General features: G+C 69.5%; 57 protein-coding genes (1 of these 57 cut by a window edge). 32 read left to right on the top strand and 25 right to left on the bottom strand.

Translation table 11 applies throughout. The annotated features are described in order from the left end of the window. A protein-coding gene (locus AC1DYD_RS27060; RefSeq protein ID WP_478175841.1) for a hypothetical protein crosses the window boundary here: on the top strand, positions 1–26 show its 3' portion. 1,678 nt of this gene lie to the left of the window's left edge; only the last 26 of its 1,704 coding nucleotides appear in the window; its start codon lies beyond the left edge, outside the window; it ends in the stop codon at positions 24–26. A 240-nt stretch (positions 27–266) separates the two neighbouring features. On the opposite strand, the gene AC1DYD_RS27055 is transcribed toward AC1DYD_RS27060, so the two are convergent. The 5 genes from AC1DYD_RS27055 to AC1DYD_RS27035 all read right to left on the bottom strand — a co-directional run bounded on the left by AC1DYD_RS27055 (position 267) and on the right by AC1DYD_RS27035 (position 9,558). After that, a complete protein-coding gene (locus AC1DYD_RS27055; protein WP_478175840.1) occupies positions 267–3,782 on the bottom strand; it encodes a patatin-like phospholipase family protein in 3,516 nt (1,171 codons plus the stop codon). Between the two features lie 213 nt (positions 3,783–3,995). Then, complete coding sequence (locus tag AC1DYD_RS27050; RefSeq protein WP_478175839.1) at positions 3,996–4,175, bottom strand: hypothetical protein; 180 nt, start codon at positions 4,173–4,175, stop codon at positions 3,996–3,998. 11 nt (positions 4,176–4,186) lie between these two features. Then, positions 4,187–6,571: a DNA topoisomerase IV subunit A gene (gene parC / locus AC1DYD_RS27045; RefSeq protein WP_478175838.1), complete on the bottom strand. Its 2,385-nt coding sequence runs from the start codon at positions 6,569–6,571 to the stop codon at positions 4,187–4,189. A gap of 33 nt (positions 6,572–6,604) precedes the next feature. Further along, entirely contained in the window at positions 6,605–7,480 is an 876-nt protein-coding gene (locus AC1DYD_RS27040) for a lytic transglycosylase domain-containing protein (protein ID WP_478175837.1), read from the bottom strand. Between the two features lie 77 nt (positions 7,481–7,557). After that, positions 7,558–9,558: a DNA topoisomerase IV subunit B gene (locus tag AC1DYD_RS27035; RefSeq protein WP_478175836.1), complete on the bottom strand. Its 2,001-nt coding sequence runs from the start codon at positions 9,556–9,558 to the stop codon at positions 7,558–7,560. A 141-nt stretch (positions 9,559–9,699) separates the two neighbouring features. Between AC1DYD_RS27035 and AC1DYD_RS27030 the strand changes: the two genes are divergently transcribed. The 6 genes from AC1DYD_RS27030 to AC1DYD_RS27005 all read left to right on the top strand — a co-directional run bounded on the left by AC1DYD_RS27030 (position 9,700) and on the right by AC1DYD_RS27005 (position 14,562). After that, on the top strand, positions 9,700–10,914 hold the full coding sequence (locus tag AC1DYD_RS27030; RefSeq protein ID WP_478175835.1) for an MFS transporter: 1,215 nt from the start codon (positions 9,700–9,702) through the stop codon (positions 10,912–10,914). Positions 10,915–10,922: 8 nt separating this feature from the next. Beyond that, positions 10,923–11,063, top strand: coding sequence for a hypothetical protein (locus tag AC1DYD_RS27025; RefSeq protein WP_478175834.1), 141 nt, complete (start codon positions 10,923–10,925; stop codon positions 11,061–11,063). Next, positions 11,063–11,614: a class I SAM-dependent methyltransferase gene (locus tag AC1DYD_RS27020; protein WP_478175833.1), complete on the top strand. Its 552-nt coding sequence runs from the start codon at positions 11,063–11,065 to the stop codon at positions 11,612–11,614. The genes AC1DYD_RS27025 and AC1DYD_RS27020 overlap by 1 nt, the downstream gene beginning before the upstream one ends. 41 nt (positions 11,615–11,655) lie before the next feature. After that, positions 11,656–12,582, top strand: coding sequence for a 4-hydroxy-tetrahydrodipicolinate synthase (gene dapA, locus AC1DYD_RS27015; protein ID WP_478175832.1), 927 nt, complete (start codon positions 11,656–11,658; stop codon positions 12,580–12,582). Between the two features lie 106 nt (positions 12,583–12,688). Then, positions 12,689–13,771 carry an outer membrane protein assembly factor BamC gene (gene bamC, locus AC1DYD_RS27010; RefSeq protein ID WP_478175831.1) on the top strand — a complete coding sequence of 361 codons (1,083 nt, stop codon included), beginning with the start codon at positions 12,689–12,691 and terminating at the stop codon, positions 13,769–13,771. 14 nt (positions 13,772–13,785) lie between these two features. Then, positions 13,786–14,562 carry an MBL fold metallo-hydrolase gene (locus AC1DYD_RS27005; RefSeq protein ID WP_478175830.1) on the top strand — a complete coding sequence of 259 codons (777 nt, stop codon included), beginning with the start codon at positions 13,786–13,788 and terminating at the stop codon, positions 14,560–14,562. 50 nt (positions 14,563–14,612) lie between these two features. Here AC1DYD_RS27005 and AC1DYD_RS27000 read toward each other — a convergent pair whose 3' ends face one another. The 3 genes from AC1DYD_RS27000 to AC1DYD_RS26990 all read right to left on the bottom strand — a co-directional run bounded on the left by AC1DYD_RS27000 (position 14,613) and on the right by AC1DYD_RS26990 (position 16,578). Further along, entirely contained in the window at positions 14,613–14,852 is a 240-nt protein-coding gene (locus AC1DYD_RS27000) for a hypothetical protein (RefSeq protein ID WP_478175829.1), read from the bottom strand. A 93-nt stretch (positions 14,853–14,945) separates the two neighbouring features. Beyond that, complete coding sequence (locus AC1DYD_RS26995; protein ID WP_478175828.1) at positions 14,946–15,449, bottom strand: hypothetical protein; 504 nt, start codon at positions 15,447–15,449, stop codon at positions 14,946–14,948. Continuing rightward, positions 15,439–16,578 (bottom strand): JmjC domain-containing protein, encoded by a 1,140-nt coding sequence (locus tag AC1DYD_RS26990; RefSeq protein ID WP_478175827.1) that lies wholly within the window; start codon positions 16,576–16,578, stop codon positions 15,439–15,441. The genes AC1DYD_RS26995 and AC1DYD_RS26990 overlap by 11 nt, the downstream gene beginning before the upstream one ends. A 14-nt stretch (positions 16,579–16,592) precedes the next feature. Here AC1DYD_RS26990 and AC1DYD_RS26985 point away from each other — a divergent pair, with 14 nt between their 5' ends. Further along, positions 16,593–17,117: an FKBP-type peptidyl-prolyl cis-trans isomerase gene (locus AC1DYD_RS26985; RefSeq protein ID WP_478175826.1), complete on the top strand. Its 525-nt coding sequence runs from the start codon at positions 16,593–16,595 to the stop codon at positions 17,115–17,117. A gap of 63 nt (positions 17,118–17,180) precedes the next feature. On the opposite strand, the gene AC1DYD_RS26980 is transcribed toward AC1DYD_RS26985, so the two are convergent. The 3 genes from AC1DYD_RS26980 to coaBC form a co-directional block, all read right to left on the bottom strand. Further along, positions 17,181–17,672, bottom strand: a complete 492-nt coding sequence (locus tag AC1DYD_RS26980) for an outer membrane lipoprotein (RefSeq protein ID WP_478175825.1) — start codon at positions 17,670–17,672, stop codon at positions 17,181–17,183. 197 nt (positions 17,673–17,869) lie between these two features. Next, positions 17,870–18,316: a dUTP diphosphatase gene (gene dut, locus AC1DYD_RS26975; RefSeq protein WP_478175824.1), complete on the bottom strand. Its 447-nt coding sequence runs from the start codon at positions 18,314–18,316 to the stop codon at positions 17,870–17,872. Positions 18,317–18,365: 49 nt separating this feature from the next. Next, positions 18,366–19,595 (bottom strand): bifunctional phosphopantothenoylcysteine decarboxylase/phosphopantothenate--cysteine ligase CoaBC, encoded by a 1,230-nt coding sequence (gene coaBC, locus AC1DYD_RS26970; RefSeq protein ID WP_478175823.1) that lies wholly within the window; start codon positions 19,593–19,595, stop codon positions 18,366–18,368. A gap of 190 nt (positions 19,596–19,785) precedes the next feature. Here coaBC and AC1DYD_RS26965 point away from each other — a divergent pair, with 190 nt between their 5' ends. From AC1DYD_RS26965 to AC1DYD_RS26925, 9 genes are all read left to right on the top strand, one after another. Beyond that, positions 19,786–21,456, top strand: coding sequence for a CTP synthase (locus tag AC1DYD_RS26965; protein ID WP_478175822.1), 1,671 nt, complete (start codon positions 19,786–19,788; stop codon positions 21,454–21,456). Beyond that, positions 21,453–22,310, top strand: coding sequence for a 3-deoxy-8-phosphooctulonate synthase (gene kdsA, locus AC1DYD_RS26960; protein WP_478175821.1), 858 nt, complete (start codon positions 21,453–21,455; stop codon positions 22,308–22,310). The genes AC1DYD_RS26965 and kdsA overlap by 4 nt, the downstream gene beginning before the upstream one ends. Positions 22,311–22,389: 79 nt before the next feature. Beyond that, positions 22,390–22,680 carry a DUF1330 domain-containing protein gene (locus AC1DYD_RS26955; protein WP_478175820.1) on the top strand — a complete coding sequence of 97 codons (291 nt, stop codon included), beginning with the start codon at positions 22,390–22,392 and terminating at the stop codon, positions 22,678–22,680. A gap of 160 nt (positions 22,681–22,840) precedes the next feature. Further along, on the top strand, positions 22,841–24,124 hold the full coding sequence (gene eno, locus AC1DYD_RS26950) for a phosphopyruvate hydratase (RefSeq protein WP_478175819.1): 1,284 nt from the start codon (positions 22,841–22,843) through the stop codon (positions 24,122–24,124). A gap of 142 nt (positions 24,125–24,266) precedes the next feature. Then, positions 24,267–24,542 (top strand): cell division protein FtsB, encoded by a 276-nt coding sequence (ftsB, locus tag AC1DYD_RS26945; protein ID WP_478175863.1) that lies wholly within the window; start codon positions 24,267–24,269, stop codon positions 24,540–24,542. 62 nt (positions 24,543–24,604) lie between these two features. After that, the gene (locus AC1DYD_RS26940; RefSeq protein WP_478175818.1) at positions 24,605–25,126 is read left to right on the top strand and encodes an ATPase; all 522 of its coding nucleotides are present in this window, start codon (positions 24,605–24,607) and stop codon (positions 25,124–25,126) included. Next, the gene (locus AC1DYD_RS26935; RefSeq protein WP_478175817.1) at positions 25,123–26,088 is read left to right on the top strand and encodes a hypothetical protein; all 966 of its coding nucleotides are present in this window, start codon (positions 25,123–25,125) and stop codon (positions 26,086–26,088) included. The genes AC1DYD_RS26940 and AC1DYD_RS26935 overlap by 4 nt, the downstream gene beginning before the upstream one ends. An 82-nt stretch (positions 26,089–26,170) precedes the next feature. Next, positions 26,171–26,761 carry an NADPH-dependent FMN reductase gene (locus tag AC1DYD_RS26930; protein ID WP_478175816.1) on the top strand — a complete coding sequence of 197 codons (591 nt, stop codon included), beginning with the start codon at positions 26,171–26,173 and terminating at the stop codon, positions 26,759–26,761. Positions 26,762–26,869: 108 nt separating this feature from the next. Continuing rightward, on the top strand, positions 26,870–27,301 hold the full coding sequence (locus tag AC1DYD_RS26925) for a hypothetical protein (RefSeq protein ID WP_478175815.1): 432 nt from the start codon (positions 26,870–26,872) through the stop codon (positions 27,299–27,301). 67 nt (positions 27,302–27,368) lie between these two features. Here AC1DYD_RS26925 and hslO read toward each other — a convergent pair whose 3' ends face one another. After that, positions 27,369–28,367 carry an Hsp33 family molecular chaperone HslO gene (hslO, locus tag AC1DYD_RS26920; RefSeq protein ID WP_478175814.1) on the bottom strand — a complete coding sequence of 333 codons (999 nt, stop codon included), beginning with the start codon at positions 28,365–28,367 and terminating at the stop codon, positions 27,369–27,371. Positions 28,368–28,390: 23 nt separating this feature from the next. Then, positions 28,391–28,915, bottom strand: coding sequence for a gamma carbonic anhydrase family protein (locus AC1DYD_RS26915; RefSeq protein WP_478175813.1), 525 nt, complete (start codon positions 28,913–28,915; stop codon positions 28,391–28,393). Between the two features lie 40 nt (positions 28,916–28,955). On the opposite strand from AC1DYD_RS26915, the gene AC1DYD_RS26910 reads away from it, so the two are divergent. After that, positions 28,956–29,759: a ferritin-like domain-containing protein gene (locus AC1DYD_RS26910; RefSeq protein ID WP_478175812.1), complete on the top strand. Its 804-nt coding sequence runs from the start codon at positions 28,956–28,958 to the stop codon at positions 29,757–29,759. 6 nt (positions 29,760–29,765) lie between these two features. Here the strand turns inward: AC1DYD_RS26910 and AC1DYD_RS26905 are convergent, their stop codons facing one another. The 6 genes from AC1DYD_RS26905 to AC1DYD_RS26880 all read right to left on the bottom strand — a co-directional run bounded on the left by AC1DYD_RS26905 (position 29,766) and on the right by AC1DYD_RS26880 (position 35,179). Further along, on the bottom strand, positions 29,766–30,233 hold the full coding sequence (locus AC1DYD_RS26905) for a MaoC family dehydratase (protein ID WP_478175811.1): 468 nt from the start codon (positions 30,231–30,233) through the stop codon (positions 29,766–29,768). Positions 30,234–30,265: 32 nt separating this feature from the next. Then, positions 30,266–31,399, bottom strand: a complete 1,134-nt coding sequence (locus AC1DYD_RS26900) for a thiolase family protein (RefSeq protein WP_478175810.1) — start codon at positions 31,397–31,399, stop codon at positions 30,266–30,268. 91 nt (positions 31,400–31,490) lie between these two features. After that, positions 31,491–32,054: a TetR/AcrR family transcriptional regulator gene (locus tag AC1DYD_RS26895; protein ID WP_478175809.1), complete on the bottom strand. Its 564-nt coding sequence runs from the start codon at positions 32,052–32,054 to the stop codon at positions 31,491–31,493. Between the two features lie 41 nt (positions 32,055–32,095). Beyond that, positions 32,096–33,070 (bottom strand): Bug family tripartite tricarboxylate transporter substrate binding protein, encoded by a 975-nt coding sequence (locus tag AC1DYD_RS26890; RefSeq protein WP_478175808.1) that lies wholly within the window; start codon positions 33,068–33,070, stop codon positions 32,096–32,098. A gap of 65 nt (positions 33,071–33,135) precedes the next feature. Further along, complete coding sequence (gene xerD / locus AC1DYD_RS26885; protein ID WP_478175807.1) at positions 33,136–34,059, bottom strand: site-specific tyrosine recombinase XerD; 924 nt, start codon at positions 34,057–34,059, stop codon at positions 33,136–33,138. A gap of 145 nt (positions 34,060–34,204) precedes the next feature. Beyond that, complete coding sequence (locus AC1DYD_RS26880; protein WP_478175806.1) at positions 34,205–35,179, bottom strand: tripartite tricarboxylate transporter substrate binding protein BugE; 975 nt, start codon at positions 35,177–35,179, stop codon at positions 34,205–34,207. 102 nt (positions 35,180–35,281) lie between these two features. Between AC1DYD_RS26880 and AC1DYD_RS26875 the strand changes: the two genes are divergently transcribed. Beyond that, entirely contained in the window at positions 35,282–36,187 is a 906-nt protein-coding gene (locus AC1DYD_RS26875; RefSeq protein WP_478175805.1) for an AEC family transporter, read from the top strand. A 19-nt stretch (positions 36,188–36,206) separates the two neighbouring features. After that, a complete protein-coding gene (locus AC1DYD_RS26870) occupies positions 36,207–36,635 on the top strand; it encodes a hypothetical protein (protein ID WP_478175804.1) in 429 nt (142 codons plus the stop codon). On the opposite strand, the gene queG is transcribed toward AC1DYD_RS26870, so the two are convergent. Further along, positions 36,622–37,692 (bottom strand): tRNA epoxyqueuosine(34) reductase QueG, encoded by a 1,071-nt coding sequence (gene queG / locus AC1DYD_RS26865; protein ID WP_478175803.1) that lies wholly within the window; start codon positions 37,690–37,692, stop codon positions 36,622–36,624. The two genes, AC1DYD_RS26870 and queG, sit on opposite strands and share 14 nt — an antisense overlap. Here queG and tsaE point away from each other — a divergent pair. Both tsaE and AC1DYD_RS26855 read left to right on the top strand, forming a co-directional pair. Next, the gene (tsaE, locus tag AC1DYD_RS26860) at positions 37,678–38,175 is read left to right on the top strand and encodes a tRNA (adenosine(37)-N6)-threonylcarbamoyltransferase complex ATPase subunit type 1 TsaE (protein WP_478175802.1); all 498 of its coding nucleotides are present in this window, start codon (positions 37,678–37,680) and stop codon (positions 38,173–38,175) included. The genes queG and tsaE overlap by 15 nt on opposite strands. Then, a complete protein-coding gene (locus tag AC1DYD_RS26855; protein ID WP_478175801.1) occupies positions 38,172–39,596 on the top strand; it encodes an N-acetylmuramoyl-L-alanine amidase in 1,425 nt (474 codons plus the stop codon). Before tsaE ends, AC1DYD_RS26855 begins: the two co-directional genes overlap by 4 nt. A 14-nt stretch (positions 39,597–39,610) precedes the next feature. On the opposite strand, the gene AC1DYD_RS26850 is transcribed toward AC1DYD_RS26855, so the two are convergent. From AC1DYD_RS26850 to AC1DYD_RS26840, 3 genes are read right to left on the bottom strand one after another with little or no spacing between them, the layout of a single operon-like run. Further along, entirely contained in the window at positions 39,611–40,579 is a 969-nt protein-coding gene (locus AC1DYD_RS26850; protein WP_478175800.1) for a Bug family tripartite tricarboxylate transporter substrate binding protein, read from the bottom strand. Between the two features lie 47 nt (positions 40,580–40,626). Continuing rightward, positions 40,627–40,995 carry an AtuA-related protein gene (locus AC1DYD_RS26845; protein ID WP_478175799.1) on the bottom strand — a complete coding sequence of 123 codons (369 nt, stop codon included), beginning with the start codon at positions 40,993–40,995 and terminating at the stop codon, positions 40,627–40,629. After that, entirely contained in the window at positions 40,992–42,377 is a 1,386-nt protein-coding gene (locus AC1DYD_RS26840) for an acyclic terpene utilization AtuA family protein (RefSeq protein ID WP_478175798.1), read from the bottom strand. Before AC1DYD_RS26840 ends, AC1DYD_RS26845 begins: the two co-directional genes overlap by 4 nt. A 79-nt stretch (positions 42,378–42,456) precedes the next feature. On the opposite strand from AC1DYD_RS26840, the gene AC1DYD_RS26835 reads away from it, so the two are divergent. Next, positions 42,457–43,371 (top strand): LysR family transcriptional regulator, encoded by a 915-nt coding sequence (locus tag AC1DYD_RS26835; protein ID WP_478175797.1) that lies wholly within the window; start codon positions 42,457–42,459, stop codon positions 43,369–43,371. Positions 43,372–43,495: 124 nt separating this feature from the next. Further along, positions 43,496–43,777: a glycine zipper domain-containing protein gene (locus AC1DYD_RS26830; RefSeq protein WP_478175796.1), complete on the top strand. Its 282-nt coding sequence runs from the start codon at positions 43,496–43,498 to the stop codon at positions 43,775–43,777. A 52-nt stretch (positions 43,778–43,829) separates the two neighbouring features. Here AC1DYD_RS26830 and AC1DYD_RS26825 read toward each other — a convergent pair whose 3' ends face one another. Continuing rightward, positions 43,830–44,477, bottom strand: a complete 648-nt coding sequence (locus AC1DYD_RS26825; RefSeq protein WP_478175795.1) for a DedA family protein — start codon at positions 44,475–44,477, stop codon at positions 43,830–43,832. 48 nt (positions 44,478–44,525) lie between these two features. Between AC1DYD_RS26825 and mutL the strand changes: the two genes are divergently transcribed. From mutL to AC1DYD_RS26800, 5 genes are all read left to right on the top strand, one after another. Next, positions 44,526–46,406: a DNA mismatch repair endonuclease MutL gene (gene mutL, locus AC1DYD_RS26820; RefSeq protein ID WP_478175794.1), complete on the top strand. Its 1,881-nt coding sequence runs from the start codon at positions 44,526–44,528 to the stop codon at positions 46,404–46,406. Between the two features lie 163 nt (positions 46,407–46,569). Continuing rightward, positions 46,570–47,550, top strand: a complete 981-nt coding sequence (locus AC1DYD_RS26815; RefSeq protein WP_478175793.1) for an alpha/beta hydrolase — start codon at positions 46,570–46,572, stop codon at positions 47,548–47,550. 45 nt (positions 47,551–47,595) lie between these two features. Then, positions 47,596–48,840 (top strand): multidrug effflux MFS transporter, encoded by a 1,245-nt coding sequence (locus AC1DYD_RS26810; RefSeq protein ID WP_478175792.1) that lies wholly within the window; start codon positions 47,596–47,598, stop codon positions 48,838–48,840. 1 nt (position 48,841) lies between these two features. Next, positions 48,842–49,780 (top strand): tRNA (adenosine(37)-N6)-dimethylallyltransferase MiaA, encoded by a 939-nt coding sequence (gene miaA / locus AC1DYD_RS26805; protein WP_478175862.1) that lies wholly within the window; start codon positions 48,842–48,844, stop codon positions 49,778–49,780. Continuing rightward, on the top strand, positions 49,777–50,424 hold the full coding sequence (locus AC1DYD_RS26800; protein WP_478175791.1) for an ABC transporter ATP-binding protein: 648 nt from the start codon (positions 49,777–49,779) through the stop codon (positions 50,422–50,424). The genes miaA and AC1DYD_RS26800 overlap by 4 nt, the downstream gene beginning before the upstream one ends. On the opposite strand, the gene AC1DYD_RS26795 is transcribed toward AC1DYD_RS26800, so the two are convergent. Further along, positions 50,421–51,386 carry a threo-3-hydroxy-L-aspartate ammonia-lyase gene (locus AC1DYD_RS26795; protein ID WP_478175790.1) on the bottom strand — a complete coding sequence of 322 codons (966 nt, stop codon included), beginning with the start codon at positions 51,384–51,386 and terminating at the stop codon, positions 50,421–50,423. The genes AC1DYD_RS26800 and AC1DYD_RS26795 overlap by 4 nt on opposite strands. A 130-nt stretch (positions 51,387–51,516) precedes the next feature. On the opposite strand from AC1DYD_RS26795, the gene AC1DYD_RS26790 reads away from it, so the two are divergent. From AC1DYD_RS26790 to AC1DYD_RS26780, 3 genes are all read left to right on the top strand, one after another. Next, on the top strand, positions 51,517–51,870 hold the full coding sequence (locus tag AC1DYD_RS26790; RefSeq protein ID WP_478175789.1) for a YciI family protein: 354 nt from the start codon (positions 51,517–51,519) through the stop codon (positions 51,868–51,870). Beyond that, a complete protein-coding gene (locus AC1DYD_RS26785) occupies positions 51,867–53,111 on the top strand; it encodes an RNA polymerase sigma factor (RefSeq protein ID WP_478175788.1) in 1,245 nt (414 codons plus the stop codon). The genes AC1DYD_RS26790 and AC1DYD_RS26785 overlap by 4 nt, the downstream gene beginning before the upstream one ends. A 52-nt stretch (positions 53,112–53,163) precedes the next feature. Continuing rightward, positions 53,164–54,253, top strand: a 1,090-nt coding sequence (locus tag AC1DYD_RS26780; protein WP_478175787.1) for an ABC transporter permease, incomplete at its 3' end; no start/stop codon positions are given.

The following is a 54,253-nucleotide window of genomic DNA, read 5'->3' as shown; positions in this document are numbered from 1 at the left end:
GGGTCTGGCGCCCGGGTTCGGACTGAAATGGAACACCCCCCGAAGCGCCTGCGGCGCCTCCGAGTCGCTGCCAGAGGCAGCGGCTCTTCGGTTCCGTCCAAGCCTGCGCAGGCAGGCTTGGAGCCGCGGACCTCAGCCCCTCAAGGGGGGCGATACCGGCGGCCCGGCAAAGCCGGTTCCGCGGTATCCCTGGCATTGGGCCGCGCCGGTTTCATGGGTCGCGGAAGGCGCATGGCGCCATGGACCCTGAAATGAAACCGGGCGGCTCAGCTCGCTGCCGCGTCCCTGGCGCGCGGCAGCCAGACCTCGATCGCGCCCGGGTCCGAAGGCACCGGGCGCGGAAGCAGCCGGATCATCCATGGCTGCCCGGTCGGCGACTGCGCGGTCTCGATCAGGGCCTGCGCACAAGCGCGCGAAGATTCCTCGCGGATGACGACGGTCGGCACCGGATGCCCCACCGGCGGCGCGCGCCCGGCGCGGCGCGAGGTGCTCAGCACGTCCTCGATCGGCGGCACCGAGGCGCCGAGCTCGCGCCACGGGGCGCGCCAGGCGCGTGCCTTGTCGCGCAGGCTGGTTCCGTAGGTCAGGATGTAGACCACCGCGCCTTCGCAGGCGTTCGGCGCTATCGGTGCCGGTGACGGCGCGCCACTGCCTTCGGGCGACGGCGCGTAGGGCGGCGGCGGGCCGGCTGCCGACGGCGGTGCGCTCGCCACCTGGTCGCCGCGCCCCAATCCGCCGAGCCGGTCACGCAGCCAGACCGCGAGCTTGAAGGGCTCCGGCAGGGTGCCGCTGCAGTTCTGCTTGGAACCCGTCTGGCCGCTGTAGTCGCGCGCCCAGTAGCGCGGCGCGCAGGGCGGCGCCTGCGCCGGCTGCAGGCAGTCGATGCCGTTGCCGGGATCGAGCAGCCGCGCGCAGGCCGGCGTGCGCTGGCCCAAGGCCTCGCCGGCGCAGGCCTGCTTGGCATCGTCGACGATCCGCACCGAGAGCCGGAACTTGGCCATGAAGTTGTCGCTGCCCTCGCGGCACAGCAGGTCGCCGGTGCGCAGCAGCTCGGCCGCCAGCAGGGCCGGCGCGTCGCTGTCGGCTTCGCCGTTGCGCAGATGAGCCCAGCGCTCGGTGAGGTCCTTGAAGGCGCTGTTCTCCGAACGCTCCTGGTCGGCGCGCTGGGCGCGCCAGCTGTCGATGCCCTGCCAGGCGGCGATGCCGAAGGTGGCGGCGGTGCCGATGCCGATCGACGCCGTCACCGCGCCGGCCTTGAGCACACGGGCCTGCAGCCGGCTCATCGAGCCCACCGCGGCCGCCGTGGCGCTGTCCTTGTCGCCCGGCTTGGCGGCGCGGGCGCTCGAATCCGGCTGGCCGTCGTCGAGCACGAACAGCCCCGGTGCGCCCTGCGCGACGTGCTCGAGCATCTCCTCGTCGAGCCGGAAGCCGATCTCCGAGCCGAGCCGGAAGTAGCTCTCCCATTGCGCCTCGTCGAAGAACTGGTCGGTGGTCGGCTGCTGCGGGAACAGCGGGTTGGCGGCCTTGAAGTTGACCAGGTCGACCGGCAGCGCGGCCGAGACATTGGGCTTCACCAGCACGATCTGCCCGGTGGCGCCGCTCGCATAGCGCACCTGCGCCAGCGCCAGGCAGGCCTGGCTGGTCGGCGAGGCCAGGTCGTTGAGCGAGCCGAAGGCACCCAGGTGCGTCCATTCGGCGTCGGGCCGCGGCTTCATGAAGACGACCTCGGCATTGAGGTCGATGCGAGCCCGCCGGATCAGGATCTCGAGGTCGCAGAAGCGGTAGTCCGGATCGGCGCCGCAATCGGCGATGACGATCAGCGCCGCCTCTTGCCGCAGCAGCGCGTAGGCGCCGGTGTTCTCGAAATGGCCGCCATCGCTCAGGTACCAGTTGGCCGAGCTGCTGCCCGGAAAGGCACCGAAGCACTCGAGCAGCAGGAAGCGAGTCTTCATGAGCAGCGGGCTCGCATGGATCACCGCGCCGTGCTGGGCAATGCCGGCTCCGGCACTGTTCCACCAGTAGCCGAGCCGAAGGCCCGCGAACACAGACAGCGCCGAGATGCCACGTTTGGTGAGCCGCCCGAGGCCCGGCGCGAAAGCCGCGCCGGAAATCGCCATCCAGGCCCCCAGGGTCAGCGCACCGTCGCCGTGCGCCTGTGCCCATGGGGCGCCGCCGGCCTGCATCCAGCCCAGCGGGCCGATGGTCAATGGCTGGCTCTTGCGGTCGCGGTTGAACAGGCGATCCTTGGTGTCGTGCGTCTGGTTGATGCACACGTTGGCCAGGTGCACCGGGCCGCCATTGGCATGCGGCGCATAGCGCAGCTGCGAGATGTCGTCGTGCGGATCGACCTCGCCGACCGGCACCTGCGGCGGCTCCAGTCCGGAAACCTTGTCGAGGGCCTGGGCCCCCAGCCGCCGCGCGTTGGCGGCACCGAGATAGCCCCGCACGATGCGCGCCTTGTAGAACATGTGCAGCGACGACGCATTCAGGAAGGCGAAGTTGCGCCCGGTCGCCAGCGCATAGACGCCGATGATCACGGCGATGGTGCCGAGCCAGGCCCAGCCACGCATGAAGTCCAGCCCCGCGGGCGTGAAGACCGGCAGCAGCACGGCCACATACACCACGCCGACCCACCAGGCCGCGAGGCAGAAGGCCAGCGCCAGTCCGAGCAGGCTGGCGAGCGTCAACATCAGCGTCTTGCCGACGCCGGGCAGTTCCTGCCGGTGCGACAGCAGCATCGGCAGCACACCGCGCAGCACCGCGGCCGCCACCAGCAGCACCGCGCCATACGAGGCGCGCTGCTCCTGGCCCTCGGCCGCCAGCCACCAGGCGCTGCGGTCGAGCAGGCCGAGCATGACGATCAGCAGCGCGGTGTTCATCACCGAGGCCAGCCGGTCGGTCAGCTCGTTGCGCAGTTCGCCGGGCGAGCGCCAGCGGCTGCGGTGCAGCACCCACAGCAGGGCCACCACCCAGCAGACCGCGAAGGCCTCGAAGGCCGGCGCCAGCCAGGGTGGACCGCTGTAACGCTGCATCAGCCTCGGCGCGACGAAGGCCGCGCCAAGGCCCAGCGCCAGCCACATCGCGACCTGCAGCAGCATCGACGAGGTCGACGGCCTGTCGTGCACCGACCAGTAGGCGCAGGCCAGGACCACCGAGGCGAGGAAGGGACCGACCAGCGTGAACCACAGCGTCGGCCACTGCGTGGCCCACTCGACCACCAGCCGCATGTAGTGCTCGGCATAGAGCTCGGGGGTTCGCGCCACCGCGTCCGGCGGCACGCTGTTCAGGTCGACGGCACGGAACACGGTGTCCCACAGCAGCAGGTTGGTGGCCGCCAGCACCATGCCGATCAAGCTGGCGGCGATCGCCAGCTCGATGTGGGTGGCCAGGAGATTGCGCAGATAGAGCGCGGTGGCGAACAAGGTGTCGCGCAGGCCGCCCGGAATCAGGTAGCGCCCGTTGGCGCGCAGCCACCAGCCGAATCGCGCCTGGTCGACATCACTGAGCGCGACCTCGATCTCGCGCACCTCTTGGGCCGAGTGGGCATTGGTGCACAACCGCCCGAGCGCGGCACCGATGTAGCCACCTCCCGACACGGTCGACATCAGGTCGAACTTGAGCAGTTGCCGACGTGCCGCCAGCGCCTTCAGCAGGCCCAGGCAGAAGGTGGCGCTACGGATGCCCCCACCCGACAGCGCCAGGCCCCAGGGCCGTCGGCCATCGTCGGCGCCGTGCAGGGCGCGTCGACGCTCGGCGACCAGCTTCTGGATGGTGTCGTCCATTCGGCTCCTCGTCGTTCGATGCAATATTTCATGCACGCGGCGATCGATCAATGGCTCGAATGGCCTATGCCGGAGCGCGAGTGCAGGCCTCGACGGGCCGCATGGGGTCAGCTCGCGGCCGCACCCGCCCGACAAACCACACGCTCCGGGCCTCGTGGGTGATCCAGAGCGGCGGCCAGCGCATCTTCTACAGCGGCGACTCGGGCGACCGGCTCAACGTCGGCGTTGACGCTCCTGCGCCCGCCGCACCTGCCGGCTCTGTCCGGCCTCGGCGGCCGCCCGGGCCTGCTCGGCCTTCTTCTGCCGCCGCCGGTTCGACAGCCAGCGGCCCAACACGAAACTGGCCAGGCCGCTCAGGACCGCAATCGCCAGCCCGATGATTCCGATTTCCATGGCCCGCGTCCCTACAGCACGCGCACGATGCCGCTCGGCTTGAAGCCGAGGTCGGCCGCCTTGCCCTTGCGCGCCCGGCTGCCGCGGGCGTTGTTGAGCGTGCGGATTTCCAGCGTCTCCTCGCGCTCCTTGCCGCCGCGGCCGATGCCCTCGATCTTCACGCTGCGGGTGTAGGCCGCCGCACCGGCCAGCGTGTCCTTGGCCTCGAGGTCGATCAAGGTCAACCCGCGGCCGCCCTTCGGCAGTGCCTTGATTTCTCCGATCTCGAAGGTCAGGATCCGGCCGCCGGTCGAGGCACAGGCCACGTGCGTGGCCGCCGGCAACGGCTCGGCACCGCCGGCGCCGCCGACCAGCGACGGCCGGCACAGCTGCTCGCCCTCGCCGACGTCGATGAAGGCCTTGCCGCCGCGCTGCCGCGAGACCATGTTCTCGACCGCCGCGATGAAGCCGAAGCCGCCGGTGTTCGCAAGCAGCAGGCTGGCGCCGAGCGGCCCGGCGAAGTAATGCGCCACGTGCGTGCCGCTGTCGAGGTCGATCAGCGTCGTCACCGGCTGGCCGTCGCCGCGACCGCCCGGCAGCGAGGCCACCGGCACGCTGTAGACGCGCACGCCCTTGTCCTTGGCGGTGCCGAAGACCAGCAGCATGTCGACCGAGCGGCATTCGAAGGCCCCGTACAGGGCATCGCCCGACTTGAAGCTGTACTCCGGCGCCGCCGCGCCCGCGGCGCGCTCGCTGGCCCAGCCTTTCTGCGTGCGCACCCAGCCCTTCTGCGACACGATCACGGTCACCGGCTCGTCGACCACGCGCACTTCGGCGACCGCGCGCTTCTCGGCCTGGATCAGCGTGCGGCGCGGATCCTCGAAGCTCTTCGCGTCGGCCTCGATTTCCTTGACCAGCAGGCGGCGCAATGCGGCCGGGCTGGCGAGGATGTCCTCGAGCTTCTTCTGTTCCTCGCGCAGGCCCTTGAGCTCCTGCTCGATCTTGATCGCCTCCAGCCGCGCAAGTTGCCGCAGGCGGATCTCGAGGATGTCCTCGGCCTGCCGCTCGCTGAGGTTGAAGCGCGCGATCAGCGCCGCCTTCGGGTCCTCGGCGGCGCGGATGATCGCGATCACCTCGTCGATGTTGAGCAGCACCAGCTGCCGCCCCTCGAGGATGTGAATGCGGTCCTGCACCTTGCCCAGGCGATGGCGCGAGCGCTTCTCGACCGTGATCTCGCGGAAGGCGACCCATTCGTTGAGCATCTGCCGCAGCGACTTCTGCGTCGGCTTGCCGTCGATGCCGACCATCGTGAGGTTGATCGGCGCCGAAGTCTCCAGCGAGGTCTGCGACAGCAGCATCGTGCTGAACTCCTCCTGGCCGATCCGCGAGGTCTTGGGCTCGAACACGAGGCGCACCGGTGCGTCCTTGCTCGACTCGTCGCGCACGCCGTCGAGCAGCGACAGCACCGCCGCCTTCAGCTGCGTCTGCTCGACCGAAAGCGCCTTCTTGCCGGCGCGGATCTTCGGGTTGGTCAGCTCCTCGATTTCTTCCAGCACCTTCTGCGAACTGACGCCCGGCGGCAGCTCGTTGACCACCAGTTGCCACTGGCCGCGCGCCAGCTCCTCGATCTTCCAGCGGGCCCGCACCTTGAGCGAGCCGCGGCCGGTGCGATAGGCGTCGGCGATGTCGGTCGCGCTGCTGATGATCTGCGCGCCGCCCGGATAGTCCGGGCCGGGCACGATGGCGAACAGTTCCTCGTCCGTCAGCTTGCCGTTGGCCTTGATCAGCGCCACGCAGGCATCGGCGACCTCGCGCAGGTTGTGGCTCGGGATCTCGGTCGCCAGGCCGACCGCGATGCCGCTGGCGCCGTTGAGCAGCGTGAACGGCAGCCGCGCCGGCAGCAGGCGCGGCTCCTCGGTCGAGCCGTCGTAATTCGGGATGAAGTCGACCGTGCCCTCGTCGATCTCGTCGAGCAGCAGGCTGGTGATGCGGGCCAGGCGAGCCTCGGTGTAGCGCATCGCCGCGGCGCCGTCGCCGTCGCGGCTGCCGAAGTTGCCCTGGCCGTCGACCAGCGGATAGCGCTGCGAGAAATCCTGCGCCATGCGGACCAGCGCGTCGTAGGCAGCCTGGTCGCTGTGCGGGTGGAAACGGCCCAGCACGTCGCCGACCACGCGCGCGCTCTTCACGGGCTTGGCGCCGACGGTGCCGTTGGCGCCGCCGAAGCCCAGCCCCATGCGCGACATCGCATAGAGGATGCGCCGCTGCACCGGCTTCTGGCCGTCGCAGACATCGGGCAAGGCGCGGCCCTTGACCACGCTCAGCGCGTATTCGAGGTAGGCGGTCTGCGCATAGTCGGCCAGCGTCAGCGCGCCATCGTCTTCGGGGCTCTGCAGATCGAGCGTCGGTTGGGAATCCATGGAAAGAGAAGGAAGAGAGAAAGGTTTGCGGGTCTACGGCGTCGCCGGCGCCGCGGGATCGAAAGCCCCCGCGGCCGACGGATCGCTCGGCTCGGGGAGCGTCGGCATGCGGCGCGCGTCGGACGGCATGTTGCCACGCCCGACCGCCCCGCCCTTCGGCACCAGCGCCATGTGGACGCGGCCGGCCGAGCTGCCCCGCCCGAGGGCCGCGGCCGGCTTCAGGTAGGCATAGAGCTGCAGTACGGTCGTCACGTAGTTGCGGGTCTCGGGGTAGTTGGGAATCCTGTTGCCGGCGCGCTGCACCGCCCCCTCGCCGGCGTTGTAGGCCGCCAGCGCGAGTTCGATCTGGCCCGGGAACATCGCGATCAGGTCGCGCAGGTAGCGCGAACCGGTGGCGATGTTGATGCGCGGATCGAACAGCTTGGACTCGATCGAGGCCCGCTTGTCCGGCGCCACGCCGTAGCGCTCGGCCGTCGCCGGCATCAGCTGCATCAGGCCGAGCGCGCCCTTGGGCGACACCGCCTGCGCATCGAAGCCCGATTCGGTGGCGATCAGCGCCTGCAGCAATTCGTAGTCGATGCCGTGATTGCGCGACGCATCGCGCAGTGCCGACTTCGCGACCTTGTAGCCCGGCGAAGCCTCGACCAGCGCCAGCAGGGACTGCGAGGCGCGCGGCACGGGGCCGTCGATCGCGCCCCTGCGGCCGCGCAGCAGCGGCGCAATGCCGTTCGCCGTGTCGAAGCTCTGGCCGCCGCGAAAGAAGACCTGGTAGCGCTCGTCGATCTTTTCGGAGGCAAAATGCGCGCCGCCCTTGTCGTCGATGTAGCCGTAGATGTCGGCAGCCCGCGCCCCCAGCACAAGCATCGCCAAGGACACGGCCAGCAGCATCGACCGCCAGGAAGCCTTCATCGGAATCGCCATCCCGGGACTATGAGCGCGCGCACCCCGGCGCGGCGCCTCGCAGCGTCACAAATTGTTCAGCGGCGTCACACATCGATTTCCACGTCATCGGCCCGCAGCTCCATGAGCTCGCGCCGCGCGGCCGCTTCGCCCTTGCCCATGAGCTTGGTGATCTCGCCCTCGGTGCCCTGGGTGTCGAAGCGTCCCAGCCGCACCTGCAGCAGCCGCCGCGTGTCGGGGTTCAGCGTGGTCTCCCACAGCTGCTCGGCGTTCATCTCGCCCAGCCCCTTGAAGCGGCTGATGCTCCAGGCGCCCTCGCGCACGCCGTCCTTGCGCAGCTTGTCGAGGATCGCCGTGAGCTCGCCCTCGTCGAGCGCATAGAACTTGGAGGCCGGCTTCTTGCCGCGCGCCGGGGCATCGACCCGGAACAGCGGCGGCTTGGCCACGTACACGTGGCCGGCCTCGATCAGCTTCGGGAAATGGCGGAAGAACAGCGTCAGCAGCAGCACCTGGATGTGCGAGCCGTCGACGTCGGCATCGCTCAGGATGCAGACCTTGCCGTAGCGCAGGCCCGACATGTCGGGCGTGTCGTTGGGCCCGTGCGGATCGACGCCGACCGCGACCGAGATGTCATGGATCTCGGTGTTGGCGAACAGCCGGTCGCGCTCGACTTCCCAGGTGTTCAGGACCTTGCCGCGCAGCGGCAGGACGGCCTGGCTTTCCTTGTCGCGGCCCATCTTGGCGCTGCCGCCGGCGGAGTCGCCCTCGACCAGGAAGACCTCGTTGTGCGCCGTGTCCTTGCTCTCGCAATCGGTCAGCTTGCCGGGCAGCACGGCGACGCCGGAGCCCTTGCGCTTCTCGACCTTCTGGCCCGCCCGCTGCCGTGTCTGGGCGGCCTTGATCGCCAGCTCGGCCAGCTTCCTGCCGTAGTCGACGTGCTGGTTGAGCCAGAGCTCGAGCGCCGGCCGCACGAAGCTGGACACCAGCCGCACCGCATCGCGCGAATTGAGCCGTTCCTTGATCTGGCCCTGGAACTGCGGGTCGAGCACCTTGGCCGACAGCACGTAGGAGGCTCGCGCGAACACGTCCTCAGGCAGCAGCTTGACGCCCTTGGGCAGCAGCGAGTGCAGCTCGATGAAGCTCTTGACCGCGTTGAACAGGCCGTCGCGCAGCCCGCTCTCGTGGGTACCGCCGGCACTGGTCGGGATCAGGTTGACGTAGCTCTCGCGCACCGGCTGGCCGTCCTCGGTGAAGGCCACGCACCAGTCGGCGCCCTCGCCTTCGGCGAAGTTGTCGGCGTTCTTGTCGGCATGGCCGGCGCCTTCGAACAACGGAATCACCGGGTCGCCGTTGAGGGTCTGCATCAGGTAGTCGCGCAGGCCGCCCTTGTAGAGCCAGGTCTGGACTTCCTTGGTCTTCTCGACCACCAGCGTGACCGTGACGCCGGGCATCAGCACCGCCTTGCTGCGCAGCAGGTGGGTCAGTTCGCTGACCGGCAACGCCGCGGACTCGAAATACTTCGGGTCCGGCCAGGCGCGCACCGTGGTGCCCTGCCTGCGGTCGCGCGGGCCGTCGCCGTTGGCCGCGGCGGCCGCGCTTTCCTGTGGGCGCACCTTGAGCTTCTCGACCACGTCGCCGGCCGAGAACGCGAGTTGCGCCACGGAGCCTTCGCGGTACGAGCTCACTTCGAGCCGGGTCGACAGCGCGTTGGTCACCGACACGCCGACCCCGTGCAGCCCGCCCGAGAAGCTGTAGGCGCCGCCCGAGCCCTTGTCGAACTTGCCGCCCGCGTGCAGGCGCGTGAACACCAGTTCGACCACCGGCGCCTTCTCCTCCGGATGGAGACCGAACGGAATGCCGCGGCCGTCGTCCTCGACGCTGACCGAGCCGTCGGCGTGCAGCGTGACCTTGATCTTCTTGCCGTAGCCCGCGAGCGCCTCGTCGGCGGCGTTGTCCACTACTTCCTGAATGATGTGCAGCGGGTTGTCGGTGCGGGTGTACATCCCGGGCCGCTGCTTGACGGGCTCGAGGCCCTTGAGGACGCGAATCGACGATTCGCCGTAACTGCCTGGTTCCTTGCTTGCCATGGCGCGGGATTCTAGGCCTTGGTGCCGGACGGGCCCGTCGCCCGGTACTGCGCCTCGCGCATCAATGACCGCTAAAGATTTCAACAATCGGCGCTGGCGGAGCACCGACATGCTCACCGGCTTTTGGGTACATTTTCCGGGATGACCTCTTCCTCCCAGCCGCTCGGCATCCAGCGGGTGCTCTTCTGCGGCGCCCTGATCGTCACCCTGTCGATGGGGATCCGACATGGCTTCGGCCTGTGGCTGCAGCCGATCACCCAGGACCAGGGCTGGACCCGCCAGGCCTTCTCGCTCGCGCTGGCGATCCAGAACCTTTCCTGGGGCGTCTTCGGCGTCTTCGCCGGCATGCTGGCCGACAGGTTCGGCGCCCTCCGGGTGATGGTGGCCGGCGCCATCTTCTATGCGCTGGGGCTGGCCGGCATGGCGCTGACGCAGACGCCGCTGCTGTTCGCGCTGACCACCGGCGTGCTGATCGGCGCCGCCCAGGCCGGCACCACCTATGCCGTGATCTACGGCGTGATCGGGCGCCAGATCCCGGCCGAGCGCCGCTCCTGGGCCATGGGCGTCGCGGCCGCCGCCGGCTCTTTCGGCCAGTTCCTGATGGTGCCGGTCGAGGGTCAGCTGATCGCCCGGCTCGGCTGGCAGACCGCGCTGCTGGCGCTGGCCGCCATGGTGCTGTTGATCGTCCCGCTGGCGTTCTCGCTGCGCGAGCCACGGCTGGCGGCCGCCGGCGGCAAGCGCGAGCAGACCATCCTGCAGGCCGTCCAGGAGGCCTTCAAGTACCCGAGTTTCGTGATGCTGATGGCGGGCTACTTCGTCTGCGGCTTCCAGGTCGTGTTCATCGGCGTCCATATGCCGAGCTACCTGCGCGACAAGGGGCTCTCGCCCGAGGTGGCGAGCTATGCCCTGGCGCTGATCGGGCTGTTCAACATCTTTGGCACCTACACCGCGGGTGCGCTCGGTGCCCGGCTTGCCAAGCGCAAGCTGCTGGCGGCCATCTACCTGGGCCGCGCGGTGGCGATCGCCCTGTTCCTGCTGGCGCCGCTGTCGCCGCTCTCGGTCTACGCGTTCGCCGCCGTGATCGGCTTCCTCTGGCTTTCCACCGTGCCGCTGACCAGCGGCATCGTGGCCCAGATCTTCGGCGTCGCCCACCTCTCGATGCTCGGCGGTTTCGTCTTCTTGAGCCACCAGATCGGCTCCTTCCTGGGCGTCTGGCTCGGCGGCTACCTGTATGACCGCCTGGGCAGCTACGACCTGGTCTGGTACATCGCGATCATGCTCGGCGTGATGGCCGCGCTGATCAACCTGCCGGTCAGGGAAAGCGCGATCCTGCGTCCGCGCGTGCAACCGGCATGACCGCCGCCATGAACGGAATCACCCGCCATCGCCTGGTCCGGGCCGCCTGGCTGGGCGCTGCGACGCTCGCGCTGGCGGCGGTTTTCGCCCTCTACACGCGTGCGGACTTCCTCGTGACGCTGGCCGGCCAGATCTGGAACTGCTTTTGATGAACCACGCGACGCTCGCGCCCTCGCCCTGGATCGTGCGCTGGTCGCACCTGCTGGCGCCCGGCGCCCCCGTGCTGGACGTGGCCTGCGGCAGTGGCCGCCACATGCGCTGGTTCGCCGGCCGGGGCCATCCCGCGACCGGCGTGGATCGCTCGCCGGAGGCCGTCGATGCGGCTGCGCCCTTCGGCCAGGCCGTGCTGGCCGACATCGAGGACGGCCCGTGGCCGTTCGAAGGCCGGCATTTCGGCGCGGTCGTCGTCACCAACTACCTCTGGCGCCCGCGCCTGCCGGACATCGTCCGGGCGGTGGCGCCCGGCGGCGTTTTGCTTTATGAAACCTTCGCGGCAGGCAACGAGAGCGTGGGCAAGCCGTCGCGGCCCGATTTCCTGCTCCAGCCCGGCGAACTGCTGGCGGCCTGCGCCGGCCTGCGCGTGGTGGCCTACGAGGATGGATTCCTGTCCGAACCGGAGCGTTTCGTCCAGCGAATCGCCGCCGTCCGTCCGCAGACCGGTCCCGGGTCGCCGCTGCGCCATCCCTTGCAAGCGCCCTAGCAAGGACGCTCGGATGCCGGGGGGCGGGGCCAATCAGTAGAATGGCTGCTTTTCGGGCAACCCACAAAGAGATTCCCTTGGAGCAACTGACAGGTAGCATCGTTGCGCTCGTCACGCCGATGCACGACGACGGCAGCGTCGACTATCCCGCCCTGCGCCGGCTGATCGACTGGCACATCGACGAAGGCACCGATTGCCTCGGCGTCGTCGGCACCACCGGCGAATCGCCGACGGTCGACGTCGAGGAGCACTGCGAGATCATCCGCGTCTCGGTCGAACAGGCCCGCGGCCGCGTGCCCGTGATGGCCGGCTGCGGCGCCAATTCCACCAAGGAAGCGGTCGAACTCGCCAAGTTCGCCCGCGGCGTGGGCGCCGATTGCCAGCTGCAGGTGGTGCCCTACTACAACAAGCCGACCCAGGAAGGCCAGTACCAGCACTTCAAGGCGATCGCCGAAGCGGTGGGCGACCTGCCGACGGTGCTCTACAACGTGCCCGGCCGCACGGTGGCGGACATGGCGCACGACACCGTGCTGCGCCTGTCGCAGGTGCCCGGCATCATCGGCATCAAGGAAGCCACCGGCAACATCGAACGCGCCCAATGGCTGATCCGCGACCTGCCCAAGAGCTTCGCGGTCTATTCCGGCGACGACCCGACCGCGGTCGCGCTGATGCTGTGCGGCGGCCAGGGCAACATCAGCGTCACGGCCAATGTCGCGCCGCGCAAGATGCACGAGCTCTGCGTCGCCGCGATCGCCGGCGACGTCAAGCGCGCGATGCAGATCCAGTTCGAACTGATGCCGCTGCACCGCCACCTGTTCGTCGAACCGAATCCCATTCCGCTCAAGTGGGCCATGGCACGGCTCGGACTGTGCGGCGGCGCCCTGCGCCTGCCCCTCACCGAACTGTCCGAAAGCGGCCGGCCGATGGTCGAATCCGCGTTGCGCGCCAGCGGCCTCCTCAAGGACTGACCCCATCTTTACAGCGGGCGTTCGCGAACGCCGGCAACCTTTTGCCCGGGCCGCGCTCTGAAGGAGCGGGCACCGCGCCCACCGATTGAGCTCAAGGAAGTAGACGTTGAAAACCATTTCGCGATTCGCATTGCTGGCCCTGGTCGCCAGTCTCGCCGCCTGCTCGGCCCTCGAGAGCGACAAGATCGACTACAAGAGCGCCGGCAAGGCCCCGACCCTCGAGGTTCCGCCCGACCTGAGCCAGCTCACGCGCGAGAACCGCTACGCGATCCCGGGCGGCGCGGTCACGGCCAACGCCTACCAGGCAGGCCTCGCCAGTGCGCCGGGCCAGCCGACCGCGGTCAGCTCGGTCGGCGACGTGCGCATGGAGCGCGCCGGCACGCAGCGCTGGCTGGTGGTCAACCGCTCGGCCGACCAGCTCTGGGAGCCGGTGCGCGACTTCTGGCAGGAGAGCGGCTTCCTGCTCACCACCGACCAGCGCAATCTCGGCATCATGGAAACCGACTGGGCCGAGAACCGCGCCAAGCTGCCGCAGGACATCATCCGCGGCACGCTCGGCAAGTTCATTGACTCGATCTATTCGACCGGTGAGCTCGACCGCTTCCGCACCCGGATGGAGCGCACGCCCAATGGCACCGAGATCTTCATCAGCCACCGCGGCATGGAAGAGGTCTACAGCAGCTCGCGCAAAGACCAGACGGCCTGGCAGCCACGCGCCAGCGACCCCGAGCTCGAAGCCGAGTTCATGCGTCGCCTGATGGTCAAGCTCGGCGTCTCGCAAGAGCAGTCGAAGGTCATCGCCGCCGCCGGCGCCGCGCCGCAGACCGCCAAGGTCTCCACCGTCGGCGGCCAGCCGGTTGTGCAGATCAGCGAGAACTTCGATCGCGCCTGGCGCCGCGTCGGCCTGGCCCTCGACCGCACGGGCTTCACGGTCGAGGACCGCGACCGCTCCGCCGGTACCTACTTCGTGCGCTATGTGCCGCCGAACCCGAACAAGTCGGAACCCAGCGTCTTCGCCAAGCTGCTCAACTTCGGGCCCGGCAAGACCGAGGCGCCGCTCAAGTTCCGCATCCTGGTCAAGGGCCAGGGCGAGACCAGCACGGTGTCGGTCCTGAACGAGAGCGGCGCGGCCGACAGCACGGCCAATGCGCAACGCATCGTGCAGGTCATCGCCGACGACCTGAAGTAAGCCGTCCGCTCCCGATGCTGCGCTTTCGCAGTCTGGGCAGCGGCAGCACCGGCAACGCCACGCTGGTCGAAGCGACCAGCGGCGGGCGCACCTCACGGCTCCTGATCGACTGCGGCTTCGGACTGAAGCAACTCGACAGCCGGCTGGCGCGGGCCGGCCTCGCGGCCGGTGACATCGACGCCATCTTCATCACCCACGAGCACGGTGACCACATCGGCTGCGCGCGGGCCCTGTCGCGCCGCGAGCGGATCCCGGTGTGGATGAGCGAAGGCACCTGGCTGGCGACCGGCGGGCACGACTACGAAGGCCGTCTCATGCTCGCGCGGGACGGCGTCGACATCGAGGTCGGCGAGCTCCGCCTCCTGCCCTTCACCGTGCCGCACGATGCGCGAGAGCCGCTGCAGCTGCGCTGCACCGACGGCGCACGGCACCTCGGCGTGCTGACCGACCTGGGCCACGCGACGCCCCATGTGCTGGCACGCCTCATGGGCCTGGATGCCCTGCTGCTCGAGTTCAACCACGACAGCGAGCTGCTGGCCGGCTCGGCCTATCCGCCCTTCCTCAAGCAGCGCGTCGGCGGCAACTACGGCCATCTCTCGAACGAAGCCGCCGCAGCCATCGCGCGCGCGGTCCATCACGGCGGCCTGCGCCACGTGGTGGCGGCCCACCTGAGCGAGCAGAACAACCGGCCGGAGATCGTGCGCCGCATGATGGCCGAGGCGCTCGGCGCCATCGAGCACGAGATGCTCACCGCCACGGCCGCGGAAGGCTCCCCCTGGCTCGACCTGTGAAACCATGAAAAAGGCCGCCCGAAGGCGGCCCGCAGGAACGGCGGCCGGCCTCAGGGCTTGGCAGGCGGGGCCTCGGCACTCTTCTTCGCGGCCTCGGTCGCCGCATTGGCGGCATCGAGCGCGGAAGACGCACTCGGCGACGGCGTCGCCGCGGACTCTGCGGGTGCCGCTGGCGGCGCGACCTGCGCCGGCGGCGGCGTGACCACGGCCGGCGGGGCTTCCTCCTTCTTTCCGCAGGCCGCCAAGGCGACAGCGGCGAGCAGCGAAGCGAGCAGAACGGATTTCTTCATGGGGTGACTCCTTGGGATGAAGATGGCAGTCAAAAAATTCTAGGCCGGCTCTCCAGCCCCACGCACTGTCGCGGTGCAATTCGCGGCGTTGGCTTACAAGCCCAGCGTGCTCGCCGGAAATGCAGGCCGCGCATGGCGCAGGCATTCGTCGATGCGCTCGCGCAGGGCGCGCCGACCCTCCGGCGCACGGCCGCAAACCCCTCGCGCATGCTCGACATCGATGCGATGCAGGAACCAGCCGGGCGTCCAGATCGCGCTGGGCACCGACGGCAGGCCGGGGCCGTGGCAGACGCGGGCGTCGACGATGTGGCTCCACATGCGGCGCCATTGCACGAAGCGTGCATGTTCACGCGCGAAGACGTCGAAACGCTGCGCCAGCAACACCAAGCCGCGCCCAGCCGCAGACCAGGCCTGCAAGGCCTCGACGCTCGCGCGCTCGCCGAGGGGCCAGTCGACGAAGTCGGGGTCCGACAGCACGATCTCGCGCCAGTTCTGCCGCGCCGCCGCGTCGAGCGCTGCATGCAGGTGCGCCTGGAAGGCCTGGCGGCCGTCGAAGGCGCCCTCGGGCAAGTCGATGCCGACGCTGTCATCCGGCATGCAGCCACCCCGCTTCGCCCCAGTCGCCCAGCAGTGCGAGCGCATCCTCGCTGGCGCCCGCCAGGTCGCGCGCGCCGAGCCTGCGCTGGTCCGCCAGCCGCCGCATCAGCGTCGCGTCGCGGCCGCCGGCGCGGAAACTCTCGCCGTTGATGTAGAGATGGCGCGCGTCGTAGAGCATGCGGGTGCGGCGGTCCAGCGCCACGCCGCTCCAGCGCTCGGGCATTTCACCGGCATCGAACCAGACCGTCGGCTTCGGCTCGGTCATCGACTCGCCGAGGGCGCGGTCGATGATCTCGCCGTCGCGCACGGCCGCCAGCACCGCTTCGCGCGCGAAGGCCTGCAGCGCCTGCGGCATCGCGGCCGGTGTGGCGAGCGCGTCCTGGTTCGGATCGCGGTAGTGCACCGCGGCCCGCGCCGGTTCGTCCTGCAGCGCATCGGCGTGCGCCTCGGCGATGCGCGCCAGCAGGTCGGCCCCGAGCGGCGCCGCGGCCGGCGAGCGCAGGCCGATCGAGCAGGTCATGCAGTCGCCGCCGACCGCGACGCCATCGTGCGCGTAGCGCGGCGGCAGGTAGAGCATGTCGCCGGGCTCGAGCACGAAGCTCTGCTCGGCCTCGAAATTGGTCAGGATCTTGAGCGGCACGCCGGTCTGCAGGCTGAGGTCGCGCTGTTTGCCGATAGCCCAGCGACGGCGCCCCTGCGCCTGCAGCAGGAACACGTCGTAGCTGTCGAAATGCGGGCCGACCCCGCCGGTGTCGCTGGCAAAGCTGATCATGAGGTCGTCGAGCCGGGCGTCGGGCACGAAGCGGAACTGTTGCAGCAGGTCATGAACGCCCTGATCGTGCAGGTCGACGCCCTGCACCAGCAGGGTCCAGCCGGGTTGCTGGAGTCCGGGCAGGGCGCGGCGCGCGAAGGGACCGTGCTTCAAGGTCCAGCCGGCGTCGCGGTGGCGGATCAGCCGCGACTCGACGTCGTCGCGCGCGGCGAGGTCGAACAGCGCGGGGCGCGCAATCGGTGGCACCATGCCGGGGATGGCCTGGCGAACGAGAAGCGGCTTCTTCTGCCAGTGGCGTCGCATGAACTGGCGGGCGCTGAGGCCGCCGAGCAGGGGCAGGGGTCGATCAATCTCCATGGGAGAATTGTGCGATGGAAATCACTGAACAATGCGTGGTCGGCCTGACCTGGACGCTGAAAGACACATTGGGCGAAGTCCTGGACGTGCTCGACGAGCCGGTGGAGTTCCTGGTCGGCGGCGACGACCTCTTCGATGCCATCGAAGCCGCCCTGCTCGGCCATGAGCCCGGCGCCCGGGTGCTGCTGCAGCTCGAGCCCGAACAGGCCTTCGGCGACTTCAACGACCAGCTGTTGTTCCTGGAGCCGCGCACGCTGTTCCCGGAAGGCACCGAAGAAGGCATGACCTTCGACGGCGCGGCGCTGCCGCGGGGCGTGAATCCCGACATGCCCAGGGACGTGCTCTACACCGTCAGCGAGATCTATCCGGAACACCTGGTGCTCGACGGCAATCATCCGTTGGCGGGCATCGCCATCCGGCTCGACATGACCGTGAAATCGGTGCGCGAAGCCACCGAAGAAGAAGTCGGCCGCGGCAGCGCGGGCACCGGCTTCTTCAAGGTCCCGGCCACAGCCCCTGGCAACAATCTGTTGCATTGATCCTCCCCTGCGTGCACAAAAAAGCCGGGCAGCGCCCGGCTTTTTCGTTCAGGTGCGCCTGGCTCAGTAGCGCGAGATCTGGCCGTTGTCGATGCGAACGCGATCGCCGACGCGCAGGTCGCCCGGCGAAGGCACGTCGAAGGCCCGGAAGCCGCCGTTGTCGGTCTGCACCGAGACCCGGAAGCTCTGGTAGGCGCGCGGCGCATTGTTGTTGGCCTCGACCGCGTTGCCGATCAGCGCACCGCCGACCGCACCGGCGATGGTCGCCGCGGTATTGCCGCGGCCGCTGCCGACCTGGTGGCCGAGCACGCCGCCGGCCAGACCGCCGACCACCGCGCCGGCGCCGCTCGGCGCCGCGCCCGAGGACTGGCTCTGGATCACCTCGATGTTGGCGACACGGCCGTACTCGACATACGGGCCTTGTGCCATCGGTTGCGGCGGTTGATACGGATAGCGCGAGGTCTGGTAGACCGGGGCGGGCGCCACGCAAGCGGTCAGCGTGGCCAGCGCCACCACCGAAAACGTGACTGAAGCGATGCGGATGGAATTTTTCATGACGGGGTTGCTTCTCAAAAAACGGCGGCCGATTGGCGCCTCGCATGCAATCAACGCAGCAGCGACGCGCCCGATGACCTGGACACATGTTGAAACCTTCGATGCCTCACAGCGTCTCCAGTTCCCATCTTTACGCGTAGGCAAGCCCCGCGCGCCATCGAAGGCGCGGGCCTACGCCTGCACCGCACCTCTGGCCCTCAATGCTTGCCGGTGGAGCCGTAGCCGCCCTCTCCGCGCTCGCTCGGCGGAAACTCGGCCACGACATTGAACTGCGCCTGCACCACCGGCACGATCACCAGTTGCGCCAGCCGCTCCATCGGCTGCAGGACGAACGGGGTGTCGCTGCGGTTCCAGGCGCTGATCTTCAACTCGCCCTGGTAGTCGCTGTCGATCAGCCCGACCAGGTTGCCGAGCACGATGCCATGCTTGTGGCCGAGCCCGGAGCGCGGCAGGATCAATGCGGCGTAGCCCGGGTCGGCGAGATGGATCGCGATCCCGGTGCCCACCAGTTGCCATGCGTTCGGCTCCAGCGTGATGGGCGCATCGAGGCAGGCCCGCAGGTCGAGTCCGGCGCTGCCGGAGGTCGCGTAGGCAGGCAGTTGGTCCTGCATGCGGGGATCGAGGATGCGAACGTCGACTTTCAATGGGGTGCCTTTGCTTGTTGTTGCGTGTGATGGAGGGAACGCCGCGGGTTCAGTGCGAACCGGCGGCAGGAAGGCGGGCCGCGATCTCGAGCACCAGTTCGCGCGCCAGCGTGAGCTTGGGCGCCTGGGGCAGTTCGCGCATGCCGTTGGCATCGACCAGCAGCAGGCTGTTGTGGTCCTGGCCGAAGGTCAGCGGACCGATGTTGCCGACCAGGAGCGGAATGCCCTTGCGCTCGCGCTTGGCCTTCGCGTGCTCGGCGAGATTCTCGCTTTCGGCTGCGAAGCCGACGCAGAACAGCGCGCCGGCCTTGGCGCGCGCGCTCTGGGCCACGGTCAGCAGGATGTCCTGGTTTTCGACGAAGTGCAGCACCGGCGGCTTGCCGCTGCCGTCCTTCTTGATCTTCTGTTCGCTGTGCGAGGTCGGACGCCAATCGGCGACCGCCGCGGTGGCGACGAAGATCGACGCCGCCTGCACCGCCTGCTGAGTGGCTTCGAGCATCTCCTGCGCCGACAGCACGTCGATTCGGCGCACGCCGCGTGGCGTCGGCAGATGGACAGGGCCGGCCACCAGCGTGACCTCTGCGCCGGCATCTCGCGCGGCGCGGGCAATCGCGAAACCCATCTTTCCGGAAGAATGGTTGGTGATGCCGCGGATCGGATCGAGCGCCTCGAAAGTCGGCCCGGCCGTCACGACCACCTGCTGTCCGGAGAGCACCTTGGGTTGGAATTGGGCGATGACTTCCTCGAGCAGCTGCTGCGGCTCGAGCATCCGGCCATCGCCGGTCTCGCCGCAGGCCTGCCAGCCGTTGCCCACGCCCAGCACGCGGGCGCCGTCGGCATCGACCTGGCGCAGGTTGCGCTGCGTCGCCGGATGGATCCACATCTCGCGGTTCATGGCCGGCGCGATCAGGAGCGGCACCCGCTCGGCAGGCCGCGCCAGGCACAGCAGGCTCAGCAGTTCGTCCGCGCGGCCCTGCACCAGCCGGGCGATGAAATCGGCGCTGGCCGGCGCCAGCAGGATCGCATCGGCCTCGCGGCTCAGGTTGATGTGCGGCATGTTGTTGGGCTCGCGCGCATCCCACTGCGAGCGGTAGACCGGCCGGCCCGAGAGCGCCTGCATCGTCACCGGCGTGATGAACTGCTCGGCCGCCTCGGTCATCACCACCTGCACCGTGGCGCCGGCCTTGACCAGCAGCCGGCACAGCTCGGCCGACTTGTAGCAGGCGATGCCCCCCGTGAGGCCCAGGACGATGTGTTTGCCGGCAAGTTCATGTTGCATCAGGAGAGTTTAAGGCGCCGGCAATCAGGTCCGGGGGCCGCCGCGCCGGGCCGCCCCAAGCGGCCGGCCCGCCCCCCGGTCGGGGGGAAAGGCTTCCCGACACGAAGTGCGGGAAGCCATCGGGGGGCGAGCAATTGCCCCCGCCTATAATCGACATTTCCCACTTCCCGGATCTGCGTCCGGAACTGGCATGACCAAATTCGTCTTCGTCACCGGCGGTGTGGTGTCTTCCCTGGGCAAGGGAATCGCCTCCGCCTCTCTCGCCGCCATCCTCGAATCCCGCGGCCTCAAAGTCACCCTCATCAAGCTCGATCCGTACATCAACGTCGACCCCGGCACGATGTCGCCCTTCCAGCATGGCGAGGTCTTCGTCACCGACGACGGTGCCGAGACCGACCTCGACCTCGGCCACTACGAGCGCTTCATCACGACGCGGATGCGCCGCGCCAACAACTTCACCACCGGCCAGATCTACAAGTCCGTGCTCGAAAAAGAGCGCCGCGGCGACTACCTCGGCAAGACGGTGCAGGTGATCCCGCACATCACCAACGAGATCCAGGAATACGTCAAGCGCGGCGCCGGCATCGGCACCGCCCACGAGGTCGACGTCGCGATCGTCGAGATCGGCGGCACGGTCGGCGACATCGAGTCGCTGCCCTTCCTCGAGGCGGTGCGCCAGATGAGCCTGCGCATGGGCCCGAACAACTCGGCCTTCGTTCACCTGAGCTACGTGCCCTGGATCGCCGCCGCCGGCGAGCTCAAGACCAAGCCGACCCAGCACACGGCCAAGGAACTGCGCGCCATCGGCATCCAGGCCGACGCCCTGCTGTGCCGCGCCGACCGGCCGATCCCCGACGACGAGCGGGCCAAGATCTCGCTGTTCTCGAACGTGCCCGAATGGGGCGTGATCTCGATGTGGGACGTCGACACCATCTACAAGGTGCCGCGCATGCTGCACGAGCAGGGCCTCGACGGCCTGATCTGCGACAAGCTGCGCATCAACACGCCGCCGGCCAAGCTCAAGCGCTGGGACGACCTGGTCTACGAGGTCGAGCATCCGAAGAAGGAAGTGACCATCGCGATGGTCGGCAAGTACGTCGACCTGTCGGACAGCTACAAGTCGCTCAACGAGGCGCTGCGCCACGCCGGCATGAAGAACCATGCCCGCGTGAAGATCGACTACATCGACTCCGAGACCATCACGCCGCAAGACGTGGCCCGGCTCGGCAAGTACGACGCCATCCTGGTGCCCGGCGGCTTCGGCCAGCGCGGTGTCGAGGGCAAGATCGCGGCGGCGCGCTTCGCCCGCGAGACCAAGGTGCCGTACCTGGGCATCTGCCTGGGCATGCAGGTCGCAACCATCGAATACGCACGCAACGTGGCCGGCCTCAAGAGCGCCAACAGCACCGAGTTCGACCCCGAGACGCCCACCCCCGTGATCGCCCTGATCACCGAGTGGAAGGACAACGACGGCACGGTCAAGACCCGCGACGAGAAGTCCGACCTCGGCGGCACGATGCGCCTGGGCGCCCAGAGCTCCGACGTCGCACCCGGCACCCTGGCCCACAGCATCTACGGCGATGTCGTGACCGAGCGCCACCGCCACCGCTACGAGGCCAACGTCAACTACCTGGACGAGCTGCGTCGCGCCGGCCTGGTGATCTCGGCGCTGACCCAGCGCGAGCACCTGACCGAGATCGTCGAGCTGCCGCAGGACGTGCACCCGTGGTTCATGGGCGTGCAGTTCCACCCCGAGTTCAAGTCCACGCCCTGGGGCGGTCATCCGTTGTTCAACGCATTCATCAAGGCGGCGCTCGAGCATCAGGGGGCGGACAAGAAGGCATTGAAGGTGGTGGCATGAAACTCTGCGGATTCGACATCGGGCTCACGCAGCCGTTCTTCCTGATCGCGGGGCCCTGCGTCGTCGAGTCCGAGCAGCTTCAAATGGACACCGCCGGCACGCTGAAGGAGATCACCGCCTCGCTCGGCATTCCCTTCATCTTCAAGAGCAGCTTCGACAAGGCCAACCGGTCGTCGGGCACCAGCTTCCGCGGCCCGGGTCGCGACAAGGGGCTCGAGATCCTGGCCAAGGTCAAGCGCGAACTCGGCCTGCCGGTGCTGACCGACGTGCATACGGAAGAAGACATCGCGGCCGCCGCCCAGGTGGTCGACGTGCTGCAGACGCCGGCCTTCCTGTGCCGCCAGACCGACTTCATCCGCGCCGTGGCGCAATCGGGCAAGCCGGTCAACATCAAGAAGGGCCAGTTCCTCGCGCCGCACGACATGAAGAACGTGATCGACAAGGCGCGTGCGGCAGCCAAGGAAAAGGGCCTGCCCGAAGACAGCTTCATGGCCTGCGAACGCGGCGCCAGCTTCGGCTACAACAACCTGGTCTCGGACATGCGCTCGCTGGCGATCATGCGCGAGACCGGCGCTCCCGTGGTGTTCGACGCCACGCACTCGGTGCAGCTGCCGGGCGGCCAGGGCACCAGCTCGGGCGGCCAGCGCGAGATGGTGCCGGTGCTGTCGCGGGCCGCGGTCGCGGTCGGCGTGGCGGGCCTCTTCATGGAGACCCATCCGGATCCCGCCAAGGCGCTGAGCGACGGCCCCAACGCCGTGCCGCTCAAGCACATGAGGGCGCTGCTCGAGACGCTCGTGGCGCTCGACGGCGTCACCAAGAAGAACGCATTCCTGGAGGACATCTTCCAACAATGAACAACGCAGAACCGCTTCAAGTTGCGAAGGCCCCCTCGGGGGGCAGCAAGTACACGCCAGTGACGAGCGTGGGGGCCACATGACCAGCGCCTACATCATCGCCAACGTCGAGGTCACCAACCCGGCGCAATACGAGGACTACAAGAAGTGGTCCTCCGAAGCCATGAAGACGCACGGGGCCGAAGTCTGCGTGCGCGGCGGCAAGGTCGAGGTGCTCGAGGGCGACTGGCATCCCGAGCGCATCGTGATCCTCAAGTTCCCGAGCGTCGAACAAGCGAAGAAATTCAACGACTCGCCCGAGTACGGCAAGGCGCGCGCGTCGCGCCAGGGCGCCGCGATCATGCGAATGATCGTCGTCGAAGGTATGTGACAAGCTGACCCCCAGGTTGGCTCACTTCGTGTAGCCGCCCACCCCCTTTCAGGGGGCGATGCCAGCAGCCCGGCAAAGCCGGTTCTGCGGTATCCCTGGAATGAGGCTGTGGCATTTTTGATCGCTGAGTGATTACCAGTTTTTTTCGGAGCAAGAGAAAATGAGTGCAATCGTTGACATCGTCGGGCGCGAAATCCTCGACAGCCGCGGCAACCCCACCGTCGAATGCGACGTGCTGCTCGAATCGGGCACCATGGGCCGCGCCGCCGTGCCTTCGGGCGCATCGACCGGCTCGCGCGAAGCGATCGAGCTGCGCGACGGCGACAAGGGCCGCTACCTGGGCAAGGGCGTGCTCAAGGCGGTCGAGAACATCAACACCGAGATCTCCGAGTCGGTGCTCGGCCTCGATGCCAGCGAGCAGGCCTTCCTCGACCGCACGCTGAACGACCTCGACGGCACCGAGAACAAGGCCCGACTGGGCGCCAACGCCACCCTCGCGGTGTCGATGGCCGTGGCCCGCGCCGCGGCCGAGGAATCAGGCCTGCCGCTGTACCGCTACTTCGGCGGCATGGGCGGCATGCAGCTGCCGGTGCCGATGATGAACGTCATCAACGGCGGCGCGCACGCCAACAACAGCCTGGACCTGCAGGAGTTCATGATCATCCCGGTGGGCGCCAAGAGCTTCCGCGAATCGGTGCGCTACGGTGCCGAGGTGTTCCATGCGCTGAAGAAGATCCTCGGCGACCGCGGCATCAGTACGGCGGTCGGCGACGAAGGCGGCTTCGCGCCCAGCGTCGAGAGCCATGAGGCCGCCATCCAGCTGATCCTCGAGGCCATCGACAAGGCCGGCTATGTGGCCGGCGAGCAGATCGCCCTGGGCCTCGACTGCGCCGCCAGCGAGTTCTACAAGGACGGCAAGTACGTGCTGGCCGGCGAGAACCTCAGCCTCACGGCCGAGAGCTGGACCGACATGCTGGCGAGCTGGGTCGACAAGTACCCGATCATCAGCATCGAGGACGGCATGCACGAAGGCGACTGGGACGGCTGGAAGCACCTGACCGAACGCCTCGGCAAGCGCGTGCAGCTGGTCGGCGACGACCTGTTCGTCACCAACACCAAGATCCTGCAAGAGGGCATCGACCGCGGCATCGCCAACTCGATCCTGATCAAGATCAACCAGATCGGCACCCTGACCGAGACTTTTGCCGCGATCGAGATGGCCAAGCGCGCCGGCTACACCGCCGTGATCAGCCATCGCTCGGGCGAGACCGAGGACAGCACCATCGCCGACATCGCGGTCGGCACCAACGCCGGCCAGATCAAGACCGGCTCGCTGTCGCGCTCGGACCGCATCGCCAAGTACAACCAGCTGCTGCGCATCGAGGAAGACCTCGGTGATGTCGCTTCGTACCCGGGCCTGCGCGCCTTCTACAACCTGAGATGACGTTCACCCCCAGGTTGGCCCACTTCGTGTGGCCGCCCACCCCCTCTCCGGGGGCAACACCAGCGGCCCGGCGAAGCCGGTCCCGCGGTGTTCCTGGCGAAGGCCGGGCGTCGCCGACCTGAGAATTCCGTCTTAGTTGTTTATGCGCTCACGCATCGTTCCGATCATCCTGGTCCTGTTGCTGCTGGTTCTCCAATGGCAGCTCTGGACCGGGCGCGGCAGCGTGCGCGACGTGGCGCAGCTCCAGGAGAAGCTGGCCGACCAGAAGGAAGCCAACGCCAAGGCGGCGATCGCCAACGAGCGACTGTCCTCCGAGGTCAACGACCTCAAGGAAGGGCTCGAGATGGTCGAGGAGCGGGCCCGCCAGGAGCTCGGCATGGTCAAGCCCAACGAAGTGTTCGTGCAGATCACGCACTGAGGGCGCCGGCACGCGCCGCCCGGCCGCCCGAAGGCGCTCGCACCGCAGCCGAAGGTCCTCCAATGAACCCCGCCCTTTCCACCGGCAGCACGGTCGCGCTGCTGGGCGCCGACGGCAGCGGCAAGCGCGGACTGGCCGGCGCGCTCGCGGCCCGGCTGCGACCTCATGGTGTCACCGTGGCCGACGACACCCTGCTCGGCCAGGCGGTCGCGCAAGCGCTGCTGCACGGCGACCGCTCCCTGCTCGACGACGCCCTCGCTGCGCACCGACGCCATGCCCGCACGCTGCTCGTCGGGCTCGAACCCTCCGCTGCGGACGCGCTCGGCCCGACCGCGCTGCAGCACGAGCGCGCCGACACCCTGCTGCGCGCAGCACTGGTCGGCGCCGGCCTGTCCTTTGCGGTGATCCACGGCCGGGCTGACGAGCGCCTGGCCAATGCGCTTCGCGCCTTGGGCCTCGAAGCCCCCGAAGGCCCTCGCCGGCTCGCGCGATGGGATTGCGACAAGTGCTCCGATCCGGCCTGCGAGCATCGGCTGTTCACCGATCTCGTTCGACAGCGCGTCGACGCCGGCGCCGCTTCATGAGCCACGCCGCCGCCTTGCGCCGGGTCCTCGGCGGCGCCATGGTCCTCTGGTTCTGCATTGGCGCTGCAGCCGCGCCGGCCAGCGTCACCGTCGAGAACCTGACCCGACCGACCGCCTGCGCCGAGGAAGACAACGTATCGATGGTCCTGCACGGGGCGGGCATTGCGCGCTTTCGCGTCGAGGCGCTGCAGCCCCCCTACCTCGACAGCATCCAGTCCGACAGCACTGCCCCTGATTTTTCCAATTGCAACTTCGAGGGCGGCGCCCACCCCACCGATCCGAGCTACGCCTTCAAGCCGCGCCGCGTGGTGTTTCACGACGGCAGGGACTGGCTGATCGTCGGCATCACGCTGCCCACCTTCTGGCGGCCACGTCGCGTGCTGGTCAAGGTCGGACCGCGCACCGAGGACGACATCCACCTGCTGCAGGTCTTCGCAAAGAAGGCCGGCGCCAGGCCCCTGGAAGCGCTGGTGGTGTATCCGACCGACGGCTACTGGCGCCTCAAGCCGCTGCCGCTCGCGCGCTTTGGCGACGGCGTGTACGGCTCCTCAATCCTGATGGGCCCGGTCGAGACGGACGGCCGGCCGGTGGTGAACATCGACGCGATCGAGGTCCGGACGAAGCCCCTCGCCCTCCGCCTGCGTTTCGCCGGCGGCGGCGGCGCCGAGGTGAAGGCCGCGGAGATCAGCGCGACCCGCACCGCGCTCGATGTCTCGCTGAAGCCGCCCACACGCCGCGATCAGCCCTTCGCGGCTCTGCGCTCGATGTACGTGGCTGCCGACAACGCGGACGTGAGCGCGCTGAGCTGGCAAGCCACGCCCGGTTCGGCCCCGCAAGACCAGGATCTGCCCTCGGTGCGCACGCTCGAGGCGATGCAGCTGCGCTTCGGCCGGACCGTGCCGTCGCGGCACAACACGAGCGCACCGGACATCCGGTTCAGCGGCTTCGAAACCCGCCCCTGACATCGGCCGCCGCCGCGGCCCTCGACGAGGCCGGTCCGATTGGGCAACACTGCGTGTTTGCATGGTGGAAGGAGAAGCAGCGATGAGCGACAGGATTCTGGTGTTCTATGGCTCGTACCGGTCGGACCGGATGGGCATCCGCCTCGCGGACTACCTGGTCGCCGGCCTCGGGACCCGAGGCGCCGAAGCCGAACTGGTGGACGCCAAGGCGGTCGACCTGCCCATGCTCGACCGCATGTACAAGGAATATCCCAAGGGCGGCGCCCCCGCACGCCTGGAAGCCCTGGCTGAGAAGATCCGCAGTGCCGATGCCTTCGTCTTCGTGACCGGCGAATACAACTGGGGTCCACAACCCGGACTGAAGAACCTGACCGATCACTTCCTCGAGGAGTGGTTCTGGCGCCCGGCCGCCGTCGCCAGTTATTCGGCCGGCCGTTTCTCGGGGGTGCGCTCGGGCACGGTGTGGCACTCCATCCTGTCGGAGATGGGCATGGTGGTCGTCTCGAGCACGCTCGCGGTCGGCCCGATCTCCCAGACCCTGGACGCAGATGCAAGACCGACCGGCAGCGCGGGCGAAGCGCTCGAACGCGCGTTCGGGCGCTTCGCCGACGACCTGGCCTGGTGGACCGAGGCGGCGCGAGCGCAGCGAGCGCGCAAGGCACCGCCCTACTAGGGCCCGTCAACGTGGCAGTACGTCACAAAACGTCACGCGAGTCCACCAAGTCAGCGGCTGAAGCGTTTGGAATCTCGTAGGCGCTTTCGCCTGCTTCCGGAGACATCCTTGACCTTTCATCGCGCTGCGTTCGCCAAATGGGCTGGTTCGGCCGCCGTTGCTGCCGCTGCCCTCTCGCTGGGCGCGGCCGCCCATGCCGAGGTGAACTTTTCCATCGGCGTCGGCGGACCGGTCTACGAAGAGCCGGCACCCGTTTACGTGAATCCGCCGCCGGTCTATTACCAGCCGGCACCGCCCGTGTACTACGAGCCTGCGCCTCCGGCGTACTACCCGGCGCCGCCGCCCGGCTACTACCGTCCGGCGCAACCCTACTATGCGCCCCCGCCGGTCGGCTACGGACCCCAGTACTGGCAGGGCGCGCCATCCAGGGAACGGCCGCGGCTCAGCGACATGCAGCAGCGCGCCCTTGACAACTGCAGCCTGCTGGCCCCGCGCGAACAGGGCCGCTGCCGGGCGACGGTCATGTCGACCGTGCGTTGAACGCGCGACCCGGTACATCGGTGCTGCCTGGCCGCCCGTCCGCGGACGGGTGCGGCGCAGGCGCCTGTCACTGAACCACCGCGCTCCCGGGCATCTGGTCCCCCGGCGCCGTGAAGATCTGCGCCGCATCGACGGCGTCGAAGCGGTACTGCTTGCCGCAAAAGTCGCAGCCGACCTCGATGTCGCCGCGCTCGACGAGGATGCCCTCGGCTTCCTCCTGGCCAAGACCGCGGATCATGTTCGCCACCCGGCTGCGGCCGCAGGTACAGGCGAAGTGCGGCCCCAGCAGGCCGGCCTGCGGCTCGAAGCGCAGCAGCTTCTCTTCCCAGAACAGGCGCCGCAGGATGGTGTCGACGTCGAGCGTCAGCAATTCGTCCTTGGTCAGGCTCGAGGCCAGGATCGCAATGCGGTTGTAGTCCTCGTTGCGGCCGATCTGGTCCTCGTTGGCCTGGTCGTGGTCGCTGCCCGAGCTGCCTGCGAGGTTGGCCTCGCCCTTGACCGGCAGGCGCTGGATCAGCAGTCCCGCGGCCACCTTGTCGTTGGCGGCCAGCACCAGCGTGGTGTCGAGCTGCTCGCTCTGCAGCATGTAGTGCTGCAGCACCTCGTTGAGGCGCCCGAGCTTCTCCCCGCGGTCACCGAACAGCGGCACCACGCCCTGGTACGGCTGCTGGCCCGGCAGCTTGTCCTTGGGGTCGAGGGTGATCGCGCAGCGGCCCTTGTTGCCGACGTTCACCATGTCGGGCAGGCGCGCGTCGGCCGGCAGCGGGCCCGACACCTTGGCCGTGGCGCGCAGGCTCAAGTCGGGCTTGGCCTCGGCGACCGCGATCTTGACCGGACCGTCGCCGAAGATCTGCAGGATCAGCGCGCCATTGAACTTGATGTTGGCCTGCATCAGCGTGGCCGCGGCCGTCATCTCGCCGAGCAACTCGGCCACCGGAGGCGGATAGGCGCCGGTGGTGCTGTTGGACGCGCGCCGCGCCAGGATCTCCTGCCAGGCATCGGTCAGGCGCACGATCATGCCGCGCACCGGCACGCCGTCGAACAGGAACTTGTGCAACTCGCTCAATGGGAACTCGCTCTCCCGCCTTCTCAGGCGATTTTCTTCAGGCCCTTCGCGAAGCGACGGCCATTGTCTACATAGTGCTCGGCGCTCTGCCGCAGCTTGGCGGCGGCCGCATCGTCGAGCGTGCGCACCACCTTGGCCGGCGAGCCGATGATGAGCGAGTTGTCGGGAAACTCCTTGCCTTCGGTCACGACGCTGCCGGCGCCAACGATCGAATTGCGGCCGATCTTCGCGTTATTCAAGACCACCGCCTGAATGCCGATCAGCGAGTTGTCGCCCACCGTGCAGCCGTGCAGCATGACCTGGTGGCCGACCGTGACGTTCTCGCCCAGGGTCAGCGGGCAGCCGAGGTCGGCATGCAGCACCGACAGATCCTGGACGTTGCTGTTGCGGCCGATGGTCAGCGCCTCGGTGTCGCCGCGCAGCACGGCCCCGAACCAGACGCTGGCGTTCTCGCCCAGCACCACGTTGCCGATGACCTGCGCGCTGTCGGCGACCCAGGCACCATCGGCCAGTTGCGGCGCCACGCCGTCGAGTTCGTAGAGGGCCATCGCGAGTGTCTCCAAAGGAACGAAAACTAGAATTGTAGGGATGCATCCCCGTCTTCGCGCCCTGGCCGCGCTGCGCCTCGCCGATCCCGATCTCAAGGTGGCCGCCACGCGGGCGCTGGTCTCGGACCTCGGGCCGGGAGCGATCGCGGGCCCGCCGCTGCGCGTGGCCGGCGACGACGACGGCGTGCCGGGTCGGCCCGAGCGCCCGCTGCGGGTGTCGGCGACCGCGGTAGAAAAGCGCTCGCCCTTCACGCCCGAAGGCCGGGCGGCGCTGATTCATTCGATCTGCCACATCGAGTTCAATGCGATCAACCTCGCGCTCGATGCCGCCTGGCGCTACGACGGCATGCCCGAGGCCTATTACCGCGACTGGCTGCGCGTGGCCGACGAGGAGGCGCTGCACTTCACACTGCTGCATGAGCACCTGCAGGCGATGGGCCACCGCTACGGCGACTTCAGCGGCCACGACGGCCTGTGGTCGATGTGCGAGAAGACCCGGGACGACATCGTGGCGCGCATGGCCCTGGTGCCGCGCACGCTGGAGGCGCGCGGGCTGGACGCGACGCCGCTGATCCAGGCCAAGCTGCGTCGCGTCGGCACGCCCGATGCGCTGGCCGCCTGCGACATCCTCGACATCATCCTGCGCGACGAGGTCGGCCACGTGGCGATCGGCAACCGCTGGTACCGCTGGCTGTGCGCGCGCGACGGCCTCGATCCGATCGCCCACTACCGCCTGCTCTACCGGCGACACGAGGCGCCGCGGCTGCGCGCGCCCTTCAATCTCGAGGCCCGGGCCCTGGCCGGCTTCACCGCCGAAGAACTGCTGAGCCTGCAGCAGGGCTGAGCGCGCCTACGAGGGCCGCTTCGACACCACCAGCTTCGGCGAGAAGCGCTGCAGCACGTCGCCGTGCTGGTTGAGGGTCTCGCAGCGCATCCGCACCATGCCGCGCTCGGGCCGCGAGCGCGAAGGGATCACCTCCACCACCTCGCTCTCGACATGCAGCACGTCGCCCGGCCGGGTCGGCTTCGGCCAGCTGAGTTCGCCGCCCGATCCGATGACGCCGTCGGCCAGCGGAAGGCCACTTTCGACCAGCAGCTTCATCGTGATCGCCGCCGTGTGCCAGCCGCTGGCGGCGAGGCCCTGGAAGAAGGTGCGCTGGGCCGCCTCCGGGTCGAGGTGGAAGGGTTGGGGATCGAAGCGGGTCGCGAAGTCGATGATCTGCGCCGCGTCGAGCGCATGCTCGCCGCTCGTGAAGCGGTCGCCGGGCGCGAGGTCTTCGAGGTACAGCCTCGGCTCGGAGGCACTGGATTCGGACATGGGGATCTCCGCGGTCGTCGAGTGAGCCATTGTCAGGCGCGCTCGAGGATGGTCGCAATGCCCTGACCGCCGCCGATGCATTGGGTCGCCAGCGCATAGCGCCCGTTCTCGCGCACCAGCAGCGAGGCCGCCTTGCCCGTGATGCGGGCGCCCGTGGCGCCCAGGGGATGGCCGATCGACAGGCCGCCGCCATCGAGGTTGACCGTGGCCGGATCGAGCCCGAACTCGCGGATGCAGGCCAGCGCCTGCGACGAGAAGGCCTCGTTGATCTCGACCACGTCGAGGTCGGCCACGGCCAGGCCGGCGCGCGCCAGCGCCTTGCGCGTGGCCGGGATCGGGCCGATGCCCATCACGGCGGGGTCGACGCCCACCGAGGCGAAGGACTTGATGCGCGCCAGCGCCTGCAGGCCGTGCCGGGCGGCGAAGGCGTCGCTGGTGACCAGCACGGCCGCCGCGCCGTCCGTCAGCGGCGACGAGGTCCCGGCGGTCACCACGCCATCGGGCCGGAACGCGGGCCGCAGGGCAGCCAGCGCTTGCGCCGAGGTACTCGGGCGGATGCAGCCATCGGCCGTGACGCTGTCGCCGCCGGGCAATGCGATCGCGATGATCTCGTCCGCCAACCGCCCCTGCGCGCGCGCCTCGGCCGCCTTGCGGTGCGACTGCACGGCGAGCGCCTCCTGGTCGGCGCGGCTCACGTTCCAGCGTTCGGCGACGTTCTCCGCGGTCTCGCCCATCGAGATGTAGGCGTCGGAGTCGGCCAGCAGTTCGGGGTTGGGCGAGAAGTTGAAGCCGCCCTGCGGCACCATCGTCATCGACTCCACGCCGACGCACAGGAACGCCTCGCCCATCCCGGCCTCGATCTGCGCCGCCGCGATGTGCACCGCCTGCATCGACGAGCCGCAGAAGCGGTTGACCGTCATGCCGCCGACCGCGTGCGGCAGCCCGGCCAGCAGGCCGACGATGCGCGCCAGGTTGTTGCCCTGCGCCGCCTCGGGGTAGGCGCAGCCGAGGATCAGGTCCTCGATCAGCGCCGGATCGAGATCGCTGCGCTTCAACAGGCCGCTGACCACCTGCGCGGCCAGCGTGTCAGGGCGGACCTCGGCCAGGGCGCCTTTTTTCGCGAAATGGAACGGGGAACGGGCGTAGCCGGCGATGACTGCTTTCATGGGTCTTTCTCCAAATGACTACCAACCAATCGGTAGTTTTACTTTGCCAAAAAATGGCACGCCAAGGCATGCCGCGGAAAGCCTGCGCGACTCAGCGTGCGAGCGACTTCTTCAGCTGCTCGATGGCCTCGTCGAAATCCTCCGCCTGCCCGGTCATGCGCGCCGACAGCAGCGCACCCTGGCAGGCAGCAAACACGTAGGCGGCGGTTGCACCGACCTTGCCACCGGGCGTCAGGGCGCCGAGCACGCCGCCCAGCCACAGGATCTGCGTGTTGCGCAGATCGCGCACGGCCCGCCGCAAGTCCTCGTCGATGCAGTCCCAGCCTGGCGCCAGCGCACCCGCGGGGCAAACGCCCTCGCCCGCGTGCAGGCCGTTGCGGTACATCCTGAAGTAGGCATCGAGCGCAGCCTGCGGCGCGCGCGGCTTGGCGGCCGTCCAGTCCTTGAAGGCCTGGGCCGCAGCACGCAGCACCTCCACGCCCAGCGCCTCCTTGGTCGGGAAGTGGTGGTACAGGCTGGCCTTGCGGATCCCGACCTGGTCGGCCACGTCCTGAAAGCTGAAACCGAGGTAGGAGCGGGTCTGGATCAGTTCGCGCGCCACCCGCAGGATCTGTTCGCGGGTGGTGGCGCCGGCCAGGGTGTTGGCTGCAATCATCTACCTACTATATGGTAGGTAACCGCCGAGGTCAAGCGCACTCAATCCGGCTTGATGCCGGCGGCCTTCACGATCCGCCCGTTGTTCTCGTACTCGCTCGCGATCTCGTCGGCAAAGGCATCGGCCCGACCGCCGGTCGGAACGTTGTCGGTGGCCAGCAGCTTGGCGCGCAGGTCGGGGCTGGCCAGCGCCTTGTTGATCTCGGCGTTGTACTTCTCGATCAGGATGGCCGGCGTGCCGGCCGGCGCGAAGACGCCGAACTGCGAGGACAGGTTGGCTGCCGGGAAGCCCAGCTCGGCCAGCGTCGCCACCTTGGGCAGGCTGTCGAGCCGCGCCGGCGCGCCGACCGCCAGCGGGCGCAGCTTGCCGGCCTGGATCTGGGCCGAAACGGTCGGCCCCGCATTGATCGACAGCACTTCGAACTGGCCGCCGAGCGCATCGTTGAGCTGCTGGCCGCCGCCCTTGTACGGAATGTGCGTGATGTCGACCTTGGCGGCCGAACGCAGCTGCTCCAGCACGATGTGGCCGAGCGAGGCCTGGCCCGAGGTGGCCCAGCGCACCGCGCCGGGGCGCGCCCGGGCGTCGTCGAGCAGGCTGCGCAGGTCGCGGGTGCCGGTCGCCGGTGTCGCCATCAGGAGCACCGGCGAATACATCACGCTCGCGACCGGCGCGATGTCCTTCAGCGGATCGAAGGGCGAGCGGCCCAGGTGCGGATTCAGCACCAGCGGGCTGATGGCCGAGAAGCCCAGCGTGGCGCCGTCGGGCACTGCCTTGGCCACCGCATCCATGCCGATGGTGCCGCTGGCGCCGGCCTTGTTCTCGACCACCAGCGTGCTGCCCAGCTGCGCCGAGAGCTTGTCGGCCAGGGCCCGCGCCACCACGTCGCTGACGCCGCCCGAGGGATAGGCGACCACCAGCCGGATGGTCTTCGGCACCACCTGGGCCGAAGCCGCGGCGCTCAGCAAGACGAGGCCGAGGGCGGCGGCGAGGGCACGTGGGCGGACGTTCAAGGGCATCGACGCGACTCCTGATTTCAATGGTCAATGCCGGCATTCTGCCGCCGCAGGCGTTTCGGGGGAGTTCACCCTCTCGGATGATGCTTCGCGTGCATCTGCTTGAGCCGTTCGCGGGCCACGTGGGTGTAGATGGTGGTGGTCGAGATGTCGGCATGGCCCAGCAGCAGCTGCACTGCGCGCAGGTCGGCGCCATGGTTCAGCAGATGGGTCGCGAAGGCATGGCGCAGCGTGTGGGGCGACAGCGGCACGTGGATGCCGGCGGCCAGCGCGTTCTTCTTGACGATGACCCAGAACATCACGCGGGTCATGCCGGCGCCGCGCGCGGTGACGAACAGGTCGGGCGTCTGCTGGCCGTCGAGGATCAGCGGCCGCGCATCCTCCAGGTAGCGCTCGATCCAGCGCCGCGCCTCGCCGCCGAAGGGCACCAGCCGCTCCTTGCTGCCCTTGCCCAGGACCCGGATCACGCCATCGTTCAGGCTCATCTCGAAGACCTTGAGCGCGACCAGTTCGCTGACCCGCAGGCCGCTCGCATACATCAGCTCGAGCATCGCGCGGTCGCGCAGGCCCAGCGGCGTATCGACGTCGGGCGCGGCCAGCAGGTCGTCGACCTGCTTCTCCGACAGGGTCTTGATCGCACGCGGCATCTGCCGCGCGGGCGCCAGGCGCAGGCTCGGGTCGGCGGCGATACGCTGCTCGCGCAGGGCCCAGCGGTAGTAGCGCTTGAACACCGTGAGCCGGCGGTTGGCGGAGGTTGCCTTGCCCTTGTCGGACAGGCGCGCGCCCATGTAGGCCTGCAGGTCGCTCTCCAGGGCGCCGTTCAGGGGTTTGCTGCGCTGAACGTGCAGCCATTGGGCGAACAACGCGAGATCGCGGCGGTAGGCCGCCAGCGTGTTCTTCGACAGGCCGTCCTCGAGCCACAGCGCATCGACGAAGTCGTCGATCCCGGGCGCGTCGGGGGCATCGGGGAGCGTATCGGCGGCAACTGTCATGCGCCGCAAGATAGCAAAAAGGCCGGCGCAGCCCGGCCCGTTGGTGAAACACCGCGGAACCGGCTTTGCCGGGCCGCTGGTGTTGCCCCCGGCAGGGGGTGGGCGCCCGGACACGAAGTGCCGGGCAACCTGGGGGCGAGCGAGATCAATCCAGCTGCAGCTTCTGCTTGGCCACGACCTGCTTGTAGACCTGGTACTCGGCCTTGATCTGGGCCGCGAACTGCTCGGGCGTGTTGGCCACGATCAGCGAGCCGGTGTCCTCGATGCGCTTGCGCACCGCCGGATCCTCGAGCGACTTCTTGACGCCGGCGTTGACCTTGTCGACCACGTCCTTCGGCAGGCCCTTGGGACCCAGGATGCCGTAGTAGGCCATCCGGTTGACCGGCTCGAGGCCGACTTCCTTGAAGGTCGGCACGTTCGGCAAGGCGGCCAGGCGCTGCGGCGCCGACACCACGATCGGCACCAGCTTGCCGGTCTGGATGAAGGGCAGCGCCGACGGGATGTTGTCGAAGATGATCGCCACCTGGCCGGCCACCACGTCGTTCAGCGCCGGGCCGGCGCCGCGGTACGGGATGTGGGTCACGTAGGTGTTGGTGAGGCTCTTGTACAACTCCATCAGCAGGTGGCCGATGCCGCCGGTGCCCGACGAGGCATACGAGTACTTGCCCGGGTTCTTCTTCAGTTCGGCGACGAACTCGGCGTAGTTCTTGGCCGGGAAGCTCGGGTGCACGGCGATGATGTTCGGCGTCGCCGCGATGTTCACGATCGGCGTGAAGTCGTTGACCGGGTCGTAGGGCACCTTCGGGTTGATGGCCGGATTGGCGGCGGTGCTCGACACCGTCGCGACACCCAGCTTGTAGCCGTCGGGTGTGGCTCGCGCTGTTTCAGCAGCACCCACGATGCCGCCGCCGCCCGCCTTGTTGATCACGATCACGCTCTGGCCCAGCGCCTTGCCGAGCGGCTCGGAGATGACGCGCGCCACGATGTCCGTGGTTCCCCCGGGCGCGAACGGCACTTGCAGTTCCACCGGCCTGTTGGGGTAACCCTGCGCCCAGCTGGACCCCGCGACCGCGAACAGCGCGGCAGCGGCGGCGAGCGCCCTCCATTGACGACCTTGCATTGACAGCCTCCTCGGGCCAAGAAACGAAAGTGCGGATGCTAACGGGTGACCCCCACCCACACCACGTGGATAACCCATGGTGCGGACGGATATCCTCGACGCGTGAACTATGCCCAGCTTCTCTTCCCCGACTTCTCCCTCATCGCCTGCGGCTGGCTGCTGTGCCGCTACACGCCGCTGGACCGGCGCGTGTGGGACCAGGTCGAGGCCCTGGTGTACTACTTCCTTTTTCCAGTGCTGCTGTTCCACTCGATCGTGCGCAGCCCGCTCGACTTCGGCGCCACCTCGAACCTGCTGACCGCCGGTGTCGGCGTCGGGCTTTGCGGCATCGCGCTCGCCTACGCCCTGCCCTTCCTGCCGGGCATCGGGCCGCACATCGACCGCCGCGACCACGCGGCCAGCGCGCAGATCGCCTTTCGCTTCAATTCCTTCATCTGCCTGGCGCTGGCCGACCGGATCGCCGGGCCTGCGGGCCTCCTGATGATCGCGGTGCTGATCGGCGTCTGCGTGCCGATGTTCAACATCGCTGCGGTCTGGCCCATGACCCGCCACGCGCAGACCGGCCTGGCGCGCCAGCTGCTGCGCAATCCGCTGATCATCGCCACCGTGACCGGGCTGGTTGCCAACCTGCTCGGGCTGGGAGTGCCGCGCTGGCTCGAGCCGACGCTGACGCGCATCGGCGCGGCATCGCTGGCGCTGGGCCTGATGGCCGCCGGTGCCGGCATGCAGTTCGCGACCATCGCGCGCGGCAAAGTGCTGGCGGTGTCGGTGCTGACGATCCGGCACCTGCTGCTGCCGCTGATCGGCTGGGGCCTGGCGGAGGTGCTGCAGCTGCATCCGGCCCAGGCCGCCGTGCTGATGACCTTCGCCGCAGTCCCGACGGCGTCGAGCGCCTACGTGCTGGCGGCACGCATGGGCTACAACGGCCCCTATGTCGCGGGGCTGGTGACGCTGTCGACCTTGCTCGGCGTGGCCAGCCTGCCCTTCGCGCTGGCGCTCATCCGCTAGGACCCGCTACCATGCAACGATGCGCTACTCCCTGCTGGTTGCTGTCGCCGCATCGTCATGGACGATGGCCGCGCAGGCGCAGGAGTACACGCGCTACCAGGGCGGATGGAGCGGCTCCTTCCTGTTCTATGTCGCGCAGCAGGACACCGGCGCCCAGGGGCCGGCGGAAGTGTTCCCCGGGACCTTGCAGATCGAGGTCGACGGCACGGTGCGAGGCGCAGTGCCCGAGGCGGCCTGCACGCTGGCAGGCTCGAGCATGGACTACATCACGCCGGCCAATGCCTCGATCGACCTGGTGGCGAGCGGCTGCCGCGATGGGCGCTTCAACGGCCATTTCGTCGGCAAGCTGATCAGCAATCCGCAGCTGAAATACGCGTCGATCCGGCTCAGTTCGATGCGCTCGCTGGACACCGGCACCGCCCAGATCTCGGCCATCATCCGGCGTTGACGGCCAGCGCCCATTCGACGTGCTCGCGCACCAGCGCGCTGGCGTCGGCGCTGCGCGTGACCAATGCCGAACGGGCGAGCGGATCGCCGGCGCGCAGCGCATTGCCCAGCGCCACCGCCACGTTGCGCAGCCAGCGTTCGTGGCCGATGCGGCGGATCGGGCTGCCCTCGGTGAAGCGCAGGAAGTCGGCCTCGGTCCAGGCGAACAGCTCGCCGAGCTGGCGGCCCGTGAGTCCGTCGCGGGCGTCGAAATCCGGCAGCGCGCTCTTCTTCGCGAACTTGTTCCAGGGGCAGACGAGCTGGCAATCGTCGCAGCCGTAGATGCGGTTGCCGATCAGGGGGCGCAGCTCGAGCGGGATCGGCCCGGCATGCTCGATTGTCAGGTAGGAGATGCAGCGCCGCGCATCGAGCCGATGCGGCGCGACGATCGCGCCCGTCGGGCAGATGTCGATGCAGGCGCTGCAGCTGCCGCAGTGCGGCGTCACCGGCTCGCTGGGCGGCAAGGCCATGTCGACGTAGATCTCGCCGAGGAAGAACATCGAGCCGGCCTCGCGGTCGAGCACCAGCGTGTGCTTGCCGCGCCAGCCCTGGCCGCTGCGCGAGGCCAGCTCGGCCTCCAGCACCGGCGCCGAATCGGTGAAGGCGCGATGACCGAAGGGCCCGACCTCGGCGGCGATCCGCTCGGCCAGCTTCGCCAGTCGCGAGCGCAGTACCTTGTGGTAGTCGCGGCCGCGGGCATAGAGCGAGACGACGCCTTCGCCGGGCCGCCCGAGCCGCGCGAACTCGACCGCCTGCCAGCCGTCCGGCGTGGCGCGCGGCAGGTAGTCCATGCGCGCCGTGATCACCGACACCGTGCCCGGCACCAGCTCGGCCGGCCGTGCCCGGCGCGTGCCGTGCGCGGCCATGTAGTGCATCTCGCCATGGAAGCCTTCGGCCAGCCATCGCATCAATCCGGGCTCGGCGCTCGACAGGTCGACACCGGCGATGCCGATTTGGGAGAATCCGAGCTCCCGGGCCAAGGCCTGAATCCTGTTGACGAGTTGATGGCTGCCGATCACCTGCCGATTGTAGAAACGCACAGCGCGAAGAAGCTCTGGCGCACCGAGGCCGATTGCGAGGCCCTGGCGCAGGCGCTGGCGCGTTCGCCGGCGCTGCGCGATGCCTTCATCGCCTTGCAGGGCGACCTCGGCGCCGGCAAGACCACTTTCGTGCGGCACCTGCTGCGCGCCCTCGGCATCGCCGGGCGCATCAAGAGCCCGACCTATGCGGTGGTGGAGCCGCACGAGGCGCCCGACGGGCTGGCGATCTTCCATTTCGACTTCTATCGTTTCAGCGATCCGCGCGAATGGGAAGATGCCGGCTTCCGCGACATCTTCGCGGGTCCCGGCCTGAAGCTGGCCGAATGGCCAGAGAACGCGGCGGGGCGCATTCCGCTTGCCGACCTCGCTATTAAAATCGAAGCAATGACCGACGACACCCGCATCGTGACGCTGCGTGCCCAATCCGAGCGAGGCACGCGCCTGCTCGCCGACGCCGCATGAAGGCGACCGGACTGAAGCGCCGCGTGCTGCTGCAGGGCGGCAGCATCGCGCTGCTGCTGGGCCTGCACGAGATCGCCCGTGGCGCCACCATCATGGCGGTGCGCGTCTGGCCGGCCGCCGACTACACCCGCGTCACGATCGAATCCGACGGCCGGCTCAGCTCGCAGCAGCTGGTGGTCGGCAGCCCGCCGCGGCTGGCGGTCGATATCAACGGCATCGAGCTCAACCCGGCCCTGCGCGAGCTGGTCGGCAAGATCAAGCCCGACGACCCCTTCATCAACGGCCTGCGCGTAGGCCAGTTCGCGCCCGGCGTGGTGCGCATCGTGTTCGACCTCAAGCAGGCGGTGGCGCCGCAGGTGTTCTCGCTGGCACCGGTGGCGGCCTACCGCGACCGGCTGGTGCTCGACCTGTATCCGCAGCAGGCGATCGATCCGCTCGAGGCTCTGATCACCGAGCGCATGCGCGAAGCGCCCAGGGCCCCGGCTGCCCCGACCGCTTCAGCGCCCGCGCCAGGAGCGGCCGATCCGCTCGGCGAACTGATGGCGCAACAGGCCGCGCGGCCTCCGGTCTCGGTCAGCCAGGCCAATCGGCCGTCGGCACCGGTCGGCCCGCTGCCGATGCCGATGCCGCCGCCGGCCGGCCCGCCGCCAACGGCACCGGCCGTCGCCGGCAACGGCGCGACCTCGAGCCAGACCGACCGCATCATCATCGTCGCACTCGATCCGGGCCATGGCGGCGAGGACCCCGGCGCGATCGGATCGAACGGCACGCGCGAGAAGGACATCGTGTTGCAGATCGCGCATCGCCTGCGCAGCCGTATCAACGCCAGCAGCGTCAACGGCAACCCGATGCGCGCCTACCTCACGCGCGACGCCGACTTCTTCGTGCCGCTGGGCGTGCGCGTGCAGAAGGCGCGCCGGGTGCAGGCCGACCTGTTCGTCAGCATCCACGCCGACGCCTTCACCACCCCCGAGGCCCGCGGCGCCAGCGTCTTCGCGCTGAGCCAGGGCGGCGCCTCGAGCAGCGCCGCGCGCTGGCTCGCCAACAAGGAGAACCAGGCCGACAAGGTCGGCGGCGTGAACGTCGGCAACCACGAGGTGCAGGTGCAGCGCGCGCTGCTCGACATGAGCACCACGGCGCAGATCAACGACAGCATGAAGCTCGGCGGCGCGATGCTCGGCGAGATCCGCGGCATCGGCGCGCGGCTGCACAAGCCGCAGGTCGAGCAGGCCGGCTTCGCGGTGCTGAAGGCACCCGACATTCCGAGCGTGCTGGTCGAGACCGCCTTCATCAGCAACCCCGAGGAAGAAGCCAAGCTGCGCAGCACGGCCTACCAGGAAGACCTGGCGGATGCGCTGATGCGCGGCATCCAGCGCTACTTCGCGCAGAACCCGCCGCTGGCGCGCAGCCGGCAGCTGTAGCGCGGCCCGCGGCGCTACTCGGCCTCGATCCCGGCCGCCTTCACGATGCGGCCCCACTTCTGCGATTCGGCGGCCTGGAACTTCGCCAGTTCCTCGGGCGAGCTGGTGAAGACCTCGGTGCCGGTCGGCTCGTAGAAGGCGGTCTTCGCGGCTTCGCTGCGCGCCGCCTTCACCAGCAGTTCGTTGAGGCGCTTGATGACCGCGGGCGGCGTCTTCGCCGGTGCATAGGCGGCGAACCAGTAGCCCATCTCGTAGCCCTTGACGCCGGCCTCCGAGATCGTCGGCACATCCGGTGCCAGCGGCGAGCGCTTGGCGCCCGAAAACCCCAGCGCCCGCAGCTTGCCGGCCTTGACCTGCGGCAGCCCGGTGGCGGTGTCGGTGATCATCATGTGGATCTGGCCGCCCAGCAGGTCGGTCACGGCCAGCGTGTTGCTCTTGTAGGGCACGTGCAGCAGCTGGATGCCGGCCATCTGCTGCAGCAGCTCGCCGGCCATGCGGCTGGACGAGCTGCCGCTGCCGAAGCTGTACTTGCCCGGTTCCTTCTTCGCCAGCGCGACGAACTCGGCCACCGTCTTGGCCGGGAAGGACGGATTCACGACCATGATCTGCCCGCCCTTGCCCAGTGCGGCGACCGGCGCATAGTCCTTCACCGGATCGTAGGGGAGCTTCTTGAAGAGGTGCTCGTTGGCCGCGTGCGTCGTGTTGGTGGTGATCAGCACGGTGTAGCCGTCGGCCGGCGCCTTGGCGACCTGCTGCGAGGCGATGAAGCCGCTGGCGCCGGCCTTGTTGTCGATCACCACCGGCTGCTTCGTCTCGGCCGTGACGCCGTTGCCCAGCGCGCGGGCGATCTGGTCGGTCGCGGTGCCGGCCGCGAAGGGAACGACGAAGGTGATGGCCTTGTCCGGAAAGGACTGGGCCTGGACCCACGGCGGCGTGAAGGCCAGGACGGCCGCGGCAAGCAGGCCCAGGTTGAAGCTTTTCATTGTGTGTCTCCGGGAGGTTGGAAGGGTTCGATGGGAAGGTCGGGAACTCAGGGCGGCTCGTCGACCGCGAGATGGTGTGCCAGCGCCGCCGGCACATCGATCGGCATGTCCAGCAGCAGGAAGGACAGCGACTTGCCGTGCGTGTCGAGGTTCAGCGCATCGTTGACGCCGCCGTCGAGCACGCCGTCGAGCACGAAGTTCATCGCCTGCAGCTTCGGCAGCAGGAAGCGCTGGACCCGGCTCGGCGCACGGTGGCGGAACTGCGCCGCCACGCGCTCGGGCGTGAGCTGCGCCACCAGCAGCGGGTAGAGCGCCGGGTGCCAGGCGATCACGCTGATGTTGGAGCGATCGCCCTTGTCGCCGGTGCGGCCATGCGCCGCCCGATAGAGCGGCAGCGTGATGATGTCATTCGTCATTCCGCGGCCTCCTCGATGATCTCGAAGCCCACCGGCACCGCCTCGCGCGGCAGCAGGCACGACAGCGTGTTGAGCCGCGGCGTGAGCGCGGTGCGCACGCCGCCGCCGCCGGCCGGGCCGCAGGTGTAGAGCGCCATCACCTCGCGCGCCAGCCGCTCGGCCTGGGCGCGCTCCGCATGCGTCGCGGCGACGCGCAAGCGCACGTCGCGCAGACCCGCATCGGGCGTGGCGGCCAGCGCACGGCCGGCATCGTCGCCGAGGATGCTGAGCGCGCCGATCAGGTCGACGCGCAACCGCAAGCCGTCGAGCCGCTCGCGCAGCACTTCAGCGGCCAGCCTGGCACGCGCCTCGGCCCGCGGGCCCGCGTAGGAAATCTCGCCTTCGGCCAGCCAGCCGCCTTCGTGGCAGACGTTGACCTTGTAGTGCGCAGGGCGCGCATGGCCGCGCACGCCGCGCAGCGCCACGCGGTCGGCGCCGAGCCCTTCGACCTGCGCCTCGGCGATGTCGGCGACGACATCCGGCGTCAGGTAGGCGGCGGGGTCGTGCACTTCGTAGAGCAGTTGCTCCTTGACGGTCGCCTCGGTCACCAGGCCACCGGTGCCGTCGGCCTTGCCGATCGTGCAACTGCCATCGGCCGCGATCTCGGCGATCGGGAAACCGACCCGCGCGAGCCCTGGCACGTCCTTGTAGCCGGGATCGGCAAAGTAGCCGCCGCAGACCTGGGCGCCGCATTCCAGCAAGTGCCCCGCCATCGTGGCCCGGCCCAGCTTCTCCCAGTCGTCCGCGCGCCAACCGAAATGCGACAGCGCCGGGCCGACGGTCAGCGAGGGATCGGCGACGCGGCCGCAGACCACGATCTGCGCGCCCGCATCGAGCGCGGCCGCGATCGGGTCGGCGCCGATATAGGCGTTGGCGCTGACCAGCCGGATGCCGTCCATCTGCGCGCCGAGTTCGCGCCGCAGCAGCGCGAGCTGCCCGGGCGCCGAAAGGTCGTCGCCCTGCACCACCGCGATCTTCGGCGGCACGGTGCCGAGTTCGCGGGCCATGCGCGCGATGTGCCGCGCGGCGGCGCGCGGATTCGCGGCGCCGAAGTTGCTCACGATGCGGATGCCGTGCGCCAGGCAGCGCGCCAGCACCGGGCGCAGCATGGCGTCCAGCAGCGGCTCGTAACCGGCCTCGGGATCGGCACGGCGGCGCAGCTGCGCCAGCGCCAGCGTGCGTTCGGCCAGGGTTTCGAAGATCAGGAAGGCGCGCTGGCCCGCAGGGCCCCGGGCCAGCCGCGCGATCAGCGTGTCGACCACCGGACCGGCCGCATCGGTGCGGTCGCCCGAGAAGCCGGCGGCGCAACCGATGAGGAGCGCGGGACGTTCGGTGGAGGTCATACGCGCTGCACTGTAGACCCGGGAATATCATCCGTGAAATCGAAAGTTCAGATCAATTGATCCGCAAATCAAATAAGCCATGAAGCACCCGGACTTGTCCAGCCGGCAGCTGCGCGCCTTCCTCGCGCTCGCCGAGCAGCGCAATTTCACGCGTGCGGCCCAGACCTGCCATCTGTCGCAGCCCGCCTTCAGCGCGTTGATCCGCACACTGGAGGAAACGCTGGGCACCCGGCTCTTCGACCGCGACACGCGCAGCGTGCAACTCACGCCCGAGGGGCGGCTGTTCGAGAGCCCGGCGCGGCGCCTGCTGGACGACATGGGCAGCGCGCTGGCCGACCTGGCCGACCATGTCGAACGCCGCACGGGCCGGGTGCGCGTGGCGGCGCTGCCCTCGCTGGCCGCGGGCTGGCTGCCGGCGATCTTCAAGGAGTTCCAGCAGCGCTGGCCGGGCATCACGCTGGAGCTCGACGATGCACTGTCGGACGCCTGCATCGCGCTGCTGCGCGGCGGCCGGGTCGACTTCGCGCTCGCTGCCTCGGACGCCGGCACGGCCTCGGCCAGCGACCTGGTGTCGCGCCGGCTCTGCAGCGACCGCTTCCACCTGGTGTGCCGCGCCGACCACCCGCTGGCCACCGAGCCGCGCCTGACGCTGAAGAAGCTCGCGCCCTGGCCCTTCATCCAGATGACGCGCAACAGCAGCGTGCGGCAGTCGATCGACGCCGTGCTGCATCCGCTGCGGCTCCAGACCACCTTCGAGGTCGAGCACCTGGCCACGGTGATGGGACTGGTCGAGGCCGGCCTGGGGATCAGCGCGGTGCCGGCTCTGACGCTGTTCCACTTCCGGCGCGACACGCTGGTGACGCGGCCCCTGGTACACGCGGCGCTCCAGCGCACGGTCTACATCGTGCAACGGCGCGACGGCAGCCTGTCGGTGGCGGCGCAGGCGCTGCACGCGCTGATCGTGGCGCGGCTCGGCAGCCTGAAGCCCGCCTGAGCCGAGGGTTTGCCGCTCACGCAGCGACCGCGCATTCGCTCAACAGGCCGGGGCCTGCTCCTACATGCGGGGCACGGCGTTTCCGAACAAATGAGTTCATCCAATCCATTGAAAGGTGGACATCATGCAGACGAGACACTGGATCGTGGCCGCAGCCACCGCGGGCATCATGACCCTGGCCGGCTGTGCCGGCGGGCCCAACCAACAGCTCGGTACCGCGGGCGGCGCGGTGGGCGGCGCGCTGATCGGCAATGCGATCGGCGGCAACACGGCCGCGACGGTAGGCGGCGCCGCCGTCGGCGGCCTGATCGGCAACCAGGTGGGGCGCAACATCGACGAGCGCAACCAGCAACGCTACTACTACCCGTCGAACAGCTACTACCCAAACAACGGCCCGCGCTATTGAACGGGGCCCGGGGTCGACGAAAAGCGCGTCCCCGACGCGCTTTTTTCAAGCCTCAGCGAGCGGTCGACGCGCCGCGTGCGCGCCAGGCACCGAACAGAGCGATCAGTCCGGGCACCAGGATCAGCGCCCAGATGACCTTCTCGAGGTTGTCCTTGATGATCGGCAGATTGCCGAAGAAGAAGCCGACCGTGCACAGGCCCACCACCCACAGCAGCGCACCCGCGACGTTGAACAGCGTGAACTTGGTGCGGGTCATGTCGGCCACGCCCGCCACGAAAGGCGCGAAGGTGCGGATGAAGGGCAGGAAGCGCGCCGCGATGATCGTGACGCCGCCGTAGCGTTCGTAGAAGGCGTGCGCCTGGTCGAAGGCCTTGCGGTTGAAGAGGCGCGAGTTCTCCCACTGGAAGACCTTCGGCCCGAAATAGCGCCCGATGCTGAAGTTGCACTGGTCGCCCAGGATCGCCGCGGCCAGCAGGATCGGCACTGCCAGGCCGAAGCTCATCAGCCCCGCGCCGCAGAGCGCACCGACGATGAACAGCAGCGAGTCGCCGGGCAGGAAGGGCATCACCACCAGCCCGGTCTCGACGAACACGATCAGGAACAGCAGCCCGTAGACCCAGGGCCCGTAGGCGATGACAAAGGCTTCGAGGTGTTTGTCGACATGCAGGATGAAGTCGACGAGAAAGGCGATGATTTCCATGGCGCGCATTATCCAGCTCGCCGGAACACGGCCTTCTAGAATGTCCCCGTGCGTGCTCTTCCCTCTTCCTTCGCCCCTGCCACGCGGCGCCCGATCCGCGAGCTTCCCGACGAACTGATCAGCCAGATCGCGGCCGGCGAAGTGGTCGAGCGGCCGGCCTCGGTGGTGCGCGAACTGCTCGACAACGCGCTCGACGCCGGCGCCAGGCAGATCACCGTGCGGCTTTCGGCCGGCGGCGTGCGCCTGATCTCGGTCGAGGACGACGGCCTGGGCCTGCCGCGCGAGGAACTGCCGCTGGCCCTGCGCCGCCACGCCACCAGCAAGATCGCCAGCCTGGGAGACCTCGAGACCGTCGGCACGATGGGCTTCCGCGGCGAGGCGCTGGCCGCCATCAACGCCATCGCCGAACTCAGCGTGCAGTCACGCTTCGCGGGTGCCGACAGCGCCTTCGCGCTCGACGGCCGCACCGGCGAACTGCGACCGGTGGCGCGTGCCACCGGCACCACGGTCGAGGTGCGCGAGCTGTTCTTCGCGACGCCGGCGCGGCGCAAGTTCCTGAAGACCGACGCCACCGAGCTCGCGCATTGCATCGAGGCGGTGCGCCGCCATGCGCTGGCGCGTCCCGAGGTCGGCTTCTCGGTCTGGCACGACGGCCGGCTGGTCGAGCAGTGGCGCGCCGCCGCCGAGCGAGACCAGCGCCTGGCCGACACGCTGGGCGACGATTTCGTGAAGCACAGCGTGGCGGTCGACCGGCAAGCCGGCCCGGTGCGCGTCACCGGCCGCGCCGGCATTCCCGATGCGGCGCGCTCGCGCGCCGACCAGCAGTTCTTCTATGTCAACGGCCGCTTCGTGCGCGACAAGGTGCTGTCCCACGCGGTGCGCAGCGCCTACGAGGATGTGCTCCACGGCCAGCGCCAGCCGGTGTACGCGCTCTATCTCGACATCGATCCGGCCCGGGTCGATGTCAACGTGCACCCGACCAAGATCGAGGTCCGCTTCCGCGATGGCCGCGAGGTGCACCAGGCGGTGCGCCACGCGATCGAGGACGCGCTGGCCGCGCCGCGGGCCGGCGAGGCGGCCGCGGCGGCGCTGGCCGAACCCTTCTTCAAGCCGAGGCTGGCACCCGCGTCGGCCTCCTGGACCCAACCGGCCATGCACTTCGGCGGCGAGCGCGGGCTCGGCGATGCGGCGGCCATGTGGCCGGCCGCGCCGCGCGTCGCGCCGGCGCGGGATCCGGCGCCGGCCTTCGCTTCGGAGGCTGCAGCGGCCTTCTCGCCCGCGGCCGCCGGCACCGGCAGCACCGCCCCCGCGGCGGCCGAGACGATCGCGTCGAGCGACGCCGGCACCTGGCCCCTGGGCCGCGCGCTCGCCCAGCTCCAGGGCATCTACATCCTGGCCGAGAACAGCCAGGGGCTGGTCATCGTCGACATGCATGCCGCGCACGAGCGGATCGTCTACGAGCGCCTGAAGACCCAGCTCGACGGCGCCGCCATCCGCAGCCAGCCGCTGCTGATCCCGGCGACCTTCGCCGCCACGCCCCAGGAAGTGGCCACCGCCGAGGCCTGTGCCGCGGTGCTGCCCGCGCTCGGCCTCGAGATCACGCCGTTCTCGCCGCGCACCCTGGCGGTGCGCGCCGTGCCCGGAACCCTGGCCGACGGGGACCCCGTGGAGCTGGCCCGCAGCGTGCTGGCCGAACTGGCGCAGCACGACGCCAGCACCGTGGTGCAGCGGGCCCAGAACGAGCTGCTGTCCACCATGGCCTGCCACGGCGCGGTACGCGCCAACCGCAAGTTGACCGTCGACGAAATGAACGCGCTGCTGCGCCAGATGGAAGCCACGGAGCGCTCGGACCAGTGCAACCACGGGCGGCCGACCTGGCGCCAGTTGTCGGTGCGGGAACTCGACGCGCTGTTCATGCGCGGACGCTGAGCCGTCTTCTTTCCTTCGCTTACAAAATCTGGAAACGAGCTGAAAAGCAACCAAAAGCGTTACAAATCCTAGGGTTAACCGGGTCATCGACCCGGTCGGCACGCCCGTTGCATGGAGTCTGTCGTTGAACTTTCCGGCCTTGCGGCCTGTCCTTCAGCCTTCCATGAAATCCTGGTCCCTGTTCGCATCCGCCACCGCCCTGGTCGCCCTGCTGGCCGCAGGCTGTTCCACGCTCGACGAACGCCAGCGCGAGTGGATCTTCCAGCCCAGCGACCGCAGCTGGGGCAATTCGGAAGCCATGAGCCAGGGCATGGACGACGTCTGGATCGATTTCAACTCCTCGCTGACCGGGGAGCCGGCGCGCCTGCACGGCCTGTGGCTGGGCGGTGCACCGGAATCGGCCGATACGCCCGTGTTGCTCTACCTGCACGGCGCCCGCTACAACGTCGCCGGCTCGGCCCCCCGCATGCGCCGCATGCACGAACTGGGCTTCTCGGTGCTGGCTATCGACTACCGGGGTTTCGGCAAGAGTTCTAAGGGTTTACCCTCAGAAGACTCGGCGCGCGAGGATGCTCGCGCAGCCTGGACCTGGCTCGCCGCCCGCCATCCGAAGCAGCCGCGCTACATCTTCGGCCACTCGCTCGGCGGCGCCATCGGCATCGACCTCGCTTCGCGCGTCGACGACGAGAGCGGCACCATCGTCGAGAGCACCTTCACCTCGATCGCCGACGTGGCGAGCAGCTTCAAGTGGGGTTGGCTGCCCTTCGGCCCCTTCATCACCCAGCGTTTCGAGGCCATCAGCAAGGTCAAGGACATCGGCGCGCCGTTGCTGGTGGTGCACGGTGCGGCCGACAGCCTGATCAACCCGACCCTGGGCCGCAAGCTCTACGATGCCGCGACCGTGCCGAAGATGTTCGTGCTGGTCGAGGGTGGCTCGCACCACAACGCCAATTCGATCGGCCAAGCGCAGTACCGCGCCGCCCTGTCGCAGCTCTTTCGGATGAAGGAGCCGCCGACCGAGGTCGCGACGGGCGCGGACCTGCAGCCGCCGCCGAAGCCGGCACCGCTGCCTCCCATGCCTGCGCCCACCGCTTCGGAAACCACCGCCCTGCGGCCGACCCGCCTGACCAGCCCGGCGATCTGAGCGCCTGCGGCGCCTCGCCGCGCCGTCTTTGTTAACCTCGGGCGCATGCCGCTTCCCGTTGCACCGGCCCTTTCTCGCACCGCGCCGCCTGCCTCGGGCCTGTCGCCGGCGCTGGTCGTCCTCACGCTCGCCCTGCTGCTGGGCATCCAGCCGGTCACGACCGATCTCTACCTGCCTGCCCTGCCGGCCCTGACCGCCGGCTTCGGCGCCCGCATGGCGCAGGCGCAGCTGACGCTGAGCGCGCTGTTGCTTGCCTTCGGCTGCTCGCAACTCGTGTGGGGGCCGCTGTCCGACCGATTCGGCCGCCGGCCGGTGTTGCTGTGGGGCCTTGGCGGCTACGTGCTCGCGAGCATCGGCGGGGTGATGGCGTCGTCGATCGAGATCCTGATCGCCTGGCGAACCCTGCAGGGCGCCGCCATGGGCGCGGCCGTGATGGCGGCCCGGGCGATCGTGCGCGACCTCTACCAGCCGATGGACGGTGCCCGCGTGATGTCGCGCGCCCTGACCGGCCTGGGCGTCATCGCCTGTCTCTGCGCGCCGCTCGGCGGGTTGGTGTCAGACCTGTTCGGCTGGCGCATGGCGCTGCTCGTGCCGGCGCTGTTCGGCGCCTTCACGCTGGCGCTGGTCGCACTGCGCTTCGGCGAGACGCTGCCGCGCCGCAACCCCGACGCACTGCGCGCCGCTACGCTGATCGCCACCTGGGCGATGGTGCTGCGCAATCCGGTCTTCCTGTCCTTCAGCGCGCTGACCACGGCGTCCTACGGGCTGCTGTTCACCTTCCTGGCCTCGTCCTCCTTCGTCTTCATCCAGGTGCTCGGACTCAGCAAGACGCAGTACGGGCTGGTCATGCTGTGGAACTCGCTGGCCTACATCGCCGGCACCTTCGTCTGCCGGCGCTGGCTGCCGCGCCACGGCGTGCGCGGCAGCGTGGCCAGGGCCGCCGGGCTGACGCTGGCCGGCGGCAGCGCGATGGGCCTGCTGGCGCTGGCCGGCGTGGTGTCGGTCGCCGCCATCGTCGGGCCGCTGACCCTCGTGATGCTGGCGCATGGTGTGCACCAGCCCTGCGGCCAGACCGGCGCCGTCGGTCCCTTTCCGCAGGCCGCGGGTGCCGCCTCGGCGCTCAACGGCTTCATCATGATGCTGGCCGCCTTCGGCATCGGCGGCTGGCTGGGCGCGCGCATGGACGGCACGGTGATGCCGCTGGCACTCGGCATGTGGTTCTGGAGCGCCTGCATCGCGGCCATCGCCTGGACCTTGGTGCGCCGCCATGGGGAGCCGCGTGGCCGCTGAGATGCCGACTTCGAAGGCCTTGCGCTACGTGGCGCTTGCCGGCCCGACCGCCTCGGGCAAGACCGCGGCCGCGCTGGCCATCGCGCGCGAGCGCCCGGTCGAGATCGTCAGCGTCGATTCGGCGCTGGTCTACCGCGGCATGGACATCGGCACCGCCAAGCCCAGCGCCGCCGAGCGCGCCGAAGTGCCGCACCACCTGATCGACATCCGCGACCCGCGCGAGGCTTACAGCGCGGCCGCCTTCGTCGAGGACGCTCGCCGCCTGATCGGCGAGATCGCGGCACGCGGCAAGCTGCCGCTGCTGGTCGGCGGCACGATGCTCTACTTCAAGGCGCTGGCCGAGGGCATCGATGCCATGCCCGCGGCCGACCCGGCGCTGCGCCGCCAGCTCGAAGCCGATGCCGCCGCGCTCGGCTGGCCGGCGATGCACGCCCGCCTGGCGAAGGTTGATCCGATCACGGCCGCGCGACTGGCGCCGAACGACAGCCAGCGGGTCCAGCGCGCGCTCGAGGTCTGGCATGCCAGCGGCCGGCCGCTGTCGAGCTTCCACGCGGCGGCACAGGCCGGCAACGGCACGCCGGCGGCGGCCCTGTTGTCGCTCGAGCCCAGCGAGCGAAGCTGGCTGCACGCGCGCATCGAAGAGCGCTTCGACGTCATGCTCTCGGCCGGCTTGATCGCCGAGGTGCAGGCGCTGCGCGCGCGCGGCGACCTGGTGGCCGACCTGCCCTCGATGCGCTGCGTCGGCTACCGACAGACCTGGGAGGCGCTCGACGGTGCCTGGCCGATCACCGAACTGCGCGAACGCGGCATCGCCGCCACGCGCCAGCTCGCCAAGCGGCAGATGACCTGGCTGCGCAGCATGCCGGGGCGCCAGGTGATCCCGGCCGAGGCCCCCGATGCCATCGCCCAGGTGCTGCGCCAGGTGGCGGCACTGGCATGACGCTGCAGATCAGGGATCTCGCCAAGCACTACGGTGAGGCGCCGGTGTTCGAGCACGTCACGCTCGAGGTCGCCGACGGCGAGTTCGTGGCGATCGTGGGCGAATCGGGCGTCGGCAAGTCGACCCTGCTCAACTGCATGGCCGGCCTCGACAGCTGGGACGCCGGCACGGTGCGGCACGACGGCACCGACATCGGCGCGCTCGACGCCGAGGCGCGCGCGCTGTGGCGGCGCAGGAACGTCGGCTTCGTGTTCCAGGCCTTCCATGTGCTGCCGCACCTGGACGTGGGGCAGAACGTCGCGCTGCCGCTGATGCTGCTGGGGCAGCGCGACGAGGGACGCGTCGCTCGCATGCTCGACGCCGTCGGCCTCGCGGGCCTCGGCACGCGCCTGCCGCAGCAGCTGAGCGGCGGCCAGTTGCAGCGCGTCGCGATCGCCCGCGCGCTGGTCCACGCGCCATCGCTGCTGCTGGCCGACGAGCCGACAGGCAACCTCGACCCGGGCACCGCGGCGCGCGTGATGGACGTGCTGGTGGCGCAGACCCGCGCGCACGGCGCCTCGCTGGTGCTGGTCACGCATTCGGAAGCCGCGGCGGCGCGCGCGGACCGCGTGCTGCACCTGAGCGCCGAAGGGATCCGCGCCTAGTCGCCGCTCAGCAGTGCGGCATAACGCGCCAGATCGACATTGCCGCCGCTGACGATCACACCCACGCGCCGGCCGCGGACCGCCTCGCCCGCGGCGCAGGCCGCCGCGAAGGCCAGGCAGCCGGTCGGCTCGACCACCATCTTCATGCGCTCGGCGAAGAAGCGCATGCCCGCCACCAGCTGCGCATCGCTGACCGTGAGGATGTCGCTGACGTCGCGCCGGATGATGCCGAAGGTGTATTCGCCCAGGTGCTGCGTCTGGGCGCCGTCGGCGATGGTCTTCGGCGTCTCGATGGTGACGATGCGGCCGGCCCGCAGCGACTGCAGGCCGTCGTTGCCGGCCTCGGGCTCGACGCCGTACACCTTGCAGTCGGGCGCGAGCGCGCGCGCCGACAGCGCCGAACCGCTGGTCAGGCCGCCGCCGCCGAGGCAGACGTACAGCGCATCGAGCACGCCGACTTCCTCGATCAGTTCCTTGGCCGCCGTGCCCTGCCCGGCGATCACGTCCGGGTGGTCGTAGGGCGGGATCAGCGTCATGCCGCGTTCTTCGGCCAGCCGCCGCGTCAGCGCCTCGCGGTCCTCGGTGAAACGGTCGTACTGCACCACCTCGGCGCCGTATTCCCGCGTCGCGGCGAGCTTTGCGGCCGGCGCGTCGTTCGGCATCACGATCACGGCCGGCATGCCGAGCAGGCGCGCCGACAGCGCCACCGCCTGCGCATGGTTGCCGGACGAGAAGGCGATCGCGCCGGCCTCGCGCTGCCTCGCATCGAACTTCGACAGCGCGTTGAAGGCGCCGCGGAACTTGAAGGCGCCCATGCGCTGGAAGTTCTCGCACTTGAAGAAGAACTGCGCGCCCCAGCGCGCATCGGCGGTGCGGGAGCGCAGCACCGGCGTGCGGTGGGCATGCCCTTCGAGCCGCGCTGCCGCGGCGATCACGTCGTCGTAGGTCGGGAGTGTGTGCATGGCGAGGAGCTTAAGCGACGGCGACGAGAAAAAAAATTCCGCCGCCTTGCCGCACACTGTCGAAACGCAACCGGCTGCGCCGTCATTGCAGTGAGCGATCCTGCTCGTGTGCTTCTTCCCCGGAGGTTCCATGCAATACATGCTGATGTTCTACCAACCCCAATCCGAGTTCGAACAACGGGAGCAGGCCGCCGGCCAGGCCTACATGTCCGGCTGGATGGCCTATATCGGCGCGATCCGCGAGTCGGGCATCGCGGTCAATGGCCACGGGCTGCGACCGCCGATGACCGGCACCACGCTGCGCGTGCGCGGCGACAAGCGCCAGGTGCAGGACGGACCTTTTGCCGACACCAAGGAACAGCTCGGCGGCTACTTCGTGGTCGACGTGCCGGACCTCGACACCGCCCTCGAATGGGCCGCCCGCGCGCCGTGTGCCAGCACCGGCGGCGTCGAGGTGCGCCCGGTCTTCACGGCACCGATGTGACAGGCTCGGCGGTCGAGCAGGCGCGCGCGGCCGCCGAGCAGGCCGCGCGCCGGTCCTACGGCCGGCTGGTCGCGATTCTCTCGGCGCGCACGCGCGACATCGCGGCCTCGGAAGACGCGCTGGCCGACGCCTTCGCACGGGCGCTCGAGCGCTGGCCCGTGGACGGCGTGCCCGTGCAGCCGGAAGCCTGGCTGCTGCAGGTGGCGCGCCGCCGCACGCTCGACGCCTGGCGCCACAGCCGCGTCCAGGACGAAGCGATGCAGACCCTGCTGCTGCTGGCCGACGAGGTCGGCGACGACGCGGGCGGCCAGGGCCAGGCGGTGCCCGACGAACGGCTGCGCCTGCTCTTCGTCTGCGCCCATCCGGCCATCGACGCCGCGGCGCGCGCGCCGCTGATGCTGCAGACGGTGCTCGGACTCGACGCCGCCCGCATGGCCGGCGCCTTCCTCACGGCGCCGGCCACGCTGGGCCAGCGCCTGGTCCGGGCCAAGGCGCGGATCCGGGCTGCCGGCATTCCCTTCGAGTTCCCGCGCGCCCTCGACCTGCCGCAGCGGCTGCAGGACGTGCTCGACGGCATCTATGCGGCCTACGGCACCGGCTGGGACGACGTCGACGGCGCCGACGCGGCGGAGCGCGGCCTCACGGCCGAGGCGATCGAGCTCTGCCGCATCCTCTGCGGGCTGATGCCCGCCGAAGCCGAGCCGCTGGGCCTGCTGGCGCTGATGCTGTTCTGCGAAAGCCGCGCGGCGGCACGGCGCAGCGCCGAAGGCGACTATGTGCCGCTGGACGAACAGGACACCGCCTGCTGGAACCCCGCCCTTCGCACGCAAGCCGAACAGGCATTGCAGCGCGCCGCAACGCTGAATGCGCTCGGCCCCTACCAGATCGAGGCCGCGATCCAGTCGGCCCATTGCGCTCGCCGGCTCGGCGCGCAGGTTCCGGCGCAGGCGCTGGTGGCGCTCTACGACGGCTTGATCGCGCTGCGGCCCAGCACCGGCGCCCAGGTCAGCCGGGCCTGCGCGGTGGCCGATGCCGAGGGGCCGGCCTCGGGCCTGCGCGAACTCGACGCCCTGGCGCCGGCCGAGGTCGCCGACTACCAGCCCTTCTGGGCCGCACGCGCGCACCTGCTGGGCCGCAACGGCCAGGCGGAGGCGGCGCGCCGGGCCTACGCCCGCGCGACCGGCCTCAGCGCCAGCCCGGCGGTGCGCACCTGGCTGGCCGCCGCATCGGAGCGGCTCTGAGGCTCCGGGCGCGCCGCTGTCGTGCATCGCGCTTCGCGCAGAATGGGATGCGATGAAGGCCTTGTTGTTCAGCTTCTCCTGGCAGGAGTTGCGCCACCACCCGTGGCGCAACGCGGCCGCGGTCGTGGCCGTGATGCTGGGCGTGGCGCTGGCCTTCTCGGTCCAGTTGATCAATGCGTCCGCGCTCGACGAATTCTCGAGCGCAGTGCGTTCGGTCAACGGCCAGCCCGACCTCGAACTGCGCGCCGCCCAGGGCAGCTTCGACGAGGCCGTGTTCGCGCAGGTCGCACGGCATCCGCAGGTCGCGCTGGCGAGCCCGGTGCTCGAACTGCCGAGCGTCGCGCAGATCGGCGCGCGCCGGCTGCCGCTGCGGGTGGTCGGCGTCGACGCCCTCGCACTGCCGACCATCGCACCGGCCCTGATGCCGCGGCCCGCCGAAGGCGCCGACCGCTTGTCGCTGTTCGCGCCCGGCCAGGTGTTCCTGAACGCCGCCGCACGCAAGGCCATCGGCGACGAGGCCACGCAGCTGCAGCTGCGCGTCGGCACGCAATGGCAGTCGCTGCAGATCGCCGGCCAGGTCGCGGCCGGCGGTGCCGCGCTGGCGGTGATGGACATCGGCGCCGCGCAGGACCTGTTCGGCCGCGGCGGCCGGCTCACGCGCATCGACCTGCGGCTGGCGCCGGGCACCGGGCACGCAGACTTCATCCGCGCGCTGCAGCAATCGCCGGGCTGGCCGGGCGGCATCCAGATCGCCGAACCGGGCGATGCGGCCGAACGTGTCAGCAACCTGTCGCGCGCCTACCGCGTCAATCTCACGGTGCTGGCGCTGGTGGCCCTGTTCACCGGCGCCTTCCTGGTGTTTTCGGTGCTGGCATTGAGCGTCGCCAAGCGGGCGCAGCAGTTCGCCCTGCTCGGCGTGCTGGGGCTGACGCCGCGCGAGCGGCTGCGGCTGGTGCTGGCCGAGTCGCTGCTGCTCGGGGTGATCGGCAGCGCCGCCGGCATCGCGCTCGGCGCCGCGCTGGCCCAGCTGGCGCTGAAGCTGCTGGGCGGCGACCTGGGCGGCGGCTACTTCGACGGCGTGGCGCCGACGCTGCGCTGGAGCACCGGCGCCGCCCTCACCTACGGCGTGCTCGGCGTGCTCG

Source organism: Variovorax sp. P4_B11 (assembly GCF_056402355.1).
Note: the sequence above shows the minus strand (reverse complement) of the source record. Positions and strands in the feature narration are given on the sequence as shown.

What these genes read in the sequence shown, in the direction of transcription:
- AC1DYD_RS27000 (WP_478175829.1), bottom strand. Translation starts at nt 14,852, where the DNA reads ATGAAGAAATCCGTTCTGCTCGCTTCGCTGCTCGCCGCTGTCGCCTTG.
- AC1DYD_RS26880 (WP_478175806.1), bottom strand. Translation starts at nt 35,179, where the DNA reads ATGCAAGGTCGTCAATGGAGGGCGCTCGCCGCCGCTGCCGCGCTGTTC.
- AC1DYD_RS26940 (WP_478175818.1), top strand. Translation starts at nt 24,605, where the DNA reads ATGAACCCCGCCCTTTCCACCGGCAGCACGGTCGCGCTGCTGGGCGCC.
- AC1DYD_RS26790 (WP_478175789.1), top strand. Translation starts at nt 51,517, where the DNA reads ATGCAATACATGCTGATGTTCTACCAACCCCAATCCGAGTTCGAACAA.
- AC1DYD_RS26930 (WP_478175816.1), top strand. Translation starts at nt 26,171, where the DNA reads ATGAGCGACAGGATTCTGGTGTTCTATGGCTCGTACCGGTCGGACCGG.
- tsaE (WP_478175802.1), top strand. Translation starts at nt 37,678, where the DNA reads ATGGCTGCCGATCACCTGCCGATTGTAGAAACGCACAGCGCGAAGAAG.
- AC1DYD_RS27040 (WP_478175837.1), bottom strand. Translation starts at nt 7,480, where the DNA reads ATGAAGGCTTCCTGGCGGTCGATGCTGCTGGCCGTGTCCTTGGCGATG.
- AC1DYD_RS26800 (WP_478175791.1), top strand. Translation starts at nt 49,777, where the DNA reads ATGACGCTGCAGATCAGGGATCTCGCCAAGCACTACGGTGAGGCGCCG.
- AC1DYD_RS26840 (WP_478175798.1), bottom strand. Translation starts at nt 42,377, where the DNA reads ATGACCTCCACCGAACGTCCCGCGCTCCTCATCGGTTGCGCCGCCGGC.
- AC1DYD_RS26910 (WP_478175812.1), top strand. Translation starts at nt 28,956, where the DNA reads ATGCATCCCCGTCTTCGCGCCCTGGCCGCGCTGCGCCTCGCCGATCCC.
- AC1DYD_RS26825 (WP_478175795.1), bottom strand. Translation starts at nt 44,477, where the DNA reads ATGGAAATCATCGCCTTTCTCGTCGACTTCATCCTGCATGTCGACAAA.
- AC1DYD_RS27050 (WP_478175839.1), bottom strand. Translation starts at nt 4,175, where the DNA reads ATGGAAATCGGAATCATCGGGCTGGCGATTGCGGTCCTGAGCGGCCTG.
- AC1DYD_RS26815 (WP_478175793.1), top strand. Translation starts at nt 46,570, where the DNA reads ATGAAATCCTGGTCCCTGTTCGCATCCGCCACCGCCCTGGTCGCCCTG.
- AC1DYD_RS27025 (WP_478175834.1), top strand. Translation starts at nt 10,923, where the DNA reads ATGAACGGAATCACCCGCCATCGCCTGGTCCGGGCCGCCTGGCTGGGC.
- parC (WP_478175838.1), bottom strand. Translation starts at nt 6,571, where the DNA reads ATGGATTCCCAACCGACGCTCGATCTGCAGAGCCCCGAAGACGATGGC.
- AC1DYD_RS26830 (WP_478175796.1), top strand. Translation starts at nt 43,496, where the DNA reads ATGCAGACGAGACACTGGATCGTGGCCGCAGCCACCGCGGGCATCATG.
- AC1DYD_RS27035 (WP_478175836.1), bottom strand. Translation starts at nt 9,558, where the DNA reads ATGGCAAGCAAGGAACCAGGCAGTTACGGCGAATCGTCGATTCGCGTC.
- coaBC (WP_478175823.1), bottom strand. Translation starts at nt 19,595, where the DNA reads ATGCAACATGAACTTGCCGGCAAACACATCGTCCTGGGCCTCACGGGG.
- AC1DYD_RS26845 (WP_478175799.1), bottom strand. Translation starts at nt 40,995, where the DNA reads ATGACGAATGACATCATCACGCTGCCGCTCTATCGGGCGGCGCATGGC.
- AC1DYD_RS26810 (WP_478175792.1), top strand. Translation starts at nt 47,596, where the DNA reads ATGCCGCTTCCCGTTGCACCGGCCCTTTCTCGCACCGCGCCGCCTGCC.
- AC1DYD_RS27005 (WP_478175830.1), top strand. Translation starts at nt 13,786, where the DNA reads ATGCTGCGCTTTCGCAGTCTGGGCAGCGGCAGCACCGGCAACGCCACG.
- AC1DYD_RS26895 (WP_478175809.1), bottom strand. Translation starts at nt 32,054, where the DNA reads ATGATTGCAGCCAACACCCTGGCCGGCGCCACCACCCGCGAACAGATC.
- AC1DYD_RS26850 (WP_478175800.1), bottom strand. Translation starts at nt 40,579, where the DNA reads ATGAAAAGCTTCAACCTGGGCCTGCTTGCCGCGGCCGTCCTGGCCTTC.
- ftsB (WP_478175863.1), top strand. Translation starts at nt 24,267, where the DNA reads ATGCGCTCACGCATCGTTCCGATCATCCTGGTCCTGTTGCTGCTGGTT.
- AC1DYD_RS27020 (WP_478175833.1), top strand. Translation starts at nt 11,063, where the DNA reads ATGAACCACGCGACGCTCGCGCCCTCGCCCTGGATCGTGCGCTGGTCG.
- AC1DYD_RS26990 (WP_478175827.1), bottom strand. Translation starts at nt 16,578, where the DNA reads ATGGAGATTGATCGACCCCTGCCCCTGCTCGGCGGCCTCAGCGCCCGC.
- AC1DYD_RS27055 (WP_478175840.1), bottom strand. Translation starts at nt 3,782, where the DNA reads ATGGACGACACCATCCAGAAGCTGGTCGCCGAGCGTCGACGCGCCCTG.
- kdsA (WP_478175821.1), top strand. Translation starts at nt 21,453, where the DNA reads ATGAAACTCTGCGGATTCGACATCGGGCTCACGCAGCCGTTCTTCCTG.
- AC1DYD_RS26965 (WP_478175822.1), top strand. Translation starts at nt 19,786, where the DNA reads ATGACCAAATTCGTCTTCGTCACCGGCGGTGTGGTGTCTTCCCTGGGC.
- xerD (WP_478175807.1), bottom strand. Translation starts at nt 34,059, where the DNA reads ATGACAGTTGCCGCCGATACGCTCCCCGATGCCCCCGACGCGCCCGGG.
- AC1DYD_RS26855 (WP_478175801.1), top strand. Translation starts at nt 38,172, where the DNA reads ATGAAGGCGACCGGACTGAAGCGCCGCGTGCTGCTGCAGGGCGGCAGC.
- AC1DYD_RS26870 (WP_478175804.1), top strand. Translation starts at nt 36,207, where the DNA reads ATGCGCTACTCCCTGCTGGTTGCTGTCGCCGCATCGTCATGGACGATG.
- eno (WP_478175819.1), top strand. Translation starts at nt 22,841, where the DNA reads ATGAGTGCAATCGTTGACATCGTCGGGCGCGAAATCCTCGACAGCCGC.
- miaA (WP_478175862.1), top strand. Translation starts at nt 48,842, where the DNA reads ATGCCGACTTCGAAGGCCTTGCGCTACGTGGCGCTTGCCGGCCCGACC.
- AC1DYD_RS26900 (WP_478175810.1), bottom strand. Translation starts at nt 31,399, where the DNA reads ATGAAAGCAGTCATCGCCGGCTACGCCCGTTCCCCGTTCCATTTCGCG.
- AC1DYD_RS26955 (WP_478175820.1), top strand. Translation starts at nt 22,390, where the DNA reads ATGACCAGCGCCTACATCATCGCCAACGTCGAGGTCACCAACCCGGCG.
- AC1DYD_RS26995 (WP_478175828.1), bottom strand. Translation starts at nt 15,449, where the DNA reads ATGCCGGATGACAGCGTCGGCATCGACTTGCCCGAGGGCGCCTTCGAC.
- AC1DYD_RS26835 (WP_478175797.1), top strand. Translation starts at nt 42,457, where the DNA reads ATGAAGCACCCGGACTTGTCCAGCCGGCAGCTGCGCGCCTTCCTCGCG.
- AC1DYD_RS26795 (WP_478175790.1), bottom strand. Translation starts at nt 51,386, where the DNA reads ATGCACACACTCCCGACCTACGACGACGTGATCGCCGCGGCAGCGCGG.
- AC1DYD_RS26980 (WP_478175825.1), bottom strand. Translation starts at nt 17,672, where the DNA reads ATGAAAAATTCCATCCGCATCGCTTCAGTCACGTTTTCGGTGGTGGCG.
- AC1DYD_RS26935 (WP_478175817.1), top strand. Translation starts at nt 25,123, where the DNA reads ATGAGCCACGCCGCCGCCTTGCGCCGGGTCCTCGGCGGCGCCATGGTC.
- AC1DYD_RS26915 (WP_478175813.1), bottom strand. Translation starts at nt 28,915, where the DNA reads ATGGCCCTCTACGAACTCGACGGCGTGGCGCCGCAACTGGCCGATGGT.
- AC1DYD_RS26985 (WP_478175826.1), top strand. Translation starts at nt 16,593, where the DNA reads ATGGAAATCACTGAACAATGCGTGGTCGGCCTGACCTGGACGCTGAAA.
- AC1DYD_RS26890 (WP_478175808.1), bottom strand. Translation starts at nt 33,070, where the DNA reads ATGCCCTTGAACGTCCGCCCACGTGCCCTCGCCGCCGCCCTCGGCCTC.
- dapA (WP_478175832.1), top strand. Translation starts at nt 11,656, where the DNA reads ATGGCTGCTTTTCGGGCAACCCACAAAGAGATTCCCTTGGAGCAACTG.
- AC1DYD_RS26905 (WP_478175811.1), bottom strand. Translation starts at nt 30,233, where the DNA reads ATGTCCGAATCCAGTGCCTCCGAGCCGAGGCTGTACCTCGAAGACCTC.
- AC1DYD_RS27030 (WP_478175835.1), top strand. Translation starts at nt 9,700, where the DNA reads ATGACCTCTTCCTCCCAGCCGCTCGGCATCCAGCGGGTGCTCTTCTGC.